50 protein-coding genes, 1 tRNA gene and 3 rRNA genes (1 of these 54 cut by a window edge) are annotated in these 52,196 nt (G+C 54.5%); 33 read left to right on the top strand and 21 right to left on the bottom strand.

The features are described from left to right. The 4 genes from V6942_RS12170 to rrf (V6942_RS12155) all read left to right on the top strand — a co-directional run. Positions 1-167 (top strand): 23S ribosomal RNA (locus V6942_RS12170); the annotation flags it as partial. Between the two features lie 95 nt (positions 168-262). Then, a 5S ribosomal RNA gene (gene rrf, locus V6942_RS12165) occupies positions 263-378 on the top strand. Positions 379-392: 14 nt separating this feature from the next. Continuing rightward, positions 393-468 (top strand) — tRNA-Thr (locus V6942_RS12160). Positions 469-507: 39 nt separating this feature from the next. Then, a 5S ribosomal RNA gene (rrf, locus tag V6942_RS12155) occupies positions 508-623 on the top strand. Positions 624-1,014: 391 nt separating this feature from the next. On the opposite strand, the gene V6942_RS12150 is transcribed toward rrf (V6942_RS12155), so the two are convergent. The 3 genes from V6942_RS12150 to V6942_RS12140 form a co-directional block, all read right to left on the bottom strand. After that, positions 1,015-1,236: a lipoprotein gene (locus tag V6942_RS12150; RefSeq protein WP_035891258.1), complete on the bottom strand. Its 222-nt coding sequence runs from the start codon at positions 1,234-1,236 to the stop codon at positions 1,015-1,017. A gap of 313 nt (positions 1,237-1,549) precedes the next feature. Further along, positions 1,550-4,660, bottom strand: a complete 3,111-nt coding sequence (locus tag V6942_RS12145) for an efflux RND transporter permease subunit (protein ID WP_106931007.1) — start codon at positions 4,658-4,660, stop codon at positions 1,550-1,552. Positions 4,661-4,672: 12 nt separating this feature from the next. Then, positions 4,673-5,812, bottom strand: coding sequence for an efflux RND transporter periplasmic adaptor subunit (locus V6942_RS12140; protein WP_333501290.1), 1,140 nt, complete (start codon positions 5,810-5,812; stop codon positions 4,673-4,675). Positions 5,813-6,163: 351 nt separating this feature from the next. On the opposite strand from V6942_RS12140, the gene envR reads away from it, so the two are divergent. The 14 genes from envR (at position 6,164) to V6942_RS12070 (ending at position 17,318) form a co-directional block, all read left to right on the top strand. Further along, a complete protein-coding gene (gene envR, locus V6942_RS12135; protein ID WP_106931003.1) occupies positions 6,164-6,817 on the top strand; it encodes an acrEF/envCD operon transcriptional regulator in 654 nt (217 codons plus the stop codon). 114 nt (positions 6,818-6,931) lie between these two features. After that, the gene (locus V6942_RS12130; protein WP_106931001.1) at positions 6,932-7,765 is read left to right on the top strand and encodes an MBL fold metallo-hydrolase; all 834 of its coding nucleotides are present in this window, start codon (positions 6,932-6,934) and stop codon (positions 7,763-7,765) included. Positions 7,766-8,016: 251 nt separating this feature from the next. Further along, positions 8,017-9,246 (top strand): tyrosine-type recombinase/integrase, encoded by a 1,230-nt coding sequence (locus tag V6942_RS12125; RefSeq protein ID WP_333501293.1) that lies wholly within the window; start codon positions 8,017-8,019, stop codon positions 9,244-9,246. Positions 9,247-9,609: 363 nt separating this feature from the next. Then, positions 9,610-9,789, top strand: a complete 180-nt coding sequence (locus tag V6942_RS12120; protein ID WP_072060581.1) for a helix-turn-helix transcriptional regulator — start codon at positions 9,610-9,612, stop codon at positions 9,787-9,789. 8 nt (positions 9,790-9,797) lie between these two features. Then, positions 9,798-10,079 carry a hypothetical protein gene (locus V6942_RS12115; RefSeq protein ID WP_094326344.1) on the top strand — a complete coding sequence of 94 codons (282 nt, stop codon included), beginning with the start codon at positions 9,798-9,800 and terminating at the stop codon, positions 10,077-10,079. After that, positions 10,063-11,754, top strand: coding sequence for a VapE domain-containing protein (locus tag V6942_RS12110; RefSeq protein ID WP_333501289.1), 1,692 nt, complete (start codon positions 10,063-10,065; stop codon positions 11,752-11,754). Before V6942_RS12115 ends, V6942_RS12110 begins: the two co-directional genes overlap by 17 nt. 9 nt (positions 11,755-11,763) lie before the next feature. Beyond that, entirely contained in the window at positions 11,764-11,985 is a 222-nt protein-coding gene (locus tag V6942_RS12105) for a hypothetical protein (RefSeq protein WP_333501288.1), read from the top strand. Between the two features lie 841 nt (positions 11,986-12,826). Next, on the top strand, positions 12,827-13,738 hold the full coding sequence (locus V6942_RS12100; RefSeq protein WP_333501287.1) for a hypothetical protein: 912 nt from the start codon (positions 12,827-12,829) through the stop codon (positions 13,736-13,738). A gap of 2 nt (positions 13,739-13,740) precedes the next feature. Continuing rightward, positions 13,741-14,055: a hypothetical protein gene (locus tag V6942_RS12095; protein ID WP_333501286.1), complete on the top strand. Its 315-nt coding sequence runs from the start codon at positions 13,741-13,743 to the stop codon at positions 14,053-14,055. Positions 14,056-14,057: 2 nt separating this feature from the next. Then, positions 14,058-14,225, top strand: coding sequence for a hypothetical protein (locus tag V6942_RS12090; protein ID WP_165451273.1), 168 nt, complete (start codon positions 14,058-14,060; stop codon positions 14,223-14,225). Between the two features lie 205 nt (positions 14,226-14,430). Beyond that, positions 14,431-14,763, top strand: coding sequence for a hypothetical protein (locus V6942_RS12085; RefSeq protein ID WP_333501285.1), 333 nt, complete (start codon positions 14,431-14,433; stop codon positions 14,761-14,763). Between the two features lies 1 nt (position 14,764). Next, positions 14,765-14,974 (top strand): hypothetical protein, encoded by a 210-nt coding sequence (locus V6942_RS12080; RefSeq protein WP_333501284.1) that lies wholly within the window; start codon positions 14,765-14,767, stop codon positions 14,972-14,974. 16 nt (positions 14,975-14,990) lie between these two features. Further along, positions 14,991-15,203 (top strand): hypothetical protein, encoded by a 213-nt coding sequence (locus V6942_RS12075; protein ID WP_032736474.1) that lies wholly within the window; start codon positions 14,991-14,993, stop codon positions 15,201-15,203. A gap of 102 nt (positions 15,204-15,305) precedes the next feature. Then, positions 15,306-17,318 (top strand): phage tail tape measure protein, encoded by a 2,013-nt coding sequence (locus V6942_RS12070; protein ID WP_333501283.1) that lies wholly within the window; start codon positions 15,306-15,308, stop codon positions 17,316-17,318. An 83-nt stretch (positions 17,319-17,401) separates the two neighbouring features. On the opposite strand, the gene fis is transcribed toward V6942_RS12070, so the two are convergent. The 11 genes from fis to V6942_RS12015 all read right to left on the bottom strand — a co-directional run bounded on the left by fis (position 17,402) and on the right by V6942_RS12015 (position 26,914). Beyond that, positions 17,402-17,698: a DNA-binding transcriptional regulator Fis gene (gene fis / locus V6942_RS12065; RefSeq protein WP_000462905.1), complete on the bottom strand. Its 297-nt coding sequence runs from the start codon at positions 17,696-17,698 to the stop codon at positions 17,402-17,404. 24 nt (positions 17,699-17,722) lie between these two features. Beyond that, entirely contained in the window at positions 17,723-18,688 is a 966-nt protein-coding gene (dusB, locus tag V6942_RS12060; RefSeq protein ID WP_106927353.1) for a tRNA dihydrouridine synthase DusB, read from the bottom strand. Positions 18,689-19,048: 360 nt separating this feature from the next. After that, entirely contained in the window at positions 19,049-19,930 is an 882-nt protein-coding gene (gene prmA / locus V6942_RS12055; protein WP_106927351.1) for a 50S ribosomal protein L11 methyltransferase, read from the bottom strand. Between the two features lie 11 nt (positions 19,931-19,941). Next, a complete protein-coding gene (gene panF / locus V6942_RS12050) occupies positions 19,942-21,393 on the bottom strand; it encodes a sodium/pantothenate symporter (RefSeq protein ID WP_333501282.1) in 1,452 nt (483 codons plus the stop codon). Then, positions 21,383-21,625 carry a YhdT family protein gene (locus V6942_RS12045; RefSeq protein WP_106927347.1) on the bottom strand — a complete coding sequence of 81 codons (243 nt, stop codon included), beginning with the start codon at positions 21,623-21,625 and terminating at the stop codon, positions 21,383-21,385. The genes panF and V6942_RS12045 overlap by 11 nt, the downstream gene beginning before the upstream one ends. Before the next feature lie 110 nt (positions 21,626-21,735). Then, complete coding sequence (gene accC, locus V6942_RS12040; protein WP_106927345.1) at positions 21,736-23,085, bottom strand: acetyl-CoA carboxylase biotin carboxylase subunit; 1,350 nt, start codon at positions 23,083-23,085, stop codon at positions 21,736-21,738. 10 nt (positions 23,086-23,095) lie between these two features. Beyond that, positions 23,096-23,554 (bottom strand): acetyl-CoA carboxylase biotin carboxyl carrier protein, encoded by a 459-nt coding sequence (gene accB / locus V6942_RS12035; protein WP_106927343.1) that lies wholly within the window; start codon positions 23,552-23,554, stop codon positions 23,096-23,098. Between the two features lie 22 nt (positions 23,555-23,576). Then, entirely contained in the window at positions 23,577-24,029 is a 453-nt protein-coding gene (aroQ, locus tag V6942_RS12030) for a type II 3-dehydroquinate dehydratase (protein ID WP_106927341.1), read from the bottom strand. Positions 24,030-24,263: 234 nt separating this feature from the next. Beyond that, entirely contained in the window at positions 24,264-24,863 is a 600-nt protein-coding gene (gene msrQ, locus V6942_RS12025) for a protein-methionine-sulfoxide reductase heme-binding subunit MsrQ (RefSeq protein WP_333501281.1), read from the bottom strand. Continuing rightward, a complete protein-coding gene (msrP, locus tag V6942_RS12020; RefSeq protein ID WP_106927337.1) occupies positions 24,863-25,861 on the bottom strand; it encodes a protein-methionine-sulfoxide reductase catalytic subunit MsrP in 999 nt (332 codons plus the stop codon). Before msrP ends, msrQ begins: the two co-directional genes overlap by 1 nt. 78 nt (positions 25,862-25,939) lie before the next feature. Continuing rightward, positions 25,940-26,914 carry an MDR family oxidoreductase gene (locus V6942_RS12015; protein ID WP_182929938.1) on the bottom strand — a complete coding sequence of 325 codons (975 nt, stop codon included), beginning with the start codon at positions 26,912-26,914 and terminating at the stop codon, positions 25,940-25,942. 223 nt (positions 26,915-27,137) lie between these two features. Between V6942_RS12015 and csrD the strand changes: the two genes are divergently transcribed. The 8 genes from csrD (at position 27,138) to tldD (ending at position 39,436) form a co-directional block, all read left to right on the top strand. Further along, positions 27,138-29,078, top strand: coding sequence for an RNase E specificity factor CsrD (gene csrD, locus V6942_RS12010; RefSeq protein ID WP_106927333.1), 1,941 nt, complete (start codon positions 27,138-27,140; stop codon positions 29,076-29,078). A gap of 304 nt (positions 29,079-29,382) precedes the next feature. Continuing rightward, positions 29,383-30,426, top strand: a complete 1,044-nt coding sequence (gene mreB, locus V6942_RS12005; protein ID WP_000913396.1) for a rod shape-determining protein MreB — start codon at positions 29,383-29,385, stop codon at positions 30,424-30,426. 68 nt (positions 30,427-30,494) lie between these two features. Then, entirely contained in the window at positions 30,495-31,502 is a 1,008-nt protein-coding gene (gene mreC / locus V6942_RS12000; RefSeq protein WP_182929939.1) for a rod shape-determining protein MreC, read from the top strand. Beyond that, complete coding sequence (mreD, locus tag V6942_RS11995) at positions 31,502-31,990, top strand: rod shape-determining protein MreD (protein WP_064541739.1); 489 nt, start codon at positions 31,502-31,504, stop codon at positions 31,988-31,990. The genes mreC and mreD overlap by 1 nt, the downstream gene beginning before the upstream one ends. Positions 31,991-31,997: 7 nt before the next feature. Continuing rightward, positions 31,998-32,591 carry a Maf family protein gene (locus V6942_RS11990; RefSeq protein ID WP_106927362.1) on the top strand — a complete coding sequence of 198 codons (594 nt, stop codon included), beginning with the start codon at positions 31,998-32,000 and terminating at the stop codon, positions 32,589-32,591. Beyond that, a complete protein-coding gene (gene rng, locus V6942_RS11985) occupies positions 32,581-34,050 on the top strand; it encodes a ribonuclease G (protein WP_182929940.1) in 1,470 nt (489 codons plus the stop codon). The genes V6942_RS11990 and rng overlap by 11 nt, the downstream gene beginning before the upstream one ends. 33 nt (positions 34,051-34,083) lie before the next feature. Further along, on the top strand, positions 34,084-37,890 hold the full coding sequence (yhdP, locus tag V6942_RS11980) for an AsmA2 domain-containing protein YhdP (protein ID WP_333501280.1): 3,807 nt from the start codon (positions 34,084-34,086) through the stop codon (positions 37,888-37,890). 100 nt (positions 37,891-37,990) lie between these two features. Continuing rightward, positions 37,991-39,436 carry a metalloprotease TldD gene (gene tldD, locus V6942_RS11975; protein WP_182929942.1) on the top strand — a complete coding sequence of 482 codons (1,446 nt, stop codon included), beginning with the start codon at positions 37,991-37,993 and terminating at the stop codon, positions 39,434-39,436. A gap of 89 nt (positions 39,437-39,525) precedes the next feature. Here the strand turns inward: tldD and aaeR are convergent, their stop codons facing one another. After that, positions 39,526-40,452 (bottom strand): HTH-type transcriptional activator AaeR, encoded by a 927-nt coding sequence (aaeR, locus tag V6942_RS11970; protein ID WP_106927323.1) that lies wholly within the window; start codon positions 40,450-40,452, stop codon positions 39,526-39,528. 129 nt (positions 40,453-40,581) lie between these two features. Here aaeR and aaeX point away from each other — a divergent pair, with 129 nt between their 5' ends. The 5 genes from aaeX to V6942_RS11945 all read left to right on the top strand — a co-directional run bounded on the left by aaeX (position 40,582) and on the right by V6942_RS11945 (position 45,561). Then, positions 40,582-40,785 (top strand): p-hydroxybenzoic acid efflux pump operon protein AaeX, encoded by a 204-nt coding sequence (gene aaeX, locus V6942_RS11965; RefSeq protein ID WP_035891204.1) that lies wholly within the window; start codon positions 40,582-40,584, stop codon positions 40,783-40,785. 7 nt (positions 40,786-40,792) lie between these two features. Beyond that, positions 40,793-41,725, top strand: coding sequence for a p-hydroxybenzoic acid efflux pump subunit AaeA (gene aaeA, locus V6942_RS11960; RefSeq protein ID WP_106927321.1), 933 nt, complete (start codon positions 40,793-40,795; stop codon positions 41,723-41,725). Positions 41,726-41,730: 5 nt separating this feature from the next. Next, positions 41,731-43,698 (top strand): p-hydroxybenzoic acid efflux pump subunit AaeB, encoded by a 1,968-nt coding sequence (gene aaeB, locus V6942_RS11955; RefSeq protein ID WP_106927318.1) that lies wholly within the window; start codon positions 41,731-41,733, stop codon positions 43,696-43,698. A 105-nt stretch (positions 43,699-43,803) separates the two neighbouring features. Beyond that, on the top strand, positions 43,804-45,258 hold the full coding sequence (locus V6942_RS11950; RefSeq protein WP_106927315.1) for an NAD-dependent succinate-semialdehyde dehydrogenase: 1,455 nt from the start codon (positions 43,804-43,806) through the stop codon (positions 45,256-45,258). A gap of 27 nt (positions 45,259-45,285) precedes the next feature. Continuing rightward, positions 45,286-45,561, top strand: coding sequence for a barstar family protein (locus tag V6942_RS11945; RefSeq protein WP_106927313.1), 276 nt, complete (start codon positions 45,286-45,288; stop codon positions 45,559-45,561). Between the two features lie 53 nt (positions 45,562-45,614). On the opposite strand, the gene yhcN-B is transcribed toward V6942_RS11945, so the two are convergent. The 3 genes from yhcN-B to argR form a co-directional block, all read right to left on the bottom strand. After that, positions 45,615-45,881: a DUF1471 family stress response protein YhcN-B gene (gene yhcN-B, locus V6942_RS11940; RefSeq protein ID WP_106927311.1), complete on the bottom strand. Its 267-nt coding sequence runs from the start codon at positions 45,879-45,881 to the stop codon at positions 45,615-45,617. Between the two features lie 116 nt (positions 45,882-45,997). Then, the gene (gene yhcN / locus V6942_RS11935) at positions 45,998-46,261 is read right to left on the bottom strand and encodes a peroxide/acid stress response protein YhcN (protein ID WP_106927309.1); all 264 of its coding nucleotides are present in this window, start codon (positions 46,259-46,261) and stop codon (positions 45,998-46,000) included. 375 nt (positions 46,262-46,636) lie between these two features. Then, positions 46,637-47,107, bottom strand: coding sequence for a transcriptional regulator ArgR (gene argR / locus V6942_RS11930; protein WP_035891195.1), 471 nt, complete (start codon positions 47,105-47,107; stop codon positions 46,637-46,639). A 444-nt stretch (positions 47,108-47,551) separates the two neighbouring features. Here argR and mdh point away from each other — a divergent pair, with 444 nt between their 5' ends. Next, positions 47,552-48,490 carry a malate dehydrogenase gene (gene mdh / locus V6942_RS11925; RefSeq protein WP_106927305.1) on the top strand — a complete coding sequence of 313 codons (939 nt, stop codon included), beginning with the start codon at positions 47,552-47,554 and terminating at the stop codon, positions 48,488-48,490. Positions 48,491-48,550: 60 nt separating this feature from the next. Here mdh and degS read toward each other — a convergent pair whose 3' ends face one another. The 3 genes from degS to zapG all read right to left on the bottom strand — a co-directional run bounded on the left by degS (position 48,551) and on the right by zapG (position 51,719). Then, positions 48,551-49,618 (bottom strand): outer membrane-stress sensor serine endopeptidase DegS, encoded by a 1,068-nt coding sequence (gene degS, locus V6942_RS11920; RefSeq protein WP_182929944.1) that lies wholly within the window; start codon positions 49,616-49,618, stop codon positions 48,551-48,553. A gap of 187 nt (positions 49,619-49,805) precedes the next feature. Beyond that, entirely contained in the window at positions 49,806-51,182 is a 1,377-nt protein-coding gene (gene degQ / locus V6942_RS11915) for a serine endoprotease DegQ (RefSeq protein WP_106927301.1), read from the bottom strand. A 138-nt stretch (positions 51,183-51,320) separates the two neighbouring features. Next, positions 51,321-51,719, bottom strand: a complete 399-nt coding sequence (gene zapG, locus V6942_RS11910) for a Z-ring associated protein ZapG (RefSeq protein ID WP_106927360.1) — start codon at positions 51,717-51,719, stop codon at positions 51,321-51,323. 197 nt (positions 51,720-51,916) lie between these two features. Between zapG and zapE the strand changes: the two genes are divergently transcribed. Continuing rightward, positions 51,917-52,196: the 5' end (the start) of a cell division protein ZapE gene (gene zapE / locus V6942_RS11905; RefSeq protein WP_106927299.1), read on the top strand. 845 nt of this gene lie beyond the right edge of the window; the window shows 280 of its 1,125 coding nt (coding positions 1-280); it begins with the start codon at positions 51,917-51,919; the stop codon falls past the right edge of the window.

The raw sequence follows: 52,196 nt of genomic DNA, 5'->3' as shown, positions 1-52,196 counted from the left end.
ATAAGTGCTGAAAGCATCTAAGCACGAAACTTGCCCCGAGATGAGTTCTCCCTGACTCCTTGAGAGTCCTGAAGGAACGTTGAAGACGACGACGTTGATAGGTCGAGTGTGTAAGTGTAGCGATACATTGAGCTAACCGATACTAATGAACCGTGAGGCTTAACCTTACAACGCCGAAGCTGTTTTGGCGAAATTGAGACGATTTTCAGCATTGATTACAGATTACATTAACCGGCGAAAAGCGGGTTAATAACAGAATTTGCCTGGCGGCCGTAGCGCGGTGGTCCCACCTGACCCCATGCCGAACTCAGAAGTGAAACGCCGTAGCGCCGATGGTAGTGTGGGGTCTCCCCATGCGAGAGTAGGGAACTGCCAGGCATCAAATTTAGCGTGCTGATATGGCTCAGTTGGTAGAGCGCACCCTTGGTAAGGGTGAGGTCCCCAGTTCGACTCTGGGTATCAGCACCACTTTTTTAGGTTAAAGTTCGGCGCTTAGTAAAGAATTTGCCTGGCGGCCGTAGCGCGGTGGTCCCACCTGACCCCATGCCGAACTCAGAAGTGAAACGCCGTAGCGCCGATGGTAGTGTGGGGTCTCCCCATGCGAGAGTAGGGAACTGCCAGGCATCAAATAAAGCAGAAGGCCATCCGAAAGGATGGCCTTTTTGCGTTGGCGCAAAAAATAAAAAAACCACTGTTTCCGGTTGTCTACCTAGCCCAGGTGTCTGACTGAATTATCATTTACGTAATGCTGACCTCCTCGACGTGCTGACCGTCGTGCGTTATCCGGTTTACAGATTAACCTGCAGGGTATTACCCGTTAAATATTTAATAGAATGTTAACGCCAGATGGGAAATAAAGAGATGTGTTATCTCTTTATTCTTTATGACGTTATTTATTCTGAACAGAATAAACAATACAGATCTATTACGCATAAAAAACGCGCTGGTATTATCTTCACAATAATAGTCAGCGCGAGAGGAGGTCTGGAGGAACGGCATCCTCCCACCATTAGGTTATTTCGTCAGCGCTACAATGCCCAACGTCAACCCTGCCAGCGCCGCTGCGCCGCCGGCGATCGCGCCAGCTGTTTCCCAGTTATCTTGCGTGGTGCCTTTCATGCAGGTATTGGTGTGAACCAGTCGTCCCTGGTCGTCATAGACCGGTACGCAAGGGGAGTCGTGCGCACAGCCTGCCAGCAGCGTTGCCAGCAGCGTCACCAGAATAAATTTTTTCATGATATAGCCTCTGAATAATCCGTTTCATTACGCCCGTCAGGAACGTATTACGGAATGGCTTATTTTATCACCTGTACACGGGCTTTCTGATAGGGGAAATAATCTCAATTTATGTGTTACGTAAATATCATGGAGAAGACGAGAGATTATCCGCCGGATTATGCAGAAATAATGCAGAAGAAAATAACGGAATGGTGTATTGGTTAGCACTGTCGGTGGATGTGATTGCTAATGTATTGAGTTTACTGCGATTGCGAAACTTTGGATATAAAAAAGGCGCCCGAAGGCGCCCTGTCATGAAGCATTTTGTCGATTACTCACGGTGTCGACTGAAGCGTCGTCTGACAACGACGAAGAACACTGGTACGAAGAAGATGGCAAGCAAGGTAGCCGTCAACATCCCACCCATAACACCGGTGCCGACCGCATTCTGCGCGCCGCTCCCTGCACCTCGACTGATGACCAACGGCATAACGCCGAGAATAAAGGCGAGCGAGGTCATCAGAATGGGGCGCAGGCGCATGCGTGACGCTTCAAGCGTAGCTTCAATAACCCCTTTGCCCTCTTTCTCCATGAGATCCTTGGCGAACTCGACGATCAAAATGGCGTTCTTCGCCGATAGGCCTATCGTCGTCAGCAGACCCACCTGGAAGTAAACGTCGTTATTCAGACCGCGCAATGAGGCTGCCAGCAGCGCACCCACAACGCCCAGCGGAACAACCAGCATAACCGAAAATGGGATTGACCAGCTCTCATAGAGCGCGGCCAGGCACAAAAAGACCACAATCAGCGAAATAGCATAAAGCGCTGGCGCCTGGTTTCCGGATAAGCGTTCCTGGTACGACATTCCTGTCCAATCGAAGCCGATGCCAGACGGCAGCCTGCTGGCCAGTTGTTCCATCAGCGCCATCGCCTCGCCGGTACTTTTACCCGGCGCCGCTTCCCCCATAATTTCCATGGAAGGCAGACCGTTGTAGCGTTCCAGGCGTGGAGAGCCGTAAACCCAACGTGAGCTGACGAAAGCGGAGAATGGCACCATTTCGCCATTGCTGCTGCGCACATACATATTGTTGACATCGCCCGGCAGCATGCGGAATTTGGCATCTGCCTGAACATACACCTTCTTCACACGACCGCGATCGATAAAGTCGTTAACGTAGGCGCCACCTAGCGCCGCCGAGATAGTCTGGTTAATATCCGACAGCGAAACGCCCAACGCCTGCGCTTTTTCCTGATCGACTTCAAGTTTGAACTGTGCGGTATCTTCCAGACCATTAGGGCGTACGCGCACTAACTGGTCTGGATGCTGTTGCACCATACCCAGCAGCTGATTGCGTGCCTGAGTGAGCGCCGTGTGGCCAAGGTTGCCCTGATCGATGAGCTCGAAGTCAAACCCGGTTGCCGTGCCCAGCTCGATAATCGCCGGCATGTTGAAAGGGAACACCATGGCGTCTTTTATCTGGCTAAAGGCCATCGTCGCCCGCTTGATAATAGCCCCTACGCTGTTTTCATCACCGCTGCGCGTCTCCCAGGGCTTGAGGCTAACGAAGGCCATGCCTGCGTTCTGACCCTGGCCGCTGAAGCTAAAACCGTTGACGGTAAAGACGCTTTCAACGTTGGCCTTCTCGTTGTTCAGGTAATACTGAGTGACCGTATCCAGCACCTTCTGCGTACGTTCTTGCGTCGCACCGGCGGGCAGTTGGACCATCGTCAGGAATACGCCCTGATCTTCATCCGGTAAGAACGAGGTGGGCAGACGGACAAACAGCAGCGCCATCCCTACCACGATCAGCACGTAGATAACCAGATAGCGCCCGGTATTGCGCAGAATGCCGCTTACGCTGTGGGTGTAATGGTTTACGCTACGATCAAATTTATTGTTGAACCACGCGAAGAACCCTTTCTTTTCGTGATGCCCGGCCGCGCTGGGCTTCAGTAATGTCGCGCACAGCGCAGGTGTCAGAATCAACGCAACCAGCACCGACAGCGCCATTGCCGACACGATGGTAATGGAAAACTGTCGATAAATAGCACCAGTAGAGCCACCGAAGAAGGCCATCGGTACAAAGACCGCCGACAGCACCATGGCAATACCAACCAGCGCCCCCTGGATCTGCGACATCGATTTTTCCGTTGCTTCGACCGGAGAGAGCCGCTCTTCCACCATCACGCGCTCGACGTTTTCGACCACCACAATGGCATCGTCGACCAACAGGCCTATTGCAAGCACCATACCGAACATCGTCAGGGTATTTATCGAATAGCCGAACATCGCCAGCACGGCGAAGGTGCCCAGCAGCACCACCGGCACGGCAATGGTCGGAATCAGCGTGGCGCGCATATTTTGCAGGAACAGATACATCACGAGAAAGACGAGAATGATGGCCTCAAACAGCGTCTTGATCACTTCATGAATCGAAATAGTGACGAAAGGCGTGGTGTCATAGGGATAGACGACCTTCATTCCCTGCGGAAAGAACGGCTGCAGCTCCGCCAGCTTCGCCTTAATGGCATTGGCGGTATCCAGCGCGTTCGCGCCGGTGGCAAGCTTAATACCGAGCCCCGAAGCTGGCTTTCCGTTGATGCGGGCAACCACGTTGTAGTTCTCGCCGCCCAGCTCAATTTTTGCAACATCGCTCAAGTGAACGACAGAACCGTCGGCGTTGACGCGGAGGGTAATATTGCCAAACTCCGCCGGATCTTTCAGCCGCGTTTGGGCAATGATTGAGGCGTTGAGCTGCTGCCCCTTCACGGCAGGCGTACCGCCCAACTGGCCCGCGGCAATCTGGTTATTCTGCACCTTCAACTGATTGATCACGTCAACCGGCGTCAGGTTGTACTTGTTGAGCTGATTGTTGTCGAGCCAGATACGCATTGCGTACTGAGCACCGAACAGCTGCACGTCGCCCACGCCGTTCAGACGGCTGATGGGGTCTTTTACGTTGGAAGCAATATAGTCAGAAATATCGTCCTGAATGGTCTTCGGGTTATCGGAGATAAACCCGGCAACCAGCAGGAAGCTGCTGCTTGATTTCTCAACGCTGATTCCCTGCTGCTGTACTTCCTGCGGCAACAGAGGGGTAGCCAGCTGCAGCTTGTTCTGTACCTGTACCTGTGCGATGTCCGGATCGGTTCCTGAATTAAAGGTCAAAGTAATGGTCACCGATCCCGCGGAGTCGCTGGTTGAGGACATATACATCAGGTTATCGATACCGTTCATATTCTGTTCGATAACCTGCGTCACAGTATCCTGCACGGTCTGCGCGTCTGCACCGGGGTAGTTGGCAGAAATCGCCACGGCAGGCGGCGCAATGGTCGGATACTGGGCGATAGGCAGCTGTAAAATAGCTAGCCCACCCGCAATCATCATAATGATCGCCAGAACCCAGGCGAATACCGGGCGATGGATAAAAAACTTAGACATAGGATAGCTACCTTATTGCGCAGCCGGAGCCGCGGTGTCCTCTTCTGCTTTGACGGTGACGCCCGGATGTACTTTCTGCAGCCCGCTGACGATAACCTTCTCACCGGCCTTCAGGCCGCTGGTGACCAGCCACTGGTCGCCTACGGCTTGCGCCGCCACCACGTTGCGGATTTCTACCTGATTTTTGTCGTTCACCAGCAGTACGGTGGCATCGCCGCGCGGCGTACGGGTGACGCCCTGCTGTGGTACCAGCATTGCGCTCGGATTGACTCCCTCATCGATGCGCGCGCGCACAAACATGCCCGGCAGCAGCGTATGCTGAGGATTAGGGAATAGTGCGCGTAGCGTAATGGAGCCGGTGCTCTCATCAACGGTGACGTCAGAAAACTGCAGAGAACCTTTCAGCGCGTAGGGTTGACCGTTTTCCATTAGCAATTGAACGCTTTTGGCACCTTCGCCCTGTTGCAGGCTTTCTTGTTTCAGACGCATAAAATCACTGCTGGACTGAGTCACATCGACGTAGATGGGATCGAGCTGCTGCACCGTGGTCATGGCTTCCGCCTGGCCGTTGGTAACCAGCGCGCCTTCCGTTACGCTGGATTTACCGATACGGCCGGTAATGGGAGAGGTCACTTTGGTGTAGGCCAGATTAATACGCGCACTCTCAACGGCGGCTTTCGCGGCCATAACATCGGCGTCAGCCTGGCGCGCGGTAGCCACGGCCTGATCGTAATCCTGCTGGCTGATATATTTCGTTCCCAGCAGCGGGACGTAGCGTTTGACCGTCAGATGTGCGATGGCGGTGGCGGCTTCCGCTTTAGATGCATCGCCTTTGGCGCTGTCATACGCAGCCTGGTAGGTTGCAGGGTCTATCTGATAAAGCGATTGCCCGGCTTCAATATCGCTCCCTTCTACAAAGTTGCGCTTCAGAATAATGCCGCTGACCTGCGGTCGCACCTCCGCGACGCGAAACGCGGAAGTACGGCCCGGCAGTTCCGTGGTGATAGAGAGCGGTGCGTTGTTCACGATGTGAACGATGACCTGAGGTGTGGGCGCATGCGCCTGCTGATCTCCAGAATTATCGCAGCCGCTCAGTAATGTCGCAGAGATAATTAAGCTGGATAAGAGTGTAATCCTGGCGTGGCTCGTCATTGCGGTTCCTTATAGATTGATAGCCATTTTTGACCATGAATCTGAGAAAGAAAGGGAGAATAGAAACAGTTCGATATCCTACAAATAAATATCGGTGGATGTAAGCGATAGTTATTTTTAACAGAATGCCAGGGCACGGAAACACAAAAATAGCAGGAATGGAGAATTCTCCAGATAAAATAGAGGCGGTTATTATTTGCGTGGTGAATATGATTGCGTGAAATATATGTATTTTTGATTTATTAATTTTCAATAACCATCAAACTTTTTGGTAAAATTTATCTGTCACGCGGTGGTAAATTAGCTGGAGTATTCCATTCACCGCTTATTCAGCGGCAGGCGACCGATGATATGGCCAGAAAAACACGGGAAGAGGCGCTCAAAACGCGCCAGCTGCTGCTGGACGTGGCAATTGAGCAGTTCGCGTTACGCGGAGTCAGTAACACGACGCTGACCGATATCGCCGCGGCTGCCGGCGTGACGCGCGGTGCCGTATATTGGCATTTCGTCAGTAAGAGTGAGCTGTTTAATGCCATGTGGCAAGCGCAGCTCCCGCTGCGCGATCTTATTCATCATAAATTGATACCAATAGAGCATGAAAATCCGTTGCTGGCGCTGAGGAATAAATTCGTGGCGGGGCTGCAATATATAGCCGAAACGCCGAGGCAGAAAGCGCTGATGCAAATTTTGTATCACAAGTGTGAATTTACCAGCGATATGATGTCGGAGCAGGATATCAGGCAGAAAATCGGCTTTGACTATAATACCGTGCGGGGCATTTTACAGACATGCGTGCGTAACCGATTATTACCTGTAGATACAAATATTGAGATTATATTGATTGTCTTGCATAGCGCATTTATCGGCATCATTAAAAACTGGCTTATGGAACCACGGCAATTTGATCTCTATCAGCAGGCTCCGCTGCTGGTGGATAATATTATGTCTGTTCTCTGCGACTCACATCTTTGGGCTGCCTCGCCGGTACGGGCGGCGAAGGGTTGATTTTGGCCTCGCGAACGGGGCTGAAAAGATTTCATCTCGTTACGCTTTCCCTGTTGCGGCCATGCGCAATCTGTCATCTTATCTATAACTTACCGTGCTTATCATGAGGTGCTTATGAAATGTGTGTCTCGCCAGATTGGCGATTTTGAAGTCATTGCATTGAGCGACGGAAACATGTCCGCCAGTCTGGATTTGCTCTCAGGCATTACGACAACGGATGCCGGCGAGATTCAGCGCAGCGCTGGCGTAACGGATCCCGGCAACCTGCACATTTATGGCTATCTGATTCGCGGGCGCGGGCGAACGATTCTGGTTGATTCTGGTACGGGAGGAGCAAACAACGTCGGTGGCCAGCTCGCTGGGCATTTACAGGACTTTGGGGTTGTGCCGCAGGCGGTAGACACGTTGCTGTTGACGCATGCGCATCCGGACCATATCGGCGGTCTGCTGAACGAGGCGGGCGATGCGGTGTATCCCAATGCACAGCTGTACCTCCATCCGAATGAAGTCGCTTTCTGGCAAGATGATGAACGTCTGGCGCAGGCGAACGAGCGGGCGCAGCGCAATTTCACCCGGGCAAGGCGGACGCTGGCGGTATACGGCGAAAGGGTCCATCTGCTGGACGACAAGCCGATCGTAGAAGGCATTCGGCCTGTTGCACTACCGGGCCATACGCCGGGGCATACGGGCTATCGGATTGATTCGCCGCAGGAAAGCCTGATTATCTGGGGGGACATCGTACATTTCCCCTATATTCAGACCGCGCAGCCGGATGTGTCTATTGCGTTTGATATCGATCCTGAGCAGGCGAAGGCATCACGTAAACGGATTCTGGCTCAGGCGGTGCAGGAAAAGCTGCTGGTGGCGGGAATGCACTTTGGCGGGTCTGGCTTCGCGCGGGTCATCCCTGAAGGTCAGGGCTATCGTATGGTGTATTGCGAAGCATAAGCAGGCAATAAAAAAGGCGCATCCCCATGCCGAGTAGCGCCTTTTCTATCAACAACATAACTGATTAGTATCAGTTCATGCCGTATTATAGATGTGTTTATCATCATAAATCACTTTGAAACATCGTGAGTAATTTAAAGTAATCCCAATCTATTGATTTTTAGATGTTTATTTTTATTGCTTTCGTTCGTATTGTTTCAGTTTGTTTTAATGGTTATCATGCCTCTAGTGTAACTATTGGTGTAACTATTATGGCCAATGACAAATTATCAGACATGAAACTGCGCGCCTTAATGCGGGCTGATGTCACAAAACCGAAAACCATCGCTGATGGTGCAGGTCTATCCATACGTGTGACCCCTTCACAGAAACAGACTGGCAATGATGACAAGCGACCTACTAATAACCTTTTATGGCTATTCCGTTACAGGAACCCTCATAAAAGCACTAACCCATTAACACTTGTGCTGGGCCGCTACCCTGATTTGTCGTTATCTGCCGCACGTGCACAGAGAGACAAATGTAAGTCTTGGCTTGCTGACAATCTTGACCCGAAAGATCAATACAAACTTACATCGACAGAAACATTGAATCCCGTGACAGTAAGGCAGGCTCTGCAGTACTGGGTAGACAACTATGCTGTTCATAACAGGGCAAACTATCAAAGGCACCAGGCGCAATTGGATAAGCACATTTTTCCCTATATAGGGGATATGCCTTTATCACTATGCGAAACCAAACATTGGCTTTCATGCTTTGATAGAACAAAGAAAAAATCTCCGGTGGCTGCTGGTTACATTTTCCAGATGTGCAAGCAGGCCCTTAAATATTGCCGGGTTCGTCGGTATGCATTCAGCAATGCTCTGGATGATTTGGCGATACCAGATGTTGGTAAGAAACAGGGGAAAGGTGACCGCGTTCATTCTGAATCGGAGATAAGAGATATTTGGTTCGCTGTAAATTCTGAGGACTTTTTCTCCCCTTATTACTCTGCATTGATAAAAATTTTGGTTGTCTTTGGTGCTCGTACTCACGAGGTTCGTTTATCAGCGATCAAAGAATGGGACACGAAAATATGGATTTGGACTGTTCCAAAAGAACACTCCAAGAGCGGCGGCAAAATAGTCCGACCTATACCTGAAGCACTAAGGCCGTTTCTTGTTGGACTCCTGGAACGTAACGAGGCTAGTGGTTTATTGCTTGGAGAGGCAAAAAAACCGGAAACAGTCAGCCAATACGGTAGGTCTATATACAAGCGTTTTGCTCATTCGGAGCCATGGACTCTGCACGATTTCAGAAGAACATTTTCAACGGCATTAAATGATATGGGAGTTGCGCCGCACGTTGTTGAACAGTTGCTCGGTCACACGCTGGGTGGTGTGCTGGCAATTTACAATCGGAGTCAGTATCTGCCCGAAAAGTTAGACGCCCTAAATAAATGGGTTGAAAAACTTTCAGATTTACAAAAAATTACAAATTAATTATGGCTAGAATTACAAATTAATTGTGGCTAGATAAAACAAGCAGTTAGCAGTAGTGGTGTTTACCTTTGTAAATAAACATTTAAGTAGTTAAATGCTTGTTTTACATAGGTAAATTGCATGGCGGTGAAACAGTAAGTACACTCTTGAAGTGTGCTTGGTTAGACGCATAAAAAAGAGCCCCCAGCAGTACCGAGGGCTCTGAAAAGAGTGGGGCCGATTCAGTCCGCGAAAACTTGAAATCGACCCCTTGATACCAAAAAGCCAGTGGAATGGCTGCAATGGTTGCGTTGGTTCATAACGCAGTATCACTATATATCATTGCATACCATATTTCCACCGGCCCTGTTTGAGGGCAGTAAAATGGAAATGTTAACAACAAAGCAAGTCTGCGCATTAACTACTCTTAGCCGTGTGACCATTTGGCGCTATGAAGTGTCAGGAATGTTTCCTGCACGTGTTCAGTTAGGTCCAAAAAGAGTGGCGTGGCATAAGGCCGAAGTAGAGGCCTGGATGAAAAGCCGCCAGCCAGTACAGCGCTGAGGTGGCTTATGAAACAAGTCACCACTGCCGAAGCAATCCGTAATTATAACGGCCTGTTACGTAATCCGTTACGCCAGTTAACTGTTGGCGAACTCACCGCCCAGCGCATGGCGGCTGCACAATCATTGTTGCAAGCGTGCATCCGCGAAGGTGTAAACCGCCCGTGGACTATTGTTTCACGTCATGCAGCTATGGCTGATAGCCTGGTGCCGTTTCGTATCAGTGACGCTGAATCATGGGCGATGTATCTGGAGTTAAAGCGCGGGGTTCGAAATGAAAAACGCGCCTAACGTTAAGCTGTTGCCGAAAGACCCTTTTACGGAAGCCATTATTTTTGCCGGTTCTGACGCCTGGAGTCATGCCAAGGGCTGGGAAGAAGGCATGGGTAAACAGATAGCTGGCGATGATACACCGCCTGTCTACCTTGGGCCAAGGCAACTGGCTGATTTAGATAATCTGCGGATTATCGACGATAGTCGCCGGTCTGCGCGGGTATATCTGGCCGGTGATATTGAGCCAATAAAAATTAACGCCATCGCTGAAAAACTGGCTTTGGCTGGAGTTAAGGAAGCACGCCTATTTAAAGGAATCCCTGACCGCGAGCCAGAGAACTGGAGCAACTATTTAACCAGGATTCGTGACGGCCACCACTGTGGTAAAAGTCTGGTTGAAATGATGTCCGAACCGGTTGAATGTATTCCGTTAGACAAGCCATTACCAACGCCAGGGGATATCTACCATCCAGACCATATAGACTGGAAACGTGACAAAGTTACGCAGGAATGGGTTTTCCATAAAGCGAAAGGTACGGCGGAAAATTTATCAAGGCTTCTCAAAGCATATGGTGTTCGCGTTCGGTACAACGAGTTATCACGCGATGTTGAGATTAGCGTGAACGGCAGCCTGCCAATCGGCGACTTGGCACGGAACGTGTCCCTGTCAAAGATTGAGGACATTTGCCGCATCAACGATTACCCGTACACAGCAGCAGCCAGCCACCTAGATAACCTGGCGTCAGCAGATTCATACAATCCCGCGCTGGATTGGGTGAAATCGCAGCCCTGGGACGGCACAAGCCGCCTGCGCGAACTGTTTGACTGCCTTACGTTGGCCGACCAGGATAAGACAGAAATTAGCTGGACGTTGTTCCGCAAGTGGTTCTTTGGTGCTATTGCCCTGCTGAGTGGCAAAACCAACAAGTTTGAACACGTCCTGATACTGGTTGATCCTATGGGTGGGCTGGGCAAAACGCGGTTCTTTAATACACTTTGCCCAAAAGACTTTCAGGCTGACGGCGTGACCCTCAACCCGGATGACAAAGACAGCGTTTTGCAAGTGGTCAGCAAATGGCTGGTGGAACTAGGAGAGATAGGCGCGACGTTCAGCAAATCGGACATCGAGAGCCTGAAAGCGTTCCTGAGCAAAGACAAAGACGAGCTACGACCAGCTTACGCCAGGGCTGCAAACTGTTACCAGCGCCGCACTGCTTTTTTTGGCAGCGTGAACAACGTTCAATTCCTCATGGATGACACGAATAACCGCCGTTTCTGGCCAATCCAGGTGGCTGCTGTGAATTATCAGCACTCAATTGACATGCAGCAGGTTTGGGCCGAAGCATTGGCACGCATCAACGCTGGTGAAACCTGGCATTTAGACCAGCAGGAAAACTGTGTTATTGGTGAGCATAATGACGCGTTCCGCAGCAAAGATCGTATTGAGGAGATGATTCTGTCCTCATACGACCCAGGCGCGCTGCCAAGCCGCTACGTGTCAGCCAGTGAAGTACTGAATGAAATTGGCGTACTAAATCCGAAGCAGACGGATACCCGCAAGGCATCGGCACTACTCCGCAAAATGTTTGGCCATAAAATTAGCCGTGGCTTGACGGTTTATCATATGCCGAGCGCTAAAGGCTTTCGCCATTTGGTTTCGGTTAATACTGAATATAAAGAAGGCCCATTCTGAGAGGATTACATGAGATACCAAGCTGAAATTACAATTTTTTGTGAAGGCAGAGATCCGTTTAGTATTCTTTTTAACGAGATATTTGACAGCAAGATAGAGGCATTCAACCATGGCCAGAGGCAAATCACTGACTTCACCAGCAAGACCGAAAAACGAGTGCTGCATATAGACTGCGATGTGATTGAAGTGCCTGAAATTGGTAACGCTGAGATATTGCCGTTTAAAAAGTGACAGTGTTGTGAACCCTTAAGCCCCGGTTATATATCGGGGCTTTTTTATTGGGCATATGTGGTGATGAGTAGCCAGAAATGGTGGCCATTTTGCACTCGCCACCACACTCGCCACCACACTCGCCACCACCGTTAAGGTGCTGTTTATATTAGTTTTTTATGAGGTGTGGTGACGAGTGGTGATGATTATTGAAAAACAAACGTCAGGGGGTATAAAACTATAAATCCCAATACCCCACACGTCCTTTATAGAAACTCGCCACCACTCGCCACCACTTTTCCTTGTAAGCCAGGCGTGGCGCGGGTTTGAGCGTGGTGACGAGTGTTTTGACTCGCCACCACTCGCCACCACCATCAGTCACCCAAGAGCACACCACTACATCGCAGCCTGTCAATGAGCCTGTTCAAGCAGTGTGGTTCGCATCTCATGCTGGTGCCGCTCTGCTGCTGCTGGATGGGTGAGAAGATGAGAATCATTTTCATCCGGGTCCCATTGAGGCGGTGGCACCGGGCGGGGGCATATCACCCACATTATTCGACATCTGCGTGCCATTGCAAAATCGTTTTTATGATTATTGCAGATAAATCAAGAATTTACATGAGGCTTATCAATGCCATGCAGTGAAACCCTGTTATTTACATTGCAAAGCGAACACATATCAAGGATAGGAATAATCCTAAAATATCGTGATTTCCGTTAGCTGTAGTTATTCATAGTTATTCAGCGTGTTTCATAATGATAAGTAGCTGATTTTACTTATAAATTTACACTTTGTGGCCATTGTGTTCGGCGATCTTCCTGGTATTCTTTCAATAAATCCTGAGCAATTGAGAGAACCAAAATGAATGACGTACTTTCTGGACTTATTCGCGCAGCCCTGGAGCATCAAGGCGCTCATCTTCGCTTTGACGGTAACGGCGATATCAATCAAGTTATCCCAGTAGAGCCTGCCGCAGTTCGCTACCTGTCACTGAACGAAGTGCTGACGCCGAAAGCAGGCGCACAGACCACGTTCAACGGCATCATTGCCGCGCGTTCCCTGGTGGCTGCCGCTGGTGCTGAAATCATCCGCATCCCTGGCCCCATGACGCAGCAAGCTGATGTCGACGCCGAAGGCAACCGCCGTCCCCTGAAACAGCAGGAAGTGCCGCGCCACTACATCGTTGTAGCGCCGGGTAAGTTCGCAGCAGTGGCCGATGATGCCGAAATCACTCTGAGTGATGCCCCTTACCTGGTGGCCAGCTATGACGACGCCACCGCGCCATCCTACGGCATCGGCTACACCCTGACTCGCCAGCAACTGAAACATACCTTTGCTGACCCTGACACCGTGCTGCGTGCCGTTAACAGCGCTATCGAGCAGGGCATTGCCCGACTGGCTGACAGCGTTCTACTGACTGACCTGAACACCAAAGCCGCGACACTGACCGACGCCACCGTTGATGCTGTTGCAAAGGCTGCCGCCGCTAAGGGCTGCCGCTGGGCTGACCTGTCAGCCATCGCCGGAACCAGTGCTGCTGGCGTGACCCTGGGCGGTGACGGAACCCTGCGCGCCTGTGCGGTTAAAGCCGAACTGACCGACACCATTGCAACAACCATTGTTGGCGATTTTAGCCGTGCAGCCGTGGCGATTGATGACGAACTGCGCGTAACAGCCAAGCGCATCAACAACGGTGCCGTTGAGATCGTCGTGTGGTGCAACGCACAGGCCCTGGTTCCTGATTCCGCTTACTTCTGGAAATACGGAGCTTAATCATGGGCTGGGGCATCAAGAAAGTGGCGGCGGAACACGCCGCCTTATCGGGCGAAGTGCTGGCCGCCATTGAGGGTGCCGCCATGTACACGCGACACGGCGATGCTGAAGCACCGCGCATCATCGTGCAACCAGCAGGCTACACCGGCTTTATCTACAGCGAAGAAGCGGCGGAAAAGTGGGTCAGGCGCGCGTTTATCGAATTGACACCGAACCAGGTGGAACGCGCAGTCAATTATCTCGCCTCCCTGGTGCGGGAACACCACCGGGAGCATCAGCCAAAGCGCCAGCGCAATAGCTGGGTGAACAGGTGGTGATTATGAGCAAAGAAAACACAGCACGTCAGCATGTGACTGTTCGTCTGGCACCTGAACTGGTGCGCCAGGTGGAACGTGAAAGAACAAAACTGGAGCGCAGAACAGGCATCCGCCCTTCACGCAGCCAGGTACTTGAAAAATTCCTTAACATCGGGTTGAACGGCAAATAAAGCCCAAAAACATAGGTTTCACCGGTTCCCTATGCCCTCAAATAACCGGCCAAATTCAAATTTTGGCGCGCTTATCCTCCGCGTCAGAAGCAGGTTTGCGGTAATCCTGCGGGTAAGAAACCGCCCTTAATCCTCCCGGTTGCGCCGCACCGGCCACAAGCGGCGCAAATCTTCCTTTCAACAATAATTGTTAGCGGCCAACACCATGAAAACTGAAAACCTTTACGAACGAATGACCGAAGAAGCCCGCCTGTTGGCGAGCGAAACCAAGCGATTCCAGATTGTATCCGCGAAAAACCCTATCTGCCGCGAGGCCGCCGAACTGCTGGCGAGTATCAAAAACCGTTTAAACACCTTCGAACATATGACCGAAGATTCCAGCCAGGCGATGCGCAGCGCCGCCGAAAGCCACAGCGCCACCCTGGAGCGGCCGGAACGCCAGATTAAAACGTCACCGCGCGCAAGAGCCATCAGCCCTGGTGAACGCGCAAAGCGCCAGGCTGTGAAGCGCGGCGCACTTCTGTTCCGGGGCGTCTGACATGGCATCAAATGACATTTTCAGCGCGCTGGTGGAATCCATCGGCGTAGCTGACAACATCCTGCAACAGAACAAGAACCTGACCGCGCAGGATCGCCAGAAAATGACGGCCATCAAAAATGCGCTGTTATCCTGGAAGGGCACGGCATTTGGCTTGCGAGATTACGCCATTGGCGGCGGAACCGCAGCGACAGCAAGCGACAAAAAATAGCATGAGGGGTTAGGCCATGATGACGCGCATGAATCCCAATCCAAGCGATGACCAGGCCACAGTGTGGGATTCATGTGTATCCGCAGTCCTGCGCAAAATGCCCGTATGTACAACGCAGGAGGAAAAAGCACAACACATAGAACTGCGCCGTAATGAAGCCTTGCAACTGGCCGCTGCCGCCCTGCGGGCTGCTGGCGAATATTCACTGGCAGAAAACCTACTCGATTAATCCATTTGAGAAACAATCATTATGGCCAGTAATAAGCAATTAAATGCCACAATCCAGATCGGCGGGGCTGTATCATCCAGTCTTAAAAACGCCTTTGGGACAGTGGCAAAATCTACGGAGAGGGTTGGTAGCGCCATCACCGACCTTACCCGCAAACAAAAACTGCTTTCCCAATCCATCCAGACGTTTGGCCGCCAGGGCAAAGACGTTGAATCCCTGCGTGCCAAATACGCCGCCAACGCCGTGGCCATCGACAGAATGCGCGTGGCGCAAGAACGGCTGAACCGCGTCGAATCCGCTCGCGAACGCAACCTGGCGAAGCGTGAAGGGTACAAAGCCGGAATCATGGGCACTATTGCCGTGGGTGCCACGGTTGCCGTGCCGCTGAAACAGGCGATGGATTTTGAAGATACCCTGTCAGATATCCGCAAGGTGGCGAACTTCGACACGCCTGACGGCCTGCTGAAAATGGGGCAAGCCATCCAGGATATGTCAACACGCCTGCCAATGACCGCCAACGATATCGGCAAGATTGTTGCCGCTGGTGCTCAATCCGGCATCGCCACCAGCGAACTGACGAAATTCGCAGAAGCCGCCGTGAAAATGGGCGTGGCGTTCGATATTTCCGCCGATGAAGCGGGGCAGTCGATGGCAGAAATGCGCTCCGCGTTCGGCATGACGCAGGACCAGGTGAACATTCTGGCCGATAAAATCAACCTGCTGGGTAACAACACGGCGGCATCGGCCAAAGACATTCTGGATATCACCCAACGCATCGGGCCGCTGGGTTCCGTAGCTGGCGCGGCTTCTGGTTCGATTGCTGCAATGGGGGCAACCCTGCGCGGTATGGGCGTGCAGAATGAGATCGCCGCCACCGGCATCAAAAACCTGTTGCTTACCCTGTCATCAGGCAAATCTGCCACGAAGGCACAGCAAGCAGTGTTTAAACAGCTTGGCTTCACGTCATCCGCAGTGGCCAAATCCATGCAGTTGGACGCCGATGAAACAATCCGCGTTATCCTGGCGAAGATTGCCAAACTGCCTAAGCACATGCAATCAGCAGCGCTGGCGCAACTGTTCGGCAAGGAATCCATTGGCGCTATCGCACCAATGCTGACGCAACTGGACCAGTACCAGAAAAATCTGGCGATGGTGAACGACAAGGCGCAGTATTTTGGTTCTACGCAGAAAGAATTCGAGGCTGCCACCGCCAAAACATCAGCGCAACTTCAAATCTTCAACAACCGTGTCAGCAATCTTGGCATCACGATTGGCAGTGTGCTGTTGCCAGCGTTCAACGGCATCCTGACCACCGTGGGGCCGGTTATCGGTAAAATCGCCGCGCTGGCCCGCGAATACCCGGCAGTGACGAAGGGTGTTGTAATGGCCGCAGGTGCCCTGGCAACTCTCAGCGTCACCACGTTTGCCGCTGGCTTCGCCTGGACGTTCCTTAAAGGCGGGCTGCTTAACACCGTTGGGCTGTTCGCCCGTGTTGCTGCTGGTGCCACCCTGGCTGGCGCAGCGAATACCACGGCAGCCGCTGGCACAACGCTGCTGGGAACCGCGTTCCGGTTTGTAGGTAAATCCATTCTGTGGGCTGGTCGCGCATTGCTGATGAACCCGATTGGCCTGGCAGTGACCGCCATCGCTGGTGGCGCGTACCTTATTTACCGCAACTGGGAACCGCTGAAAAAATGGTTTACCGACCTGTGGGCCGATATCACCGCAACGTTTGACGCCGCGATCGGTAAAATCATTGGGCTGATTAACAGCGTTGGAGAGAAGTGGAACACCTTCAAAACCACCGTTTCCGAAGGCGTTGGCGATGCCTGGAAGGGTACGAAAAACTTCTTCGGGTTCGGTGATGAAGGTGGCGGCGACAGCAGCAAACCGGCTGCCTCTGGTGCGCCTGTGCTGGTGGCTCCTGCTGTGCCGCAGATGGCCAACCGCTCTGGCGGAACGCAGATTACGACGAACGACACCTATCAGGTAAATGTTCAGCCTGGTCCGGGCATGAATGAAGATGCATTAGCCAGGAAGGTGGCGCAGCAGCTACGGCAACAACAAGCCGTAAGGCAGCGTAGCATGATGACTGACGGGGCATATCAGCCATAGCAAAACCCTGTGTAACTTGGCGTGTAATCAAAAAGCAAAGGGGCCAATTGGCCCCTTTTAAATCAACTGCTTACGGCTTATTTTTAGTTCATGCCGTATTTTTTCAGTTTCTTACGCAGAGTACCGCGGTTGATGCCCATCATCAGGGCTGCGCGGGTCTGGTTACCACGGGTGTATTGCATCACCATGTCCAACAGGGGCTGTTCTACTTCAGCCAGTACCAGCTCATACAGGTCATTAACGTCCTGACCGTTCAGTTGAGCAAAATAGTTCTTCAGTGCCTGTTTAACCGAGTCACGCAGGGGTTTTTGGGTTACCTGATCCTGAGAGTTAACGGTAGAAACGGTCAGTACGTCAGAATTTACGCGTTGTTCGAACATAGTTCTGTCAGCTCTTTATTTCTATTACGCAAAATTTTCGAAGTATGCCTCCAACGCCTCCAGCTGTTCGCTGGCATCCTCAATGGCGTTGAATGTGCGCCGAAACTGGTCATTTGGAGCGTGCTCCTGGAGATACCAGGAGACGTGTTTCCGCGCGATTCGGTAGCCTTTTGCTTGACCATAAAAGTCGTGCAGTTCCCGAACGTGCGCACAAAGCAAGCGCTTAACCTCTGCCAAAGGCAGCGGGGGCAGCAGCTCCCCAGTGTCCAGATAATGCTGGATTTCCCGAAAGATCCAGGGTCTTCCCTGAGCCGCACGGCCTATCATCAGGGCATCAGCCCCCGTATAGTCGAGTACAGCTCTGGCTTTAAGCGGGTCAGTAATGTCACCATTCGCGATAATCGGAATGGAAACGTTCTGCTTAACTGTCCGAATGCTGTCGTATTCAGCTTCTCCGTTAAACAAGCAGGCGCGAGTGCGTCCGTGAATAGTCAGAGCCTGAATGCCACAATCTTCAGCCAGTTGGGCAATCTCTACACAGTTACGGTGTTCAGGAGCCCAGCCAGTGCGAATCTTGAGTGTGACAGGAACGTCCACCGCCTTTACAACCGCGTTCAGGATAGCCTTCACCTGATCCGGGTATTGCAGTAGGGCTGAGCCTGCGAGCTTGCGATTCACCTTTTTTGCCGGACAGCCCATATTGATATCAATAATCTGGGCGCCGCTTTCCACATTAATGCGGGCGGCTCCGGCCATTTCTTCAGGATCGCTACCGGCGATTTGCACCGTGCGAATACCTGGCTCATCCACGTGCACCATCCGTAGCCGGGACTTGTCGCTCTCCCACACCTGTGGGTTGGAGGACATCATCTCTGATACGGTTAGGCCTGCCCCCATCTCGTAGCACAACGTCCGGAATGGTCTGTCAGTAATGCCAGCCATGGGCGCTGCGATCAGGCGATTTCTGAGCTGGTGTTGTCCGATGCGCATGAGTTAAGAAATGACCATACTGTGACTGCAAGGCGGCGTATATTACGCATTTTTTGCACGAGATGAAAGGCCAAACTTTGAGCAATCAGATGTTGTAGATCAATGAATCTCAGTCCTGAAAGCGATTCGAAGATAAATTTCTATATTAATCATAAAATTAAATAAAAGTGGATGATTTGTGCGCATTGATAAAATCATCAAACTTCTCTCGCATTCTTACGTAATGGCCAACGTCTGAACGATAAAACGATGATATTATGAACAATATTGAAGAGCTAAATGAGATCTGTCTCGCATTTATGGCGGGGAAAAGAGAGCAGGTAGGGGAAAATGCGGCCCGCAGGCCGCATTGAGAGAAGATTATTTTTTGCGTCCGGTAATCCGGCACCACTCTTCTTTTTCGACTACAGCATCGAGGTCGAAAAGGTCGGCGTACGCTTCGCACACGCTTTCCGCCTGGCTGGCGAGAATACCGGAAAGGCCCAGCAGGCCGCCTGTAACCGGCAGTACGCTGATTAATGGCGCCAGCTCGCGTAACGGGCCGGCCAGGATGTTAGCGACCACCACGTCGGCTTTCATGGCTTCTGGCTGGTCCTGCGGCAGATACAGCTCCAGACGCTCAGAAACGCCGTTACGCTGGGCGTTATCGCGGCTCGCCTGAATAGCCTGCGGATCGATATCGATCCCGATTGCGCGCGCGGCACCCAGCTTCAGTGCGGCGATCGCAAGGATCCCTGAACCGCAGCCGAAGTCGATCACGGTTTTACCCGCCAGATCCAGACCGTCCAGCCACTGCAGGCACAGGGAGGTTGTTGGATGGGTGCCGGTGCCAAACGCCAGACCCGGATCGAGCATGACGTTGACCGCGTTCTCGTCCGGCACGTCGCGCCAGCTTGGGCAGATCCACAGACGTTCGCCAAAACGCATGGGGTGGAAGTTATCCATCCACTCGCGTTCCCAGTCTTTGTCTTCCAGCTGTTCGATTTTATGCGCAAAGCCTGTGCCCAGCAGCGGATGCTGTTCCAGGAGGGCAACGACCTCTTTCATGTCGGTTTCTGCGTCGAACAGGCCGATAACGTCGGTATCGCCCCACAGGCGAGTTTCACCCGGCAGCGGCTCGAAGACCGGCGTGTCATGCGTATCCTGGAAGGTGATGGAGACCGAACCGGCTTCCATCAGCGCATCGCTAAGATCTTCGGCATTCTCGCCGGTTGTGTTCAGTTTCAGTTGGATCCACGGCATGGCAAAACTCTTTATTTATCAGTAGAAATTACGGCAGCCTGCGGTGCTGGGTGACCAAAACGGTTCCCGACCACAAACGCCAGCAAACTTAGCAGTAACGAGGGCACAATCGGATGGAAGCCCAGGTACTGAATCTTAAACGTCGCCAGCACGGCGTAAAGTACGCCGCCGACGATCATCGCGCTTAATGCACCGGCGGCGTTCGCGCGCTCCCAGTAGAGGCCAAGCACCAGCGGCCACAGGAATACGGCTTCCAGCCCGCCAAAGGCCAGCAGGTTCAGCCAGATGATCATCTCCGGCGGTCGCCAGGCGGCCAGCATCATCAGAATGCCCAGTACCAACGTGGTCCAGGTTGAGATGCGTTTCAGGCGGTGTTCGTTATGTATTTTAGTCGGCTGCGAACTGAGCCACAGATCTTTAACGATTGTCGCCGACGCCTGCAAGAGGTGGGCGTTTACGTTCGACATAATCGCCGCCATCGGTGCGGCAAGAAACAGGCCGGCGGCCCACGGCGGTAGAACCTGTACCATCAGCGTCGGGATCACCAGATCCGGTACGGTGAGGTGCGGTAGCACCGCACGCCCGAGCGCGCCCGCCAGGTGCATCCCCAGCATCAAAATTGCGACGACGATAGTGCCGATAATAATCCCGCGGTGCACCGCCTTACTGTCTTTATAGGAGATGCAGCGAACGGCAGTATGCGGCAGGCCAATCACGCCAAAGCAGACCAGTACCCAGAACGAGGTCATAAAGGTTGGCGTCAGGATATCGTCCGCACCGTGTGGAGAGACCAGCTGCGGGTTGATCTGTTCCAGCGTATTGACCGCGTTATGCAGACCACCGGCGGCATGAACCACGCCAACCAGCAGCACGATGGTGCCAATCAGCATCACCATCCCTTGCATGGTGTCGTTGAGCACGCTGGCGCGGAAGCCGCCAAAGGCGGTGTACAGTGCGATGGTGATACCAAAGATCAGTAGCCCGGTTTCGTACTTAATCCCCGCTGCGGTTTCCAGCAGCCGCGCGCCGCCGATAAACTGGACGGCAATCGCCCCCACAAACGCAACCAGCAGGCTGATACTGGCGATCCAGACGACAGCACGATTCTGGTAGCGAGCCTGCAGCATGTCGTTAAGGGTAATGGCATTATAACGGCGCGCCAGAATGGCGAATTTCTTGCCCAACACCCCCAGCGATAGCCAGATAGTCGGCACCTGAATCAGCGCCAGTAGTACCCAGCCTAGCCCGTATTTATAGGCGGCGCCCGGCCCGCCGATAAACGAGCTGGCGCTGATATAGGTGGTGGTCAGCGTCATTGCCAGCACAAAACCGCCCATCGAACGGCTACCGAGAAAATACTCGCTGAGGAAGGAGCCGGTGCTGCGTTTACGCATGGCGTACAGCGACAGGCCGAACACCACGAACAGGTACAGCACCAGGACAACGATAATCTCAGTTTGCATCGTTATCCTCCAAAGGAATATCACGGAAGATAAAGCGCACCATCAGCCAGCAAAGAAGGATAAACACCAGCGGCATCAGCAGGCAGGCCATTTCAAACCAGCGCGGCAGGCCGGTGAAGCCCTGCATTGAGCTTGGTATGTAAGCGCTTGCTAACCATGCTGCAAGATAAAGAAGGGTTAGCCCTAGCGCCCAGCGCGCCTCTTTATGGGCCTGAACAAAACGCTTGTCCATTTTTTGTCCCTTGTGGATGAAGAAAGCGGGGATTGTACCGCAAGGAAAAGATGAGGGGAGAGAAAAACAAAAAAGGCCGGAAAATCCGGCCTTTTGCTGCGAGAACAGGATTATTTTTCCTGCAATCCGAGTTTTTTCTCCAGATAGTGGATGTTAGTACCACCATGCTGGAAGTTCTCGTCGCTCATAATACGCATCTGCAGATCAACGTTGGTTTTGATACCGTCGATGATCAGTTCCTGCAGCGCATTCTTCATGCGAGCAATCGCCACGTCACGGGTCTCACCGAAGCAGATGAGCTTGCCGATCATTGAGTCATAATACGGCGGTACGGTGTAGCCGGCGTAGATATGAGATTCCCAACGAACGCCAAAACCGCCCGGCGCGTGGAAGCGGGTAATTTTACCCGGGCTTGGCAGGAAGGTATCCGGGTCTTCGGCGTTGATACGGCATTCCACCGCGTGGCCGCGAACCTGAACTTCTTCTTGCTTGATGGACAGCGGCTGACCGGCAGCGATACGCAGCTGCTCTTTGATCAGGTCAACGCCGGTGATCATCTCGGTAACCGGGTGCTCTACCTGGATACGGGTGTTCATTTCAATGAAGTAGAACTCGCCGTTTTCGAACAGGAACTCGAAAGTACCTGCACCACGGTAGCCGATATCCACGCACGCTTTCGCGCAGCGTTCGCCGATGTAGCGACGCAGTTCCGGGGTAATGCCCGGCGCTGGCGCTTCTTCGACGACTTTCTGGTGACGACGCTGCATAGAGCAGTCGCGTTCAGCCAGATAGATAGCGTTGCCCTGGCCATCAGCCAGCACCTGGATCTCGACGTGGCGAGGATTTTCCAGGTATTTCTCCATGTACACCATGTCGTTGTTGAAAGCAGACTTCGCTTCCGCTTTGGTCATGGCAATGGACTGCGCCAGATCGGCATCGCTGCGCACCACGCGCATACCGCGACCGCCGCCGCCGCCGGAGGCTTTGATAATGACCGGGTAGCCGATGCGTTTCGCATGTGCACGGTTAGCGTCCATGTCGTCGCCCAGCGGGCCGTCAGAGCCCGGAACGGTTGGTACGCCGGCTTTCTTCATCGCGGTGATTGCAGACACTTTGTCGCCCATCAGGCGAATGGTGTCGGCTTTCGGGCCGATGAAGATAAAGCCAGAACGTTCAACCTGCTCGGCAAAGTTGGCGTTCTCAGAGAGGAAGCCATAGCCTGGGTGAATCGCAACGGCCCCGGTGATCTCAGCGGCGCTGATGATAGCCGGGATGTTCAGATAGCTTTTTACGGACGGAGCCGGGCCGATACAAACCGTCTCATCCGCCAGCAGTACGTGTTTTAAATCGCGGTCCGCAGTGGAGTGTACAGCGACGGTCTTAATGCCCAGTTCTTTACAGGCACGCAGAATACGCAGTGCGATCTCGCCGCGGTTCGCGATGACAATTTTATCCAGCATCTTCGCCTCGTTACTCGATGACGACCAGAGGCTCGTCAAATTCAACCGGCTGACCGCTTTCTACCAGGATTGCTTTCACAGTCCCTGCTTTGTCAGCTTCGATCTGGTTCATCATTTTCATCGCTTCAACGATGCACAGGGTGTCGCCCACGTTAACTTTCTGACCAATTTCCACGAATGCTTTAGCATCCGGGCCTGGGGTGCGATAGAAAGTACCAACCATCGGGGAACGTACGATGTGACCACTGATTTCAGCTTTAGCCGGAGCTTCAGCTGCAGCTGGTGCTGCCGCGACAGGTGCCTGCTGTTGCATTACAGGCGCTGCATAAGCCTGCTGCATCACTGGAATGCCGGTGTTCGGTGCTGAACGGCTGATGCGTACAGACTCTTCGCCTTCAGAAATTTCCAGTTCGTTGATGCCAGACTCTTCGACCAGCTCGATCAGTTTTTTAATCTTACGAATATCCATGAGTGGGTTCCGTACTCTTTGTTTAGTTTGATTGTGACAGGCGTTTTACCGCCGTCTGTAAAGCGTATGAATAGCCGTCAGCCCCGAGTCCGCAGATAACGCCGGAAGCGATATCAGACAGATACGAGTGATGGCGGAATGGTTCGCGCGCATGAACGTTGCTCAGGTGAATCTCGATAAACGGGATGCTCACCGCCAGCAACGCATCGCGAAGGGCAACGCTCGTGTGCGTGAACGCGGCCGGATTGATCAGGATATAGTCAATATTGTCTTTAGCCTGATGAATACGGTCGATGAGGACGTACTCGGCGTTGGATTGCAGGCTATCGAGCGTGACGTTCAAGGCTTCGGCTTCCGCGTTTAAGCGGCTTACGATCTGGGAAAGCGTCAGCGTGCCGTACTTCTCTGGCTCACGGGTGCCTAACATATTCAGGTTCGGGCCGTTCAAAAGCAAAATGCGAAACTTGTCAGTCATTGTGCTGCTATCTCCTGCAATTCTCGGGTAAAAAACAAAATATACCTTCGATGCGCGATTGTCACCTTTTCAGAGGCTTAAAACCCCCTCTAGGAAAACCAAGGTCGCACATTATAACTATTTCGTAGCATTTGGCAGCTAAATACTGGTCTTATCAGGGAAGATTATCAACCGCTATCGTGTAAAGAACGTCTGACTATAAGTGAATTGTGGTAAACCGCACATATCGCGACATCATCGCCACCATTGGCGAAACTTCTTGTATCGGCAGGCCAACAGCACGATGGCGCACCCAGCGTAGAGAAGCGGCTGGGGTGAGATTATCTTCACCGACCATAGGTAATGTATCGGCGCGAGGATCGCGACAAGATAGACGAAATTGTGCAAAAGCTGCCAGCGCCGACCTAATTTTCGCTGCATAGCCTGAGTAGAGGTCACCGCCAGCGCGAGCAGGATTAACCAGCAGGCGAAACCCAGCAACAAATACGGCCGGGTAACAATCTCCTGCCCTAATAGCGACACATTGCGGATGCCGAGCTCCAGTAAACTGTAGCTGGTCAGGTGAATCGTCGCCCACGCAAAGCACCACAGCCCCAGTAATCGGCGCGTACGAATCAGCAGCGGCTGTTTAGCGTAGCGCGCCAGCGGAGCGACTAACAAGGTCGCCAGCAGTAATTTCAGAGCCATCCTACCGGTAAAATGCTGAATATCCTTCACCGGGTCGGCGCTAAGCTGGCCGTGAGAAACCGCCCAGAACAGCCAGACAAGGGGCAAAAATGCCGCCAGATGCAGGAAAACTTTCAGCCAGATAACTTGTTTAGCCGTTAAACGCATTAAAAGTTCTCCCGCAGGTTCATGCCGCGATACAACGACGCCACTTCATCGGCATAGCCGTTAAACAGCAGCGTCGGCTGGCGTTGGACGTCGAGGATGCCGCCTGCGCCAATAAAACGTTCGCTGGCCTGTGACCAGCGCGGATGATCGACGTGTGGGTTAACGTTGGCATAAAACCCGTATTCATCCGGCGCCGCCAGGTTCCACGTAGAATGAGGCCGCTCGCGGGTGAGCATAATGCTGACGATCGATTTAATGCCTTTAAAACCGTATTTCCACGGCACGGTCAGGCGGATCGGTGCGCCGTTTTGCGGCGGCAGCGCTTTGCCGTAGACGCCTACGGTCAGCAGCGTCAGGGGGTGCATCGCCTCGTCGAGGCGTAACCCTTCTATATAAGGATACGCGAGGCCGCCGCCGATAAAGCGGTCTTTCTGTCCGGGCATGGTTTCCGGCGAGTAGAGCGTTTTGAAGGCGACATATTTGGCGTTGCTGGTGGGCTCGACGGCAGCCAGCAGCTTATGCAGCGGGAAGCCAATCCACGGAACCACCATCGACCAGGCTTCAACGCAGCGCATACGGTAAATTCGCTCTTCCAGCGGAAAACGTTTTGTCAGAGAGTCATGGTCAAGCGTTAAGGGTTTCGCGACTTCACCGCCGATGGTCAACGTCCACGGGTTGGTCGGCAAGCTTCCGGCGTTGGCCGCCGGGTCGGCTTTATCAAGGCCAAACTCATAGAAGTTGTTGTAGCCGGTGACTTTATTTTCCGGCGTTAACGTCAGCTTATTTTGCCATTGTGTGGGCTGCGTGAAGGTCAGCGGCGCACCGGAGGGGGCGGCGGGACGGTCATTACCTTTAAACCAGTCGGTGAGGCTGGAGGCGTGAAGCGGAAACGAGGCCGTGGCGGCGCCGAGGCCTAGCATTTTCAGCACCTGGCGGCGCTTGAGCATAAACACGGACTCGGCCGTGACGTCTGCTTCGGTCAGTTTTTTGTAGCTCATGATGCACTCCGTCATGCTTTTTTTCTAAGCATGACGGAGGCAACGGGTTAATGCGAATATGTCACGAAAAATTGCAGATTAGGCGATTTTGACCAACGTACGGCCCTGAATCTGGTTGTTAATGATTTTGTCGGCGAAGCGCGGTGCGTCTTCCAGCGCTATCTCCGTCGCACTCTGCGCAAAGAACGATTCCGGCAGGTCGACAACCAGACGCTTCCAGGCTTCAGCGCGCCGCGCCGCTGGCGTCATGACCGAGTCGACGCCCTGAAGACGGACATTGCGCAGAATAAACGGCATGACGGTAGTCGGCAGGGCAAAACCGCCCGCCAGGCCGCAGGCCGCAACGCAGCCACCGTAGTTCATCTGCGCCAGCACTTTCGCCAGCACTTTGTCGCCAACCGTATCCACGGCACCGGCCCAAATCTGTTTTTCCAGCGGACGGGTTTCGGCAAATTCATCGCGGCTCAGAATACGGTTTGCGCCGAGTGCGCGCAGATAGTCGTGAGTGCTTTCTCGCCCGGAAACCGCCGTCACCTGGTAACCCAGCTTGTGCAGCAGGGCGATCGCGGTGCTGCCTACGCCGCCGCTGGCGCCGGTCACCACGATTTCCCCGTCGTCAGGACGCACGCCCGCGTCTTCTAACGCCATGACGCAGAGCATGGCGGTAAAGCCCGCAGTACCGATGATCATCGCCTTACGCCCATCAAGACCTGCTGGCAGCGGCACCAGCCAGTCGCCGTTGACGCGTGCGCGCTCGGACAGCCCGCCCCAGTGGTTTTCGCCCACGCCCCAACCGGTCAGCAGAACCGGCTGACCCGGGGTATAGCGCGCGTCGTCGCTGGCGTGCACCGTACCGGCGAAGTCGATACCCGGCACCATCGGGAAGTTACGGATAATCTTCCCTTTGCCGGTAATGGCCAGCGCGTCTTTGTAGTTCAGGCTGGACCACTGGATATCCACGGTGACGTTACCCTGCGGCAGCAGACTGTCGTCAACGGCCTTCACTGCGGCGATGGTTTTGCCATCCTGCTGATCTAAGATGAGTGCCTGCATAACCCTTTCCTTACTTACATGGACTGATAGTGAAAAAATTAACCCGGGACTATACTCGCTTATCATAATTTGATGCCGATTTGGCGCAATAAATTGCCAGATCCGCCAGGTTTGGTAGTATGCCGACCTGGTTTGATATGTTAGTGCTTACTTCTTGTAAGACACGGATGCTGGCACCCGACCTGCTGTCGGTAGACGAATAACCCGCGGAGTTAACTCAGGGATGCGATTAACGACGAAGTTCTCAGCCTTTTTTACGCTCTTAACCGGGCTTACCATCTTTGTGACGTTAATCGGCTCCTCGCTGAGTTTCTATAACGGCATACAGTATAAGATAGCCAGCCGCGTTCAGGCTGTCGCGACGGTTCTGGATAACCGTCTGGTCAGCACCTCATTTGATAAGCTGGATAATCAGCTTGATGAAATCATGGTGCCGCTCGACATCGTGCATATCGACTTTACTCTCAACGGTAAATCGCTGTTCAGCCATACGCGCAGCAGTAGCTATTTGCCGATGGGCAGCCATTATCAGTTCCGCGAAATGTCCGTGCCATCGCTTAAACATCCGGGAATGACGATTCATCTGGTCTATCAGGACCCGATGGCCAACTATTTCCGTTCGCTGATGACGACCGCACCGCTGACGATCACCATTGCCTTTATGGTGCTGGTGGTGTTTATCGCCGTGCGCTGGCTGCGTCGCCAGCTGGCCGGCGAAGAGCTGCTGGAACAGCGAGCGACGCGCATCCTCAACGGCGAACGCGGCGCGAAGGTAAAAGGCAGCATTCATGAATGGCCGGCGCGCACCAGTTCGGCGCTGGATATGCTGCTGTCGGATCTGCAGTTCGCCAGCGATCAGCGCAGCCGCCTGGATACGCTGATCCGTTCCTACGCCGCGCAGGATGCGAAAACCGGTCTAAGCAATCGCCTGTTCTTTGATAACCAACTGGCCACGCTGCTGGATGACCAGGAAAACGTCGGCTCGCATGGCATCGTGATGATGATTCGCCTGCCAGATTTTGATTTCCTGCGCGATAACTGGGGCCGCGCAGCAGCGGAAGAGCATGTCTTTACGCTCATCAATCTGCTTTCTACCTTTATAATGCGCTACCCCGGCGCGTTGCTGGCGCGCTACCGCCGCAGCGACTTTACGGTGCTGTTGCCGCATCGCACGTTGAAAGAGGCGGACAGCATCGCCGGGCAGTTGCTGAAGGCGATAGACGGTCTGCCGTTGGCCAAAATTCTCGACCGTGACGATATGATGCATATCGGTATTTGCGCCTGGCGCAGCGGACAAACCACCGAACAGGTGATGGAGCACGCTGAAGCCGCGGTGCGTAATGCGGTGCTGCAAGGCAGCAACAGCTGGGCTATCTATGATGATTCGCTGCCGGAAAAAGGCCGTGGCAACGTGCGCTGGCGTACGCTCATCGAGCAGATGCTCAGCCGCGGAGGCCCGCGTATCTATCAAAAACCGGCCGTCATGCGTGACGGTAGCGTGCATCACCGTGAGCTGATGTGTCGCATTTTTGACGGCAAAGAGGAAGTGATTGCCGCCGAGTATATGCCGATGGTGCTGGAGTTTGGTTTAGGTGAAGAGTACGACCGCCAACAGATTACCCGTCTGGTTCCTTTCCTGGGATTCTGGCCTGAAGAAAATCTGGCCATTCAGGTCACGGTTGAGTCGCTGATTCGCCCGCGCTTTCAACGCTGGCTCCGTGATGTATTAATGCAGTGCGAAAAATCGCATCGCCGACGGATTATTTTTGAACTTGCTGAGGTAGATGTCTGTCAACATATGACGCGTCTTCAGCCCGTCGTCCGTTTATTGCATGCTTTAGGCGTTCGGGTTGCCGTTACCCAAGCGGGTTTAGCGCTTGTCAGCACCACCTGGATTAAACAGCTTGAGATTGAACTGATTAAGCTCGATCCGGTGCTGGTGCGGAATATTGAAAAGCGCAGCCAAAACCAACTGCTGGTACAAAGCCTGGTCGAGGCCTGCAAGGGCACTTCTATCCAGGTGTTTGCCGCCGGCGTCCGCAGCCGCGGCGAGTGGCAGGTTTTAACGGAATGCGGAGTTTTCGGCGGCCAGGGCGATTTTTTTGCTGCTTCACAGCCACTTGACGCAAATGTGAAAAAATATTCGCAAAGATATTCGGTTTGACCTGCTGTTTAACGTGTTTATCACGTAGAATAACGCGCGCGGTTTTTTCTGGGGGTGTGCATGTCTGCTCGCCGGAAAAAAAGACGCACCATGCATGTGAGGTCCTTTGACAGGTACAAATCCAGGAAGGAGCGGCAGTGAGTCTCCCTGCACTGAAGGAGTCAGGTTGGATTTGTAACAAAGGTAACGAACTGCACTAATTTTCACCGTTGCAGATGATTTTTGCGCCTTGTCGCTGCTGCGTGTGGTTGGTAAAGTAAGCGGATTTTGTTTTCCGCCCCAGCTTTCAGGATTATCCCTTAGTATGTTGAAAAAATTTCGTGGCATGTTTTCCAATGACCTGTCCATTGACCTGGGTACCGCGAATACCCTGATTTACGTAAAAGGACAAGGCATCGTATTGAATGAGCCTTCCGTGGTCGCCATTCGTCAGGATCGTGCCGGTTCACCGAAAAGCGTGGCCGCCGTAGGTCATGACGCTAAACAGATGCTGGGCCGTACGCCGGGCAACATCGCGGCCATTCGTCCGATGAAAGACGGCGTTATCGCTGACTTCTTCGTGACCGAGAAAATGCTCCAGCACTTCATCAAACAGGTTCACAGCAACAGCTTTATGCGCCCGAGCCCGCGCGTGCTGGTTTGTGTGCCGGTTGGCGCAACCCAGGTTGAACGCCGCGCAATCCGTGAATCCGCTCAGGGCGCTGGCGCCCGTGAAGTCTTCCTGATTGAAGAACCGATGGCTGCGGCAATCGGTGCGGGTCTGCCGGTTTCTGAAGCAACCGGTTCTATGGTTGTGGATATCGGTGGTGGTACTACCGAAGTCGCCGTTATCTCTCTGAACGGCGTGGTTTACTCTTCCTCTGTCCGTATCGGCGGCGACCGCTTCGACGAAGCGATCATCAACTACGTTCGTCGTAACTACGGCTCTCTGATCGGTGAAGCGACCGCAGAACGTATCAAGCACGAAATCGGCTCCGCTTACCCGGGTGACGAAGTGCGTGAAATCGAAGTCCGTGGCCGTAACCTGGCAGAAGGTGTTCCGCGTGGCTTCACGCTGAACTCCAATGAAATTCTTGAAGCGCTGCAGGAACCGCTGACCGGTATCGTAAGCGCCGTGATGGTTGCACTGGAACAGTGCCCGCCAGAACTGGCTTCCGACATCTCCGAACGCGGTATGGTGCTGACCGGCGGCGGCGCGCTGCTGCGCAACCTCGATCGCCTGCTGATGGAAGAAACCGGTATTCCAGTTGTCGTTGCTGAAGATCCGCTGACCTGCGTAGCGCGCGGCGGCGGCAAGGCGCTGGAAATGATCGACATGCACGGCGGCGATTTGTTTAGCGAAGAGTAGTCAGCATGAGGTTCAGGGTAGCCAGCAGGCTACCCTTAATTTCACTGACACGAGAATACGCATAGCCTATGAAGCCCATTTTTAGCCGTGGCCCGTCGCTGCAGATTCGCCTTATTCTGGCGGTGCTGGTGGCGCTGGGTGTCATTATCGCCGACAGCCGCCTGGGTATGTTCAGTCAAATCCGAACATACATGGATACTGCCGTCAGTCCTTTCTATTTTGTTTCTAATGGTCCCCGTGAACTGCTCGATAGCGTCTCGCAAACGCTGGCATCACGCGACCAGCTCGAGCTTGAAAACCGCGCATTACGTCAGGAGCTGCTGCTGAAAAACAGCGACCTGCTGATGCTGGGTCAGTACAAACAGGAAAATGCCCGTTTACGCGAACTGTTAGGTTCACCGCTGCGCCAGGACGAACAAAAAATGGTGACGCAGGTGATCTCAACGGTTAACGATCCGTACAGCGATCAGGTTGTTATCGATAAAGGCACCGTCAACGGCGTCTATGAAGGCCAGCCGGTCATCAGCGACAAAGGCGTTGTGGGTCAGGTTGTCGCGGTGGCAAAACTGACCAGCCGCGTGCTGCTGATTTGCGATGCAACCCACGCGTTGCCGATTCAGGTGCTGCGTAACGATATCCGCGTGATTGCCGCCGGTAACGGCTGCACCGACGATTTACAGCTGGAGCATCTGCCGGCCAACACCGACATTCGCGTCGGCGATGTGCTGGTTACCTCCGGTCTGGGCGGCCGATTCCCGGAAGGGTATCCGGTCGGCGTTGTCTCGTCGGTTAAGCTGGACACTCAGCGTGCCTATACCGTTATTCAAGCGCGCCCAACGGCGGGCCTGCAGCGTCTGCGCTATCTGCTGCTGCTGTGGGGCGCCGATCGGAATGGCACTAACCCGATGACCCCGGAAGAGGTACATCGCGTTGCTAACGAACGCCTGATGCAGATGATGCCGCAGGTGCTGCCGTCGCCGGAAGCGATGGGGCCACAGCTGCCTGCGCCAGCAACCGGCATGACCGCCCCCTCTGCGGATACGCCGCCACCTCAGCTCCCCTCAGGAGGGCAATAGTGGCAAGTTACCGTAGCCAGGGACGCTGGGTAATCTGGCTCTCGTTTCTTATCGCACTGTTGCTACAAGTTATGCCCTGGCCGGATGACCTCACGGTTTTCCGGCCGAACTGGGTCCTGCTTATTCTGCTTTACTGGTCGCTGGCGCTACCGCACCGGGTGAATGTGGGCACGGGCTTCGTGATGGGTGCCATACTGGATCTGATCAGTGGTTCAACGCTCGGCGTGCGCGCGCTGTCGTTGAGCATTGTGGCGTATCTGGTGGCGCTAAAGTATCAGCTGTTCCGCAACCTGGCGCTCTGGCAGCAGGCGCTGGTCGTTATGCTACTCTCGCTCGCGACGGATATTATTGTTTTCTGGGCAGAGTTTTTAGTGATCAACGTCTCTTTCCGACCTGAAGTGTTCTGGAGTAGTGTAGTAAACGGCGTGCTTTGGCCATGGATATTTCTACTGATGCGTAAAGTTCGTCAGCAATTTGCCGTTCAATAAGGTCGTTATGGTATCTCTCTATCTTGCTTCAGGTTCCCCGCGTCGCCAGGAACTGCTTACTCAGCTTGGCATCTCGTTTGAGAAAGTGGTTCCGGGTATTGAAGAAGTGCGCCGTCCTCATGAGGAGGCTCAGCACTACGTGGCGCGGCTGGCGCGAGAAAAAGCGCAGGCGGGCGTTGCCCTCGTGTGTGAGGATCGCCCGGTTCTGGGGGCGGATACCATTGTTATCCTTAACGGTGAAGTGCTGGAGAAACCGCGCGATGAAGCACATGCAGCCGCTATGCTGCGTATGCTCTCAGGGAATACCCATCAGGTGATGACCGCCGTTGCGCTGGCTGACCGCCAGCACACGCTCGACTGTCTGGTGGTCACCGAGGTGACCTTCCGGACGCTCTCTGATGATGATATCGCAGCGTATGTTGCGAGCGGAGAACCTTTAGATAAAGCAGGTGCATACGGTATTCAAGGGTTGGGTGGCTGTTTCGTCAGGAAGATCAATGGCAGCTATCACGCCGTAGTCGGCTTACCGCTGGTGGAAACGTATGAGTTGCTGAGTAACTTTAACTCGCTACGTGAAAAAAGGGATAAACATGACGGCTGAATTATTAGTTAACGTGACGCCATCGGAGACGCGGGTGGCGTATATCGACGGCGGCATTTTGCAGGAAATTCATATTGAGCGTGAAGCGCGACGCGGAATAGTAGGCAATATCTACAAAGGTCGTGTCAGTCGGGTCTTGCCGGGTATGCAGGCGGCTTTTGTAGATATTGGTCTGGATAAGGCGGCGTTCCTTCACGCCTCCGATATCATGCCGCACACCGAATGTGTCGCCGGCGAAGAACAAAAACAATTCACCGTGCGCGACATCTCCGAGCTGGTACGCCAGGGCCAGGATCTGATGGTGCAGGTGGTAAAAGATCCGCTGGGCACCAAAGGCGCGCGTCTGACCACTGACATTACCTTACCCTCCCGCTATCTGGTGTTTATGCCGGGTGCCTCGCACGTCGGCGTGTCGCAGCGTATTGAAAGCGAAGCCGAACGCGAGCGCCTAAAGAAGGTGGTGGCCGAATACTGCGATGAGCAGGGCGGCTTTATTATTCGTACGGCGGCAGAAGGCGTGTGTGAAGAGGACTTAGCCTCAGATGCCGCCTACCTTAAACGCGTCTGGACCAAAGTGATGGAGCGCAAAAAGCGCCCGCAGACCCGCTACCAGATGTACGGTGAACTGGCGCTGGCGCAGCGTGTGCTGCGCGACTTTGCTGACGCCCAACTGGATAAAATTCGCGTTGACTCGCGTTTGACCTACGAAGCGTTAATGGAATTTACGGCTGAATATATGCCTGAAATGACCAATAAGCTTGAGCACTACAGCGGTCGCCAGCCTATCTTTGATCTCTTCGATGTTGAGAATGAAATCCAGCGTGCGCTGGAGCGTAAAGTAGAACTCAAGTCAGGTGGCTATCTGGTTATCGACCAGACCGAGGCCATGACCACCGTCGACATTAATACCGGAGCCTTCGTTGGCCACCGTAATCTCGATGACACCATCTTCAATACCAACATTGAAGCGACCCAGGCGATTGCTCGCCAGCTGCGCCTGCGTAACCTCGGCGGGATTATCATCATCGATTTTATCGATATGAATAACGAAGACCACCGTCGTCGCGTGCTGCATTCGCTGGAGCAGGCGCTGAGCAAAGACCGCGTCAAAACCAGCGTCAACGGTTTCTCGCCGCTCGGATTGGTTGAGATGACCCGCAAGCGCACCCGCGAAAGCGTTGAGCATGTGCTGTGCACGGAATGCCCGACCTGTCACGGTCGCGGTACGGTGAAGACGGTCGAAACGGTGTGCTACGAAATCATGCGTGAAATTGTGCGCGTGCATCATGCCTACGACTCCGATCGTTTCCTGGTCTATGCTTCTCCATCTGTGGCGGAAACGCTGAAGGGCGAAGAGTCCCATGCGCTGGCGGAAGTCGAAATATTTGTCGGCAAGCAGGTAAAAGTACAGATTGAACCGCTCTATAACCCGGAGCAGTTCGATGTGGTCATGATGTAATAACGCAGCCTGCTGCAACCCAAGGAGAGATGCGTGAGGCGATTGCCGGGGATACTACTGCTCACCGTTGCTACACTGATTGTCATTGTCGCGCTGCTGGTGAGCGGCCTGCGTCTTGCCTTGCCGCATCTGGACCAATGGCGCCCGACGCTGCTGGCGAAAATTGAAGCCGCCACCGGGCTGCCCGTCTCTGCTTCACAAATTCAGGCCAACTGGCAGACCTTCGGTCCGACGCTTGAGGTTCGTGACATCAAGGCCGGGCTGAACGACGGCGGCGAACTCTCCATTAAACGTGCCTCGATGGCGCTGGATGTCTGGCAGAGCCTGCTGCACCTGCGCTGGCAATTTCGCGAGCTGACCTTCTGGCAGCTGCAGGTCCGCACCAATACCCCGCTGCAGAATAACGACGGCGACGGTGGCCTTAAGGGCGACCGTATCAGCGATCTGTTTCTGCGCCAGTTTGATCATTTTACCCTGCGCGATAGCCACCTTAGCTTCCTGACTCTCTCCGGCCAGCGCGCCGAGCTGGCGGTTCCGCAGCTGACGTGGGTGAACGATAAAAATCGTCACCGTGCCGAAGGCGAACTGAGCCTGTCCAGCCTCACCGGCCAGCACGGGGTGATGAAGGTTCGCATGGATCTGCGCGACGAAAATGGCCTGCTGAACAAAGGGCGGCTGTGGCTGCAGGCCGACGATATCGACGTGAAGCCGTGGCTGGGCCAGTGGATGCAGGACAATATCGCGCTGACCAGCGCCCGCTTTAGCCTTGAGGGCTGGGCGTCGGTGGACAAGGGCGAGATCGCCAGCGGCGACGTGTGGCTGAAAAAGGGCGGCGCCAGCTGGCAGGGCGACGCGCACACGCATCGGCTGTCGGTGGATAACCTCACCGCGCATCTGTCGCGGGAAAAGGAAGGCTGGGAGCTGCGGATCCCTGATACTCGCATCACCATCGACGATACGCCGTGGCCGCGCGGCGCGCTGGCGCTGGCGTGGATTCCCGCGCAGGAAGTGGGCGGCAAAGATCATCAGCGTAGCGATGAACTGCGCATTCGTGCCAGCCATTTGTCGTTGGCCGGGCTTAATGGCCTGTTGCCGATCGCCGCCAGGATCTCGCCGGACGTCGCCGATATCTGGCACACCGCGCAGCCGACGGGGATGATTGATGCGCTGGCTGTCGATATCCCGCTTCAGGACGCCGGAAAAACGCGCTTTAACGCGAGCTGGGATGGGCTGGCGTGGAAGCAATGGAAACTTCTGCCCGGCGCTGAACATGTCTCCGGCAGCGTGGCCGGGAGCGTCGAGAACGGCACGCTGCGCGTGGCGATGCAAAAAGCGCTGATGCCCTACGAGCACGTTTTCCGTGCGCCGCTGGAAATTGCGGACGGTACGGCGACCCTGAACTGGGTCAATGACGATCGCGGCTTTATGCTGGACGGGCGCAATATCGACGTGCAGGCGACCGGCGTGCGCGCGGCGGGCGGCTTCCGCTACCTGCAGCCGAAAGACGATCAGCCCTGGCTGGGGATTCTTGCCGGTATCAGCACCGACGACGGTGGCCAGGCATGGCGCTATTTCCCGGAAAACCTGATGGGTACCAAGCTGGTCGACTACCTGAGCGGCGCCATTAAAGCCGGAAAGGCGGAAAACGCGACGCTGGTGTACGGCGGTAATCCGCATCTGTTCCCCTATAAGCACAACGAGGGCCAGTTCCTGGTCTACGTTCCGCTGCATGACGCGACCTTTGCCTTCCAGCCTGACTGGCCGGCGTTGACCAACCTCAATATTGAGCTCAACTTTATCAACGATGGCCTGTGGATGAAGGCCGACAAAGCGGCGCTCGGCGGCGTGATGGCCAGCAATCTTGAGGCGGCCATTCCGGACTATGAGAAAGAAAAGCTGCTGATTGATGCTGATATCAATGGTCCGGGTAAGGCGGTTGGCCCGTATTTCCAGGATACCCCGCTGCACGATTCGCTGGCGGCGGCGCTTGAGGAGCTGCAGATAGATGGTGATGTAAGCGCTCGCTTACATCTTGATATCCCGCTCGACGGCGAGCTGGTCACCGCGAAAGGCAAAGTCGCGCTCAATAACAACAGTCTGTTTATCAAGCCGCTGGACAGCACGCTGCACAACCTGAAAGGCGCGTTCAGCTTTGAGAACGGTAACCTCACCAGCGAGCCGTTGACCGCAACCTGGTTTAATCAGCCGCTTAAAGTTGATTTTACGACCACCGAAGGCGCCAAAGCCTATCAGGTGGGCGTCAATATGCAGGCCGACTGGCAGCCGGCAAAAACCGGGGTACTGCCGCGGCAGCTTAACGATGCGCTGAAGGGCAGCGTACCGTGGAAAGGCAACGTTGCCATTGAGCTACCGTATCATAGTGGTGCCACCTACAAGGTGGGTATCACCGGCGACCTGCAAAATATGAGCAGTAGCTTACCGCCTCCGGCGGATAAAGCGGCGGGTCAGGCGCTGCCGCTGAAGATTAACGTCGACGGGAATCTACGCAGTTTCGATCTGACCGGCAGCGTTGGCCCTGGCAATCATATCAACAGCCGCTGGCGGTTGGGCAATAAGCTGGCGCTGGAGAGCGCCATTCTGACGTCGGATAGCCGTACAGTGCCGCCGTTGCCGCAAACTCCGGGGATTGAGCTGAACCTGCCGCCGATGGACGGCGCGCAGTGGCTGGCGCTGTTCCAGCACGGCGCGGCGGACAGCGTGAGTTCGGCCGCTGCTTTCCCGGAAAGCGTGACGCTGCGTACGCCGTCGCTCACCTTTGCTGGCCAGCAGTGGAATAACCTGAGCCTGGTCTCCAGGCCAACGGCTGAAGGCAAACAGGTTGAAGCGCAGGGGCGTGAAATTAACGCCAGCCTGACCATGAAAAACGGCGCGCCGTGGCAGGCCGCGGTGCGCTATCTCTACTACAACCCATCGGCTAACCCGCTGGCGCAGACGGCTGGCGTATCTACCACGGGTAGCGCAAGCGCCGCGAGCCAGATTGATTTCCACGGCTGGCCGGATCTCCAGTTGCGCTGTGCGGAATGCTGGCTGTGGGGGCAGAAATACGGGCGTATCGACGGTGATTTCAGCATAAAAGGCGATACGCTATCGCTGGCAAACGGCCTGATCGATACCGGCTTCGGGCGCCTGACCGCCGACGGCTTATGGGTGAATGCGCCCGCCGAGCAGCGTACCTCGCTGAAGGGGAAAATCCATGGCAAAAACGTTGATGATGCCGTCGCTTTCTTCGGCGTGTCTACGCCAATTCGCGACGCCGCCGTTGATGTCGACTACGATTTACATTGGCGCGATAAACCGTGGCAGCCTGATGTCGCTTCGCTGAATGGCATTCTTAAGACACACGTCAGCAAGGGCCAGTTTACCGATATTTCTACCGGCCATGCCGGGCAGCTGCTGCGCCTGCTGAGCGTAGATGCGCTGCTGCGCAAGCTGCGCTTTGACTTTAGCGACACCTTCAGCGAAGGTTTTTACTTTGACTCCATCCGCAGCACCGCCTGGATTAAAGACGGGGTGCTGAACACCGACGATACGCTGGTGGACGGTCTGGAGGCCGATATCGCCATGAAAGGTTCGGTTAACCTGGTGCGCCGCGAGCTGAATATGGAAGCGATCGTCGCGCCGGAAATCTCGGCGACGGTCGGCGTTGCGACCGCCTTCGCGGTGAACCCGATTATCGGCGCGGCGGTGTTTGCCGCGACGAAAGTGCTGGGGCCGCTGTGGAACAAGGTGTCGATCCTGCGCTACCGCATCACCGGTCCAATCGACAAGCCGCAAATTAACGAAGTGCTGCGCCAGGCGCGCAGCGATAAAAAGCCATGATTTGACGCAAGCCTCAAATTGCCTCAATCTCATACGACAAACACCCGGAATACAGGCCCGCCGTGCGTCAGGCAAGCGGGCATTAACGAGTAGCGAAATAATGAGTCTAAACCTGGTAAGTGAACAATTGCTGGCGGCGAACGGCCTGAATCATCAGGATCTGTTTGCCATTCTTGGTCAACTCACGGAGCGTCGGCTGGACTATGGCGATCTCTATTTTCAGTCCAGCTATCACGAATCCTGGGTTTTAGAAGACCGCATCATCAAAGACGGCTCTTATAATATCGATCAGGGCGTCGGCGTCCGTGCCGTTAGCGGCGAGAAAACGGGCTTTGCCTATGCCGACCAGATAAGCCTGCTGGCGCTGGAACAGAGCGCACAGGCTGCGCGGACTATTGTGCGCGACGCGGGCGATGGCAAAGTGCAGACGCTCGGCGCGGTAGAACATCCTGCGCTCTATACCTCTCTCGATCCGCTGCAGAGTATGACCCGTGAAGAGAAGCTGGATATTTTGCGCCGCGTGGACAGCGTTGCGCGTGCGGCGGATTCGCGCGTGCAGGAAGTGACAGCCAGCCTGACCGGCGTCTATGAGCTGATTCTGGTGGCCTCCACCGACGGCACGCTGGCGGCGGATGTGCGCCCGCTGGTGCGTCTGTCTGTTAGCGTGCAGGTCGAAGAAGAGGGTAAGCGCGAGCGCGGTGCCAGCGGCGGCGGCGGTCGTTTTGGCTATGACTACTTCCTTGCCGATCTCGACGGTGAGGTGCGCGCCGATGCGTGGGCGAAAGAAGCCGTACGTATGGCGCTGGTCAACCTGTCTGCGGTGGCTGCGCCTGCGGGAACCCTGCCGGTTGTTCTGGGGGCGGGCTGGCCGGGCGTGCTGCTGCACGAAGCGGTAGGGCACGGGCTGGAAGGCGACTTTAACCGTCGCGGAACGTCGGTCTTCAGCGGTCAGATGGGTCAACTGGTGGCTTCCGAGCTGTGTACTATCGTTGATGACGGCACCCTTGGCGATCGCCGTGGTTCTGTAGCAATCGATGATGAAGGTACGCCGGGTCAGTACAACGTGCTGATCGAAAACGGTATTCTGAAAGGCTATATGCAGGATAAGCTCAATGCGCGCCTGATGGGCGTCGCGCCAACCGGTAACGGCCGTCGTGAATCCTATGCGCACCTGCCAATGCCGCGCATGACCAATACCTACATGTTGGCCGGAAAATCGACGCCGCAGGAAATTATTGAATCCGTGGAGTACGGCCTGTATGCGCCTAACTTTGGCGGCGGCCAGGTCGATATCACCTCCGGTAAGTTTGTGTTCTCGACCTCGGAAGCCTACCTGATTGAAAACGGTAAGGTGACCAAGCCGGTGAAAGGGGCAACGCTGATTGGCTCCGGTATTGAAACCATGCAGCAGGTGTCGATGGTCGGTAACGATCTGAAGCTGGATAACGGCGTGGGCGTCTGCGGTAAAGAAGGCCAGAGCCTGCCGGTGGGCGTCGGCCAGCCGACGCTGAAGGTCGATAATTTAACGGTGGGCGGTACCGCCTGATCTGAAAAAATGCACCTCCTTGTGAGGTGCATTGAGACGGATGACAACGTCCGAAATGCCCGATGGCGCAACGCTTATCGGGCCTATCGCTATTCTTTACTTCTCCCCCGCATTCCCTGGAACAGTCTCGCCACTTCCACAAAATAGTCGGTCAGATAGTTAATACAGACCTGCACCTTCAGCGGCAGCTTGTCCTTTTCAGTATACAGCGCGTATACCGGGCGAGGATCGGACTGATAGCGCGGGAACAAGATCTCCAGCTCGCCGCTGTTGATCTCATTGATCGCCCACATCAGCGGCACGTAGGCAATGCCGGCACCGGCAACCAGCCAGCGTGAGATGGTCATCGGATCGTTGGTGACAAACCGACCTTGTGGCAGCAGCTTGGTGGATATCCCTTCGGGCGCTATCAGCTCAAATTCGTTATCCGGACGGACGCTATATTCCAGCCATGAATGGTTGCTCAGGTCGGCCGGTTTTTCGGGCACGCCATACTGTGCGAGGTATTTTTTTGACGCACAGACCACCATCGGCATCGCGCCGAGGCGGCGCGAGAAGAGGCTGGAATCCTGCAGCGCCCCCACGCGGATCACCACGTCCAGGCCATCGGCAATCAGGTCCGGTGCGGGGATCCCTGTCACCAGGTTCACGGTCAGGCCAGGGTACTCTTTCAACATATCGGCGGTGATCCTGGCGAGAACATTTTGTGCCATAGTTGAAGAGCAGCCGACGCGCAGCGTACCGATCGGCGTATTGTTAAAAGCGTAAAGCTGCTCGTGAACGTCCTGGACTTCGAACAGCATACGCCGGCAGCCCTGGTAGTAAATTTTACCGGCTTCGGTGAGGCCAATGCTCCGCGTGCTGCGGTTAAGCAGCTTGACCTGGAGCTCATCTTCCAGTTTAGAGACAGTCTGGCTGATGGAAGATACGCTCATTTGTAGCTGCCGGGCCGCGGCGGTAAAGGAGCCTTGCTCGACAACCTTGGCAAATACCGACATCCGTTTTAGTCGTTCCATTGTTCACTCTGGCTTAAAAGTGATTTGCATCACACTATGTAGATAAGGCTATAACAGTTACGTTAATATACTGTTAGTTGAATAACTAAAGTTCCAATCTCACCTGCACGCTAGTCTAGTAAGGTCAACATGAGCCTGTTTCCTGTCATCGTGATTTTCGGTCTCTCTTTTCCGCCGATCTTCTTTGAGCTGCTCTTATCGCTCGCCATTTTTTGGCTGGTGCGTCGCGTGCTGACGCCAACCGGGATCTACGATTTTGTCTGGCATCCTGCGTTGTTCAACACCGCGCTTTATTGCTGCCTGTTTTATTTGATATCACGTTTGTTCGTTTGAGGTGGATGTGAAAACACTAACAAGAAATCTATCCCGTACCGCCATTACGGTGATACTGGTCATCCTGGCGTTCATCGCAATCTTTCGCGCCTGGGTCTATTACACCGAATCACCCTGGACGCGTGACGCTCGCTTTAGCGCGGACGTCGTGGCGATTGCCCCTGACGTTTCGGGCCTGATTACCGGGGTACAGGTTAAGGATAACCAACTGGTTAGCAAAAATCAGGTGCTGTTTGTTATCGACCAGCCGCGTTATCAGAAGGCGCTCGCGGAAGCGGAAGCGGATGTGGCCTATTATCAGGCGCTGGCCGCTGAAAAAGGGCGTGAAGCCAGCCGTCGTAACCAGCTGGGCGTCAGCGCCATGTCGCGCGAAGAAATCGATCAGTCGAATAACGTGCTGCAAACCGTTCTGCACCAGTTGGCGAAAGCACAGGCCACGCGTGACCTGGCGCGTCTTGACCTCGATCGTACCGTGATCCGCGCCCCGGCCGACGGCTGGGTGACCAACCTGAACGTGTATGCCGGTGAATTTATTACCCGTGGCTCGACGGCGGTAGCGCTCGTTAAACAGCACTCTTTCTACGTGATGGCCTACCTGGAAGAAACCAAGCTCGAGCACGTACGTCCCGGTTATCGTGCGGAAATTACCCCTCTGGGCAGCAACCGAGTACTGAAAGGCACCGTTGATAGCGTGGCGGCGGGCGTGACCAACGCCAGCAGCAGCGTTGACAGCAAGGGGATGGCCACCATTGACTCTAACCTGGAATGGGTGCGTCTGGCGCAGCGCGTGCCGGTACGTATCCATCTTGATGACGAGCCGGGCAACCTATGGCCCGCGGGGACAACCGCGACGGTGGTGATCACCGGTGCGAAGGATCGCGATGCGCGCCAGATGACCTTCTTCCAGAAACTGGCGCTGCGCCTGCGTGAATTCGGTTAATCGTCATGGGCATCTTCAGTATTGCCAACCAGCACATCCGCTTTGCCATCAAGCTGGCCTGCGCGGTGGTGCTGGCGCTGTTTGTCGGCTTTCATTTTCAGCTTGAAACGCCCCGCTGGGCGGTACTGACGGCGGCGATTGTCGCCGCTGGCCCCGCGTTTGCAGCCGGTGGGGAACCTTATGCGGGGGCCATTCGCTATCGCGGGATGCTGCGTATCGTCGGCACCTTTATCGGCTGTATCGCCGCGCTGGCGATCATTATCACCATGATCCGCGCACCGCTGCTGATGCTGCTGGTGTGCAGTATCTGGGCCGGGTTCTGTACCTGGATCTCATCGCTGGTACGCGTCGAGAACTCCTATGCCTGGGGGCTTTCCGGCTATACCGCGCTCATTATTGTCATCACTATTCAGTCCGAGCCGCTGCTCACGCCGCAGTTTGCCGTCGAACGCTGCAGCGAGATCGTGATCGGTATCGTTTGTGCGATCGTTGCGGATCTGCTGTTTTCACCGCGCTCGATCAAAAAAGAGATCGATCACGAACTGGATGCCATGCTCGTCGATCAGTATCGCCTGATGCAGTTGTGCATCAAGCACGGCGACAGCGATGAAATGGACCGCGCCTGGCACGCGCTGGTGCGTCGCGCCACCGCGATGGAGGGCATGCGCAGCAACCTCAATATGGAATCCTCACGCTGGGTGCGCGCCAACCGTCGTCTGAAGGCATTGAATACCGTATCGCTGACGATGATCACCCAGGCCTGTGAAACGTTTATTATGCAAAACTCGCGGCCGGAGCTGGTGACGGATGCCTATCGCGAACTGTTTGCTGAACCGGTCGAAACGGTGCAGGACGTACACCGTCAGCTTAAACGTATGCGCCGGGTGCTGGCGTGGACCGGTGAGCACGATACGCCGGTGACGATTTACAGCTGGGTGGGCGCCGCCACGCGCTATCTGTTGCTGAAGCGCGGGGTGATTGGCAACGCGAAAATCAGCGCCCGGGAAGAAGAAATTCTGCAAAGCGAAGTGGTGGTGCGTCCCGAGTCGGCCGAACGCCATCACGCGATGGTTAACTTCTGGCGTACCACCGTCTCCTGCGCGCTGGGGATCCTGTTCTGGCTGTGGACCGGCTGGACCTCCGGCAGCGGGGCGATGGTGATGATCGCGGTAGTGACCTCGCTGGCGATGCGTCTGCCCAACCCGCGCATGGTGGCGATTGACTTTCTTTACGGCACGATTGCCGCGTTACCGATTGGGTCGCTCTACTTCCTGGTCATTATGCCTGCCACACAGCAAAGTATGCTGCTGCTGTGCCTGAGTCTGGCGGTGATGTGCTTCTTTATCGGCATTGAAGTACAGAAGCGTCGGCTGGGGTCGCTCGGCGCGTTGGCCAGTACCATCAACATTCTGGTGCTCGATAATCCGATGACCTTCCACTTCAGCCAGTTTCTCGACAGCGCGCTGGGGCAAATTGTCGGCTGCTTTATGGCGCTGATTGTGATCCTGTTGATCCGCGATAACTCGCGTCTGCGTACCGGTCGGGTGCTGCTGAACCAGTTTGTGTTTGCCGCCGTCTCGGCGATGACCACCAATATGGCGCGGCGTAAAGAGAATCACCTGCCGGCGCTCTATCAGCAGCTCTTTTTGCTGCTCAACAAGTTCCCGGGTGATATTGCCAAGTTCCGTCTTGCGCTGACGCTCATTATTGCGCACCAGCGCCTGCGCGATGCGCCGATCCCTATCAACGATGACCTGTCGGCGTTCCACCGCCAGCTGCGCCGTACCGCCGATCGGGTGATTTCGGCGAGCAGCGATGATAAGCGCCGCTACTACTTCTCGCGTCTGCTTGAAGAGCTTGAGGTGTACCAGCAAAAGCTGCGGGTGTGGGAAGCACCAGTCCAGGTGACACAGCCGGTTGAGCGGCTGGTGGCGATGCTGCACAAGTATCAAAGTGCGTTAACCATTCATTAATCGGACTCCCGACGTCGATACGAGGTCGGGATCTTTCCCTTTCACTTCCTATCCCCGCAAAAGCGCTGTCTATACTTAACTGGAAACACTTTTCAGGAGGGTGTAATGACCACGCAAGCGCTACAGGACAACGAGCTTTTTCAAACCGGTTACCTGGTCAACGGTGAATGGCGCCGTCTTGATGCGACCTTTGATGTGCTGAACCCGGCAACGGGCGATGTGGTGGCAAAGGTGGCGAAGGCTGGGAAAACAGAAACCGAGCAGGCGATTGCAGCAGCGGCAAACGCGTTCCCGCTCTGGCGGGCCAAAACGGCGAAAGCGCGTTCAGAGTTGCTTTACCGCTGGTATCAGCTGATCGTTGAGCATAAAAGCTGGTTGGCGCAGCTCATGACCATTGAACAGGGGAAGCCGCTGAAAGAGGCGGAAGGCGAAGTGGACTATGCGGCAAGCTTCATTCAGTGGTTTGCCGAACAGGGAAAACGGGCGAACGGTGAAATCATTCCTCCGGCAAAACCCGGTTCGCGAATTCTGGCTACGCGGGAGCCAATTGGCGTCGTCGCGGCGATTACACCGTGGAATTTCCCGATGGCGATGCTCACGCGTAAGCTAGGACCCGCGCTGGCCGCGGGCTGTACTGGCGTGATAAAGCCGGCGAATAACACACCGCTTTGTGCATTTGCACTGCTGACGCTGGCGAAAAAGGCCGGTATTCCCGATGGCGTACTGAACGCCGTTGCGGGTAATACGCAGGAAATCAGCGACGCGATTATGGCCAGCCACGAGGTACGCAAAATCTCGTTCACCGGCTCGACGTCGGTTGGGAAAACGTTGGTCCGCAACGCGGCGGAAACGATGAAGAAGGTATCGATGGAACTGGGCGGCAACGCGCCTTATATCGTGTTTGAGGATGCCGATATCGACGCAGCCGTTCAGGGGGCGGTAGCGAATAAGTTCCGTAACGCCGGGCAGGTGTGCGTCAGCGTGAACCGTTTTTATATTCATGACAGCGTCTATGACCGCTTCACCCGCCAGCTTGCTGACGCCGTGAAGGCGCTGAAGGTGGGCAATGGCCTGGATGATGGCGTGGTGGTTGGCCCACTCATCGAGCCTGCGGCGGTCAGGAAGGTACGTGAACACGTGGAAGATGCCGTTGCGAAAGGCGCACAGGTGCTGGTCGGCGGGCAGTCGCATGCGCTGGGAGGGAATTTCTGGCAGCCGACGGTGCTCGGAGACTGCAACGAACACATGCTGCTGGCACAGGAAGAAACCTTTGGACCGCTGGCGGCCTGTTTCCGTTTTCAGGATGAAGAAGAGGTCATTCAGCGGGCGAATAATACCCCTTATGGCCTGGCCGCCTACTTCTATACCCAGAACCTGCCACGCGTCTTCCGCGTCGCGCAGGCGCTGGAGAGCGGGATGATTGGCATTAACGAATGTGCGGTATCCACCGAACTGGGGCCGTTCGGCGGTGTGAAAGAGTCCGGATTGGGACGTGAAGGTTCGGTGCTGGGTCTGGAAGAGTACCTTGAGGTGAAAACGCTGCACATCGGGGGACTTTAAGCTTGTTGGCTGGGAAGGGGGCGTGAGATGAAAATCTATACTTTTGATTTTGACGAGATAGAGGATCAGGGCGATTTTTATCGAGAGTTCGCCCGACTCTTTGCCCTCGATCGTGAGTCTATTCGCGATTTAGACGCGCTGTGGAGTGTGGTCACGGGGCCACACATGCCGCTGCCGCTGGAGATCGAGTTTAGCCATCTGAGCGAAAAGCAGCGCCGCCGCTACGGTGCGCTGATTCTGCTGTTTGATGAAGCGGAAGAAGAGCTGGAAGGGATGCTGCGCTTTAACGTTCAGCGCGGATAAAAAAAGCCCTCGCATAAGGGCGAGGGCAAGTCGTCGGACAAGACGACGAGGGTTTATTTGTACAGCTCAGCCGTAGCGTGCCAATGGTCGCCGGTACGGGCTTCAATTACGCGGTAGCTGCTGGCACCTTCTTTTTCTGCTTTAGCGGCTAATGCGCTGCGCATATCCATTGGGTCACTGCCAACCTGAGAGACAGATACGGTGCCCATGGATTGCAGGTTTTGCGCTTGTTCAGCGTTTACCTGATGCACTGCTGCGCTGGCGCCAAAGGACAGTACGGATGCCAGACCAAGAGATGCGATGATCATTGCGCTTTTCATAATTCTTTACTCCTCACCTTATTTTTCATTCTTCAGCGGTGAGAGGACATACTTCAGATTCCTGGACCGCTGGGTCGTTAACTTTTAAAACTGCCGACGTTTAACTGCGCGCTGTCTTATTTGTACAGTTCTGCTGTTGCGTGCCAGTGAGCGCCGGTACGGGCTTCAATGATGCGATAGGATGACGCACCTTGTTCTTCCGCTTTTTTGTTCAGCATTTCGTGCATATCCATCGGGGATGAACCGACGGAACCGATAGAAACGGTGCCGATTGGCTGGCGATTTTGCGCCTGATCGCTGTTGATAGAATCAGCGGCAAACGCGCCAAATGAGATAACGGAAAGGATGCTCAGAGCGGCAACAGTTGATTTGATTTTCATGATACTCACCTCGTCGAATTTTTTTGGAAGGTCTTTGTTTTGTGACCCTCATCACGAAATTAAGTATACACTAATCACATGAAATATTAATACCCCGCTAATTGTTTCGTCTGTAATTAGACGTCAGGAATCGTCATTTTTAGAACAGATTTGTATAAAAAAAGCCAAATTCTGGCAAAGTCTTGTTAAAATAATGCGTAAAATCAAAAAGATATCGTTTTTTGATTTTTCGTGCGGTGAGTAAAGGATATATTCACTGAATCTATGCGTTAGGTCGAAGAATCGCACTAAATGCTAACGAAACGGCAGTGGAACCTGTGGAGAAGGGCGGGAAAAGCAGCTCCTCTGGTGGTCCAGAGGAGAACGGCGGAGGATTTACAGTTCCTGCTCGAACAGAACCTGGATGGCTTCATAGAGGTCTTTTACGGTAAAGCCACGGGCCGGCGTCGTGAAGATGGTGTCATCACCGGCGATGCTGCCGAGAATGCCCTCTGCTTTGCCCAATGAGTCCAGCAGACGAGCAATCAGCTGCGCTGCGCCTGGGCTGGTATGGATAACCACCACGGCATCGTTGTAATCGATATCCAGTACCAGATTCTTCAGCGGGCTGGTGGTGGTCGGCACGCCCAGTTCGGCCGGCAGACAGTAAACCATTTCCATTTTGGCGTTGCGGGTACGCACGGCGCCAAACTTGGTCAGCATGCGAGAAACTTTGGATTGGTTAATATTATCGAAGCCTTCTTCCTGCAAGGCCTGAACAATTTCGCCCTGAGAGCTAAATTTTTCTTCCTTCAGTAATGCTTTAAAGGCTTTAACTAATTCTTCTTGTTTCGTTGAACTTCGCATAAGTCACCCGATTATGGTGGTGAAATTAACATTATTATGCATATAGGCGAATATTTATGCAAAATAATTTGCTCCAGGAGACCCGGGCAAATACAGAAAGGCGGGATTTTAGCAAAATTCAGGCCTAAGAAACATGCCTATATCACGGGATCCAAATAAGTTAAAAGTAAATGAAATGTTATTAAATTGCTGTTGTTTTACCCAATTCGCTGAGTATATTGTAATCGATAGTTGATGAAAGTTTGGTTTCGTAGAAAGGCCTTTTTCTGGGAGTAGTGCGGATGCTGTTGGATAGCCCGCATTCTGTAAGCAATTATATTGTAATTATTTACCTTGTGAATTAAGGTCGCCGCAACGGAGTAACAACAGGTAGCTCCTGCGTTGGTTATGCGGTCCACGACAGGTTGTTGCCTGAATGTCATTAACCATAATAAGGAGTTTAGGATGAAAGTCGCAGTCCTTGGTGCCGCCGGCGGTATTGGCCAGGCGCTTGCCCTACTACTAAAGACCCAACTGCCTTCAGGTTCAGAACTCTCCCTCTATGATATTGCCCCCGTCACACCGGGCGTGGCGGTCGATCTCAGCCATATTCCTACTGATGTCAAAATCAAAGGATTCTCCGGCGAAGATGCGACGCCTGCGCTGGTTGGGGCGGATGTTGTCCTGATTTCTGCCGGGGTTGCTCGTAAGCCCGGTATGGATCGCTCCGATCTGTTTAATGTTAACGCCGGGATTGTGAAAAACCTGGTGCAGCAAATTGCAAAAACCGCGCCGAAAGCCTGCATTGGTATTATTACCAACCCGGTCAACACCACCGTCGCTATTGCTGCGGAAGTGCTAAAAAAAGCGGGCGTGTACGATAAGAATAAACTGTTCGGCGTGACCACGCTGGATATCATCCGCTCCAATACCTTTGTGGCGGAGCTCAAAGATAAAAGCGCCGGTGAGGTGGAAGTTCCGGTAATTGGCGGCCACTCCGGCGTCACCATTCTGCCTTTATTGTCGCAAATTTCCGGCGTGAGCTTCTCCGATCAGGAAGTAAACGATCTGACCAAACGCATCCAGAACGCGGGCACTGAAGTGGTGGAAGCGAAAGCGGGCGGCGGGTCGGCAACGCTCTCTATGGGGCAGGCGGCGGCGCGTTTCGGTCTGTCTCTGGTTCGTGCGCTGCAGGGCGAGAAGGGCGTGGTGGAATGCGCCTATGTGGAAGGCGACGGTCAATATGCGCGCTTCTTCTCGCAGCCGCTGCTGCTGGGTAAAAACGGGGTGGAAGAGCGTCAGTCTATCGGCAAGCTCAGCGCTTACGAGCAGCAGGCGCTGGAAGGTATGCTGGAGACGCTGAGAAAAGATATTCAGCTGGGTGAAGACTTTATTAATAAGTAAGTCGTGAAGCCTGAGATGTCACAAAGGGGCCAATGGCCCCTTTGCTTTTTCGGTGAGCGTTTAGTTTGACGCCGGGTATTCCTGGATAGTCACCTGCATCGTCAGCTTTTTATCGTCACGCATCACGACGACCGGGATAACGGACCCCGGGCGAATCTCTGCCACCTGGTCCATTGTCTCCAGCGCAGACACCGCCGGTTTACCGTTCACCGAGATAATCACGTCATTATTTTGAATGCCCGCCTGCGCCGCGGGGCCGTCTGGCGCAATTTCATTAACCACAATGCCCTGAATCTGGTCGATACCGCCGCCCTGCGAATGCAGCGGCGCGATCTCCCGCCCGCTGATGCCGATAAAGCCACGAATAACGCGTCCGTCGCGAATCAGCTTATCCATGATTTTAGTTGCCAGCTGGAACGGAATGGCAAAGCTCAGACCTTCTGGCGTTTCGCCGTCGTTGCTCTTATCGAAGGAGAGGGTGTTGATCCCCATCAGCTCGCCCAGCGAGTTCACCAGCGCGCCGCCGGAGTTACCGTGGTTGATTGAGGCATCGGTCTGTAAGAAGTTCTGTCGCCCGCTTGGGTTGAGGCCGATACGTCCGGTGGCGCTGATAATCCCCTGGGTAATGGTCTGCCCCAGGTTATACGGGTTGCCGATCGCCAGCACGACGTCGCCGATGTGCGGCGTACGCGCCGGGTTGATCGGAATGACCGGTAGGCCACCGGTGGCGTTGATTTTCAGCACCGCTAGGTCGGTCAGGCTATCAGAACCAACCAGCAGGGCCTCAAATACGCGGCCGTCTTGTAAGGCGACGATGATCTGATCCGCATCGTTGATGACATGCTTGTTGGTAATAATGTAGCCACGTTCGTCCATAATGACGCCGGAGCCGAGCGTTTTGATCTCCAACTGATTATTACTGCTGCTGTTCAGGCTACGGTTATAGACGTTCACCACCGCCGGCGCGGCACGGCGCACCGCGGCATTGTAGCTGGCGGGCGTTTCATCCGTGCTGCTAAAGCGCGGAGCGGAAATAGGGTTCCATTGACGTAACGAGGGGACGGAGACAATCAATATGCCGCCGACCAGTAAACCAATTGCAACCGAACGTAAGAGCTTTACAAGCATGATACAGGCATCGTTGATAAGGAAACTGGACGAAGCATACCACGAGTTAAGCGGACATACAGCGTATACGCTGCATCCGCCCCGTGAGCTGGCTGTCGAAGGCTCATCCTTGAGCCTGGAGCGTCAAAAGGCGACAGCTTGCGCCAGTATTGGCTGACGCAGGGTAACGGATGACCGGCTCAGGTCATTACCGTAGAAGCAGATAAATACTTTCGCCGCCGCGCATCACGTTCAGCGCGATAACCGCCGGTTTGGCCTCCAGCACTTTACGCAGTTCAGCAATAGACTGCGTGGTCTGGCGGTTAATACCGATGATAACGTCGTCTTTATGCAGGCCAATCTGCGCGGCCGGGCTGCCTTTCTCAACGTTAGAGATAACCACCCCTTTGGTGCCATTTTTCGCCTGGCCGTCGCTCAGCGATGCCCCTTCCAGCGCCGGAATAATCAGTTGCGCGCTGGCGGTTGCGGAGGTGCTTTTATCCAGCGTGACTTCGACTTCCAGCGGTTTACCGTCGCGTAACAGCCCCAGCTTCACTTTTGAACCTGGCGCCGTTGTCGCAATGCGCGAGCGCAGCTCGGCGAAGCTGCTCAGCGGCTTGCCGTTGAGGCTGGTAATCACGTCGCCGGATTTAATGCCTGCTTTTGCGGAGCCAGAGCCTGGCAGCACTTCGCTCACGAAAGCGCCGCGCTGTACGTCGAGGTTAAACGCTTTGGCAATGTCGGCATTCATCTCCATGCCGCGAATGCCAAGCAGGCCACGCTTGATCTCGCCGAACTGGATCAACTGCTGGGCCAGGGTCTGTGCCATGTTGCTGGGGATGGCAAACCCGATGCCGATGCTGCCGCCGCCGGGCGCCAGAATGGCGGTGTTAATGCCGATCAGTTCGCCATTGAGATTGAGCAGCGCACCGCCGGAGTTACCGCGGTTAATGGCGGCGTCGGTCTGAATAAAGTTCTCGAGCCCTTCCAGATTCAGGCCGCTGCGGCCCAGCGCGGAAACAATGCCGGAGGTGACGGTCTGCCCCAGGCCGAACGGGTTGCCGACGGCGACGGCAAAGTCGCCTACGCGCAGTTTGTCGGAGTCGGCGATGGCGATTTGCGTCAGATGGCTGGCTTTTTGAATTTGCAGCAGCGCGATATCGCTTTGATCGTCACTGCCGATAAGCTTCGCTTCAAACTCGCGGCCATCGTTCAGCTGCACGCTGATTTTCTGTGCGTCGCTGATGACGTGGTTGTTGGTTAGCACGTAGCCTTTAATCGCATCAATGATCACGCCAGAGCCAAGCCCTTCAAACTGCTGGCCCGGCTCGTTGGTTGCATTGCCGCCGTCATCGCCAAAGAATTTTTTCAGCTCATCCGGGACCTGCTGGTTCACCGGGGCCGTGCCTTCTACCTGTACGCTCACTACCGCAGGCAGCACTTTCTCCAGCATCGGCGCGAGGCTAGGCAGTGCGCCCTGGCCCGGAACCTGCGTCGGCAGTGACGCGAACACCGGCGACGGTGCGGCAACGGATAACCCCACGCTGAATGCCAATGCACTTAACAGTAACGTTGATTTATTCATTGATGCTGGCCCTCATGACCCTGGATGCAAGAATATGACTTCCCGAAAAGACTGATGTTATTGAAGTAAATATAGACGGCGTGAGCAGAAGAGGACGGGCGCAGGTCATGCGCCCGTAAAATATTTGTGGAATGCAGATTAATCGCGTTTGGCACCGCTGCGCAGCAGGCCGGATGCGCCCTCTGAATAGTCGCGCGGCATCTGCACCGGTGCCTGATCGTTACCGGCTTCGGATTCCGCGAGACGGTTGCGGAACGGGTTGGCTTCCGCTGACATGCCCGGCAGCAGGTTGCTGGAGCTTTTCGCCATGTGCTGGTAAATCTGGCGGTAATCATCGGCCATGTTATCCAGCAGCTCGGCGCTGCGGGCAAAATGGCTGACCAGCTCTTCGCGATACTCTTCCAGCTCGGCTTTGTTTTTTTCGAGCTCGTATTGCAGCGCCTGCTGCTGGCGTAGTTTGCGATTACCAAAACGCATGGCCACGGCACCGATGATGATACCGACAACTAACCCAATTAGCGCGTATTCCCAGGTCATGAACATCTCCCGTTGTTTTGTTGTTCCGTAGGGTATTGGCTATAAGGCAACTCCGTGCCTGCGCCCGATAGTGCCACTATAACCGCTAATCCTGTAGAAGTGGAATCCTGACGCATCATCGCGTAGTGTAGAACGGACTTTTTTTAGTCAATCGTGAAGTAAGACATACCGGTTTTCAAAGGAATAACAATTAGATCATGCAAAGCCAGTCCCCCACATCGCGCTATCTTCAGGCCCTTGAAGAGGGCAGTCATCAACCCGACGATGTCCAGCGTGAGGCGGTTAATCGCCTCGACACCATTTACCAGGAACTCCAGCACAAAATGCCCGCAGCGGCCCCCGGCGGCGGCCTGCGCGCGCGCTTTGGTAAGCTGTTGGGCAAAAAAGAACCCGATGCGCCACAGGCCGTGCGTGGCCTTTATATGTGGGGCGGCGTGGGGCGCGGCAAAACCTGGCTGATGGACATGTTCTATCAAA

The organism is Kluyvera genomosp. 2, from assembly GCF_036759865.1.
Lineage (GTDB): Bacteria > Pseudomonadota > Gammaproteobacteria > Enterobacterales > Enterobacteriaceae > Kluyvera > Kluyvera ascorbata_B.
The sequence above is the reverse complement of the archived record's forward strand: the minus strand, read 5'-3'. Positions and strand labels throughout refer to the sequence as shown.

Bases quoted from the DNA above. Each gene is read 5' to 3' on its own strand.
- V6942_RS12150 (WP_035891258.1), bottom strand. From the start codon at position 1,236: ATGAAAAAATTTATTCTGGTGACGCTGCTGGCAACGCTGCTGGCAGGC.
- V6942_RS12145 (WP_106931007.1), bottom strand. From the start codon at position 4,660: ATGTCTAAGTTTTTTATCCATCGCCCGGTATTCGCCTGGGTTCTGGCG.
- V6942_RS12140 (WP_333501290.1), bottom strand. From the start codon at position 5,812: ATGACGAGCCACGCCAGGATTACACTCTTATCCAGCTTAATTATCTCT.
- envR (WP_106931003.1), top strand. From the start codon at position 6,164: ATGGCCAGAAAAACACGGGAAGAGGCGCTCAAAACGCGCCAGCTGCTG.
- V6942_RS12130 (WP_106931001.1), top strand. From the start codon at position 6,932: ATGAAATGTGTGTCTCGCCAGATTGGCGATTTTGAAGTCATTGCATTG.
- V6942_RS12125 (WP_333501293.1), top strand. From the start codon at position 8,017: ATGGCCAATGACAAATTATCAGACATGAAACTGCGCGCCTTAATGCGG.
- V6942_RS12120 (WP_072060581.1), top strand. From the start codon at position 9,610: ATGGAAATGTTAACAACAAAGCAAGTCTGCGCATTAACTACTCTTAGC.
- V6942_RS12115 (WP_094326344.1), top strand. From the start codon at position 9,798: ATGAAACAAGTCACCACTGCCGAAGCAATCCGTAATTATAACGGCCTG.
- V6942_RS12110 (WP_333501289.1), top strand. From the start codon at position 10,063: ATGAAAAACGCGCCTAACGTTAAGCTGTTGCCGAAAGACCCTTTTACG.
- V6942_RS12105 (WP_333501288.1), top strand. From the start codon at position 11,764: ATGAGATACCAAGCTGAAATTACAATTTTTTGTGAAGGCAGAGATCCG.
- V6942_RS12100 (WP_333501287.1), top strand. From the start codon at position 12,827: ATGAATGACGTACTTTCTGGACTTATTCGCGCAGCCCTGGAGCATCAA.
- V6942_RS12095 (WP_333501286.1), top strand. From the start codon at position 13,741: ATGGGCTGGGGCATCAAGAAAGTGGCGGCGGAACACGCCGCCTTATCG.
- V6942_RS12090 (WP_165451273.1), top strand. From the start codon at position 14,058: ATGAGCAAAGAAAACACAGCACGTCAGCATGTGACTGTTCGTCTGGCA.
- V6942_RS12085 (WP_333501285.1), top strand. From the start codon at position 14,431: ATGAAAACTGAAAACCTTTACGAACGAATGACCGAAGAAGCCCGCCTG.
- V6942_RS12080 (WP_333501284.1), top strand. From the start codon at position 14,765: ATGGCATCAAATGACATTTTCAGCGCGCTGGTGGAATCCATCGGCGTA.
- V6942_RS12075 (WP_032736474.1), top strand. From the start codon at position 14,991: ATGATGACGCGCATGAATCCCAATCCAAGCGATGACCAGGCCACAGTG.
- fis (WP_000462905.1), bottom strand. From the start codon at position 17,698: ATGTTCGAACAACGCGTAAATTCTGACGTACTGACCGTTTCTACCGTT.
- dusB (WP_106927353.1), bottom strand. From the start codon at position 18,688: ATGCGCATCGGACAACACCAGCTCAGAAATCGCCTGATCGCAGCGCCC.
- prmA (WP_106927351.1), bottom strand. From the start codon at position 19,930: ATGCCGTGGATCCAACTGAAACTGAACACAACCGGCGAGAATGCCGAA.
- panF (WP_333501282.1), bottom strand. From the start codon at position 21,393: ATGCAAACTGAGATTATCGTTGTCCTGGTGCTGTACCTGTTCGTGGTG.
- V6942_RS12045 (WP_106927347.1), bottom strand. From the start codon at position 21,625: ATGGACAAGCGTTTTGTTCAGGCCCATAAAGAGGCGCGCTGGGCGCTA.
- accC (WP_106927345.1), bottom strand. From the start codon at position 23,085: ATGCTGGATAAAATTGTCATCGCGAACCGCGGCGAGATCGCACTGCGT.
- accB (WP_106927343.1), bottom strand. From the start codon at position 23,554: ATGGATATTCGTAAGATTAAAAAACTGATCGAGCTGGTCGAAGAGTCT.
- aroQ (WP_106927341.1), bottom strand. From the start codon at position 24,029: ATGACTGACAAGTTTCGCATTTTGCTTTTGAACGGCCCGAACCTGAAT.
- msrQ (WP_333501281.1), bottom strand. From the start codon at position 24,863: ATGCGTTTAACGGCTAAACAAGTTATCTGGCTGAAAGTTTTCCTGCAT.
- msrP (WP_106927337.1), bottom strand. From the start codon at position 25,861: ATGAGCTACAAAAAACTGACCGAAGCAGACGTCACGGCCGAGTCCGTG.
- V6942_RS12015 (WP_182929938.1), bottom strand. From the start codon at position 26,914: ATGCAGGCACTCATCTTAGATCAGCAGGATGGCAAAACCATCGCCGCA.
- csrD (WP_106927333.1), top strand. From the start codon at position 27,138: ATGCGATTAACGACGAAGTTCTCAGCCTTTTTTACGCTCTTAACCGGG.
- mreB (WP_000913396.1), top strand. From the start codon at position 29,383: ATGTTGAAAAAATTTCGTGGCATGTTTTCCAATGACCTGTCCATTGAC.
- mreC (WP_182929939.1), top strand. From the start codon at position 30,495: ATGAAGCCCATTTTTAGCCGTGGCCCGTCGCTGCAGATTCGCCTTATT.
- V6942_RS11990 (WP_106927362.1), top strand. From the start codon at position 31,998: ATGGTATCTCTCTATCTTGCTTCAGGTTCCCCGCGTCGCCAGGAACTG.
- rng (WP_182929940.1), top strand. From the start codon at position 32,581: ATGACGGCTGAATTATTAGTTAACGTGACGCCATCGGAGACGCGGGTG.
- tldD (WP_182929942.1), top strand. From the start codon at position 37,991: ATGAGTCTAAACCTGGTAAGTGAACAATTGCTGGCGGCGAACGGCCTG.
- aaeR (WP_106927323.1), bottom strand. From the start codon at position 40,452: ATGGAACGACTAAAACGGATGTCGGTATTTGCCAAGGTTGTCGAGCAA.
- aaeX (WP_035891204.1), top strand. From the start codon at position 40,582: ATGAGCCTGTTTCCTGTCATCGTGATTTTCGGTCTCTCTTTTCCGCCG.
- aaeB (WP_106927318.1), top strand. From the start codon at position 41,731: ATGGGCATCTTCAGTATTGCCAACCAGCACATCCGCTTTGCCATCAAG.
- V6942_RS11950 (WP_106927315.1), top strand. From the start codon at position 43,804: ATGACCACGCAAGCGCTACAGGACAACGAGCTTTTTCAAACCGGTTAC.
- V6942_RS11945 (WP_106927313.1), top strand. From the start codon at position 45,286: ATGAAAATCTATACTTTTGATTTTGACGAGATAGAGGATCAGGGCGAT.
- yhcN-B (WP_106927311.1), bottom strand. From the start codon at position 45,881: ATGAAAAGCGCAATGATCATCGCATCTCTTGGTCTGGCATCCGTACTG.
- yhcN (WP_106927309.1), bottom strand. From the start codon at position 46,261: ATGAAAATCAAATCAACTGTTGCCGCTCTGAGCATCCTTTCCGTTATC.
- argR (WP_035891195.1), bottom strand. From the start codon at position 47,107: ATGCGAAGTTCAACGAAACAAGAAGAATTAGTTAAAGCCTTTAAAGCA.
- mdh (WP_106927305.1), top strand. From the start codon at position 47,552: ATGAAAGTCGCAGTCCTTGGTGCCGCCGGCGGTATTGGCCAGGCGCTT.
- degS (WP_182929944.1), bottom strand. From the start codon at position 49,618: ATGCTTGTAAAGCTCTTACGTTCGGTTGCAATTGGTTTACTGGTCGGC.
- degQ (WP_106927301.1), bottom strand. From the start codon at position 51,182: ATGAATAAATCAACGTTACTGTTAAGTGCATTGGCATTCAGCGTGGGG.
- zapG (WP_106927360.1), bottom strand. From the start codon at position 51,719: ATGACCTGGGAATACGCGCTAATTGGGTTAGTTGTCGGTATCATCATC.